This window comes from Arcticibacter tournemirensis (assembly GCF_006716645.1).
Lineage (GTDB): Bacteria > Bacteroidota > Bacteroidia > Sphingobacteriales > Sphingobacteriaceae > Arcticibacter > Arcticibacter tournemirensis.
The window spans coordinates 3,169,489-3,227,159 of the sequence record NZ_VFPL01000001.1; the positions used below are offsets into that span (position 1 = coordinate 3,169,489).

50 protein-coding genes and 2 riboswitches (2 of these 52 only partly in view) are annotated in these 57,671 nt (G+C 43.0%); of the genes, 27 read left to right on the forward strand and 23 right to left on the reverse strand.

The window, feature by feature from the left end; translation table 11 throughout:
- From BDE36_RS13385 to ade, 7 genes are all read left to right on the forward strand, one after another.
- On the forward strand, positions 1–642 hold the 3' portion of the coding sequence (locus BDE36_RS13385) for a SusC/RagA family TonB-linked outer membrane protein (RefSeq protein ID WP_161987627.1). Its footprint begins 2,415 nt before the window's first position; the window shows 642 of its 3,057 coding nt (coding positions 2,416–3,057); its start codon lies beyond the left edge, outside the window; it ends in the stop codon at positions 640–642.
- A 10-nt stretch (positions 643–652) separates the two neighbouring features.
- Complete coding sequence (locus BDE36_RS13390; protein WP_141815274.1) at positions 653–2,353, forward strand: RagB/SusD family nutrient uptake outer membrane protein; 1,701 nt, start codon at positions 653–655, stop codon at positions 2,351–2,353.
- 91 nt (positions 2,354–2,444) lie between these two features.
- Positions 2,445–4,301 (forward strand): glycoside hydrolase family 2 protein, encoded by a 1,857-nt coding sequence (locus BDE36_RS13395; RefSeq protein WP_141815275.1) that lies wholly within the window; start codon positions 2,445–2,447, stop codon positions 4,299–4,301.
- Entirely contained in the window at positions 4,285–5,712 is a 1,428-nt protein-coding gene (locus BDE36_RS13400; protein WP_141815276.1) for an aldo-keto reductase family protein, read from the forward strand. Before BDE36_RS13395 ends, BDE36_RS13400 begins: the two co-directional genes overlap by 17 nt.
- Positions 5,709–6,791 carry an endo-1,4-beta-xylanase gene (locus BDE36_RS13405; protein ID WP_141815277.1) on the forward strand — a complete coding sequence of 361 codons (1,083 nt, stop codon included), beginning with the start codon at positions 5,709–5,711 and terminating at the stop codon, positions 6,789–6,791. The genes BDE36_RS13400 and BDE36_RS13405 overlap by 4 nt, the downstream gene beginning before the upstream one ends.
- A gap of 246 nt (positions 6,792–7,037) precedes the next feature.
- Complete coding sequence (locus BDE36_RS13410) at positions 7,038–7,691, forward strand: outer membrane beta-barrel protein (RefSeq protein ID WP_141815278.1); 654 nt, start codon at positions 7,038–7,040, stop codon at positions 7,689–7,691.
- A 79-nt stretch (positions 7,692–7,770) separates the two neighbouring features.
- Complete coding sequence (ade, locus tag BDE36_RS13415) at positions 7,771–9,420, forward strand: adenine deaminase (RefSeq protein ID WP_141815279.1); 1,650 nt, start codon at positions 7,771–7,773, stop codon at positions 9,418–9,420.
- 15 nt (positions 9,421–9,435) lie between these two features.
- On the opposite strand, the gene BDE36_RS13420 is transcribed toward ade, so the two are convergent.
- Positions 9,436–10,164 (reverse strand): LytR/AlgR family response regulator transcription factor, encoded by a 729-nt coding sequence (locus BDE36_RS13420; RefSeq protein ID WP_141815280.1) that lies wholly within the window; start codon positions 10,162–10,164, stop codon positions 9,436–9,438.
- Positions 10,161–11,228, reverse strand: a complete 1,068-nt coding sequence (locus BDE36_RS13425) for a sensor histidine kinase (RefSeq protein WP_141815281.1) — start codon at positions 11,226–11,228, stop codon at positions 10,161–10,163. The genes BDE36_RS13420 and BDE36_RS13425 overlap by 4 nt, the downstream gene beginning before the upstream one ends.
- A gap of 281 nt (positions 11,229–11,509) precedes the next feature.
- Here BDE36_RS13425 and BDE36_RS13430 point away from each other — a divergent pair, with 281 nt between their 5' ends.
- From BDE36_RS13430 to BDE36_RS13445, 4 genes are read left to right on the forward strand one after another with little or no spacing between them, the layout of a single operon-like run.
- Positions 11,510–12,829: a TolC family protein gene (locus BDE36_RS13430; RefSeq protein ID WP_141815282.1), complete on the forward strand. Its 1,320-nt coding sequence runs from the start codon at positions 11,510–11,512 to the stop codon at positions 12,827–12,829.
- A gap of 7 nt (positions 12,830–12,836) precedes the next feature.
- Entirely contained in the window at positions 12,837–14,054 is a 1,218-nt protein-coding gene (locus tag BDE36_RS13435) for an efflux RND transporter periplasmic adaptor subunit (protein WP_141815283.1), read from the forward strand.
- A complete protein-coding gene (locus BDE36_RS13440; RefSeq protein ID WP_141815284.1) occupies positions 14,051–14,800 on the forward strand; it encodes an ABC transporter ATP-binding protein in 750 nt (249 codons plus the stop codon). The genes BDE36_RS13435 and BDE36_RS13440 overlap by 4 nt, the downstream gene beginning before the upstream one ends.
- Before the next feature lie 6 nt (positions 14,801–14,806).
- Complete coding sequence (locus BDE36_RS13445) at positions 14,807–16,024, forward strand: ABC transporter permease (protein ID WP_141815285.1); 1,218 nt, start codon at positions 14,807–14,809, stop codon at positions 16,022–16,024.
- A gap of 62 nt (positions 16,025–16,086) precedes the next feature.
- On the opposite strand, the gene BDE36_RS13450 is transcribed toward BDE36_RS13445, so the two are convergent.
- The 4 genes from BDE36_RS13450 to BDE36_RS13465 all read right to left on the reverse strand — a co-directional run bounded on the left by BDE36_RS13450 (position 16,087) and on the right by BDE36_RS13465 (position 19,342).
- On the reverse strand, positions 16,087–16,509 hold the full coding sequence (locus BDE36_RS13450; protein WP_128767350.1) for an acyl-CoA thioesterase: 423 nt from the start codon (positions 16,507–16,509) through the stop codon (positions 16,087–16,089).
- A 70-nt stretch (positions 16,510–16,579) separates the two neighbouring features.
- Entirely contained in the window at positions 16,580–17,827 is a 1,248-nt protein-coding gene (locus BDE36_RS13455; protein WP_141815286.1) for a metallophosphoesterase, read from the reverse strand.
- Positions 17,828–17,855: 28 nt separating this feature from the next.
- On the reverse strand, positions 17,856–18,944 hold the full coding sequence (locus BDE36_RS13460; RefSeq protein ID WP_141815287.1) for a sugar transferase: 1,089 nt from the start codon (positions 18,942–18,944) through the stop codon (positions 17,856–17,858).
- A gap of 17 nt (positions 18,945–18,961) precedes the next feature.
- Positions 18,962–19,342 (reverse strand): response regulator, encoded by a 381-nt coding sequence (locus BDE36_RS13465; RefSeq protein ID WP_141815288.1) that lies wholly within the window; start codon positions 19,340–19,342, stop codon positions 18,962–18,964.
- A 380-nt stretch (positions 19,343–19,722) separates the two neighbouring features.
- On the opposite strand from BDE36_RS13465, the gene BDE36_RS13470 reads away from it, so the two are divergent.
- A complete protein-coding gene (locus BDE36_RS13470; RefSeq protein WP_128767354.1) occupies positions 19,723–21,012 on the forward strand; it encodes a citrate synthase in 1,290 nt (429 codons plus the stop codon).
- A 153-nt stretch (positions 21,013–21,165) separates the two neighbouring features.
- On the opposite strand, the gene BDE36_RS13475 is transcribed toward BDE36_RS13470, so the two are convergent.
- Together BDE36_RS13475 and BDE36_RS13480 are read right to left on the reverse strand one after the other, a co-directional pair.
- Complete coding sequence (locus BDE36_RS13475) at positions 21,166–22,440, reverse strand: NupC/NupG family nucleoside CNT transporter (RefSeq protein WP_141815289.1); 1,275 nt, start codon at positions 22,438–22,440, stop codon at positions 21,166–21,168.
- Positions 22,441–22,496: 56 nt separating this feature from the next.
- Entirely contained in the window at positions 22,497–23,096 is a 600-nt protein-coding gene (locus BDE36_RS13480; protein ID WP_128767356.1) for a bifunctional nuclease family protein, read from the reverse strand.
- A gap of 246 nt (positions 23,097–23,342) precedes the next feature.
- On the opposite strand from BDE36_RS13480, the gene BDE36_RS13485 reads away from it, so the two are divergent.
- A complete protein-coding gene (locus BDE36_RS13485; RefSeq protein ID WP_141815290.1) occupies positions 23,343–23,675 on the forward strand; it encodes a tetratricopeptide repeat protein in 333 nt (110 codons plus the stop codon).
- 25 nt (positions 23,676–23,700) lie between these two features.
- Positions 23,701–24,876, forward strand: coding sequence for a chromate efflux transporter (gene chrA / locus BDE36_RS13490; protein WP_141816583.1), 1,176 nt, complete (start codon positions 23,701–23,703; stop codon positions 24,874–24,876).
- Here chrA and dnaB read toward each other — a convergent pair whose 3' ends face one another.
- Positions 24,877–26,451, reverse strand: a complete 1,575-nt coding sequence (gene dnaB / locus BDE36_RS13495) for a replicative DNA helicase (protein ID WP_141815291.1) — start codon at positions 26,449–26,451, stop codon at positions 24,877–24,879. It lies immediately after the preceding gene.
- A 257-nt stretch (positions 26,452–26,708) separates the two neighbouring features.
- Here dnaB and rlmB point away from each other — a divergent pair, with 257 nt between their 5' ends.
- Positions 26,709–27,470, forward strand: a complete 762-nt coding sequence (gene rlmB, locus BDE36_RS13500) for a 23S rRNA (guanosine(2251)-2'-O)-methyltransferase RlmB (RefSeq protein ID WP_141815292.1) — start codon at positions 26,709–26,711, stop codon at positions 27,468–27,470.
- Between the two features lie 146 nt (positions 27,471–27,616).
- Here the strand turns inward: rlmB and BDE36_RS13505 are convergent, their stop codons facing one another.
- On the reverse strand, positions 27,617–28,699 hold the full coding sequence (locus tag BDE36_RS13505) for a mannose-1-phosphate guanylyltransferase (RefSeq protein WP_141815293.1): 1,083 nt from the start codon (positions 28,697–28,699) through the stop codon (positions 27,617–27,619).
- A 77-nt stretch (positions 28,700–28,776) separates the two neighbouring features.
- Positions 28,777–29,742 (reverse strand): KpsF/GutQ family sugar-phosphate isomerase, encoded by a 966-nt coding sequence (locus BDE36_RS13510; protein WP_141815294.1) that lies wholly within the window; start codon positions 29,740–29,742, stop codon positions 28,777–28,779.
- A gap of 95 nt (positions 29,743–29,837) precedes the next feature.
- Here BDE36_RS13510 and recQ point away from each other — a divergent pair, with 95 nt between their 5' ends.
- From recQ to BDE36_RS13550, 8 genes are all read left to right on the forward strand, one after another.
- Complete coding sequence (gene recQ / locus BDE36_RS13515) at positions 29,838–32,027, forward strand: DNA helicase RecQ (RefSeq protein ID WP_141815295.1); 2,190 nt, start codon at positions 29,838–29,840, stop codon at positions 32,025–32,027.
- Entirely contained in the window at positions 32,027–32,839 is an 813-nt protein-coding gene (gene kdsA / locus BDE36_RS13520) for a 3-deoxy-8-phosphooctulonate synthase (protein ID WP_128767363.1), read from the forward strand. Before recQ ends, kdsA begins: the two co-directional genes overlap by 1 nt.
- A gap of 170 nt (positions 32,840–33,009) precedes the next feature.
- The gene (gene gatB, locus BDE36_RS13525) at positions 33,010–34,473 is read left to right on the forward strand and encodes an Asp-tRNA(Asn)/Glu-tRNA(Gln) amidotransferase subunit GatB (protein WP_202618157.1); all 1,464 of its coding nucleotides are present in this window, start codon (positions 33,010–33,012) and stop codon (positions 34,471–34,473) included.
- Positions 34,470–35,567: a TlpA disulfide reductase family protein gene (locus BDE36_RS13530; RefSeq protein WP_141815297.1), complete on the forward strand. Its 1,098-nt coding sequence runs from the start codon at positions 34,470–34,472 to the stop codon at positions 35,565–35,567. The genes gatB and BDE36_RS13530 overlap by 4 nt, the downstream gene beginning before the upstream one ends.
- Before the next feature lie 103 nt (positions 35,568–35,670).
- Positions 35,671–36,357: a response regulator transcription factor gene (locus BDE36_RS13535; protein ID WP_128767366.1), complete on the forward strand. Its 687-nt coding sequence runs from the start codon at positions 35,671–35,673 to the stop codon at positions 36,355–36,357.
- Positions 36,358–36,611: 254 nt separating this feature from the next.
- Positions 36,612–36,750, forward strand: a riboswitch (cobalamin riboswitch).
- 117 nt (positions 36,751–36,867) lie between these two features.
- Positions 36,868–37,836 carry a ribonucleoside-diphosphate reductase small subunit gene (locus BDE36_RS13540; protein WP_141816584.1) on the forward strand — a complete coding sequence of 323 codons (969 nt, stop codon included), beginning with the start codon at positions 36,868–36,870 and terminating at the stop codon, positions 37,834–37,836.
- A 197-nt stretch (positions 37,837–38,033) separates the two neighbouring features.
- Positions 38,034–40,412, forward strand: coding sequence for a ribonucleoside-diphosphate reductase subunit alpha (locus BDE36_RS13545; protein ID WP_141815298.1), 2,379 nt, complete (start codon positions 38,034–38,036; stop codon positions 40,410–40,412).
- A 26-nt stretch (positions 40,413–40,438) separates the two neighbouring features.
- A complete protein-coding gene (locus BDE36_RS13550) occupies positions 40,439–40,648 on the forward strand; it encodes a cysteine-rich CWC family protein (protein ID WP_235904326.1) in 210 nt (69 codons plus the stop codon).
- A gap of 118 nt (positions 40,649–40,766) precedes the next feature.
- Here BDE36_RS13550 and BDE36_RS13555 read toward each other — a convergent pair whose 3' ends face one another.
- The 3 genes from BDE36_RS13555 to BDE36_RS13565 are packed head-to-tail and all read right to left on the reverse strand — an operon-like array spanning position 40,767 to position 43,711.
- Positions 40,767–41,480: an anaerobic ribonucleoside-triphosphate reductase activating protein gene (locus tag BDE36_RS13555; RefSeq protein WP_235904327.1), complete on the reverse strand. Its 714-nt coding sequence runs from the start codon at positions 41,478–41,480 to the stop codon at positions 40,767–40,769.
- Positions 41,422–41,604, reverse strand: coding sequence for an anaerobic ribonucleoside-triphosphate reductase (nrdD, locus tag BDE36_RS24310; RefSeq protein ID WP_128767369.1), 183 nt, complete (start codon positions 41,602–41,604; stop codon positions 41,422–41,424). Before nrdD ends, BDE36_RS13555 begins: the two co-directional genes overlap by 59 nt.
- Complete coding sequence (locus BDE36_RS13565; RefSeq protein WP_141815299.1) at positions 41,594–43,711, reverse strand: ribonucleoside triphosphate reductase; 2,118 nt, start codon at positions 43,709–43,711, stop codon at positions 41,594–41,596. Before BDE36_RS13565 ends, nrdD begins: the two co-directional genes overlap by 11 nt.
- An 87-nt stretch (positions 43,712–43,798) precedes the next feature.
- Positions 43,799–43,993: riboswitch (cobalamin riboswitch) on the reverse strand.
- A gap of 233 nt (positions 43,994–44,226) precedes the next feature.
- Between BDE36_RS13565 and BDE36_RS13570 the strand changes: the two genes are divergently transcribed.
- On the forward strand, positions 44,227–44,940 hold the full coding sequence (locus BDE36_RS13570; protein WP_394366863.1) for an RluA family pseudouridine synthase: 714 nt from the start codon (positions 44,227–44,229) through the stop codon (positions 44,938–44,940).
- 61 nt (positions 44,941–45,001) lie between these two features.
- On the opposite strand, the gene BDE36_RS13575 is transcribed toward BDE36_RS13570, so the two are convergent.
- The 3 genes from BDE36_RS13575 to BDE36_RS13585 all read right to left on the reverse strand — a co-directional run bounded on the left by BDE36_RS13575 (position 45,002) and on the right by BDE36_RS13585 (position 48,946).
- Positions 45,002–46,387 carry an arginine decarboxylase gene (locus tag BDE36_RS13575; protein ID WP_128767371.1) on the reverse strand — a complete coding sequence of 462 codons (1,386 nt, stop codon included), beginning with the start codon at positions 46,385–46,387 and terminating at the stop codon, positions 45,002–45,004.
- Positions 46,388–46,583: 196 nt separating this feature from the next.
- Positions 46,584–47,498, reverse strand: a complete 915-nt coding sequence (gene ctlX, locus BDE36_RS13580; protein WP_141815300.1) for a citrulline utilization hydrolase CtlX — start codon at positions 47,496–47,498, stop codon at positions 46,584–46,586.
- A gap of 11 nt (positions 47,499–47,509) precedes the next feature.
- Positions 47,510–48,946 (reverse strand): arginine deiminase family protein, encoded by a 1,437-nt coding sequence (locus BDE36_RS13585; protein ID WP_141815301.1) that lies wholly within the window; start codon positions 48,944–48,946, stop codon positions 47,510–47,512.
- 85 nt (positions 48,947–49,031) lie between these two features.
- On the opposite strand from BDE36_RS13585, the gene argS reads away from it, so the two are divergent.
- Positions 49,032–50,798: an arginine--tRNA ligase gene (gene argS / locus BDE36_RS13590; protein WP_141815302.1), complete on the forward strand. Its 1,767-nt coding sequence runs from the start codon at positions 49,032–49,034 to the stop codon at positions 50,796–50,798.
- A gap of 102 nt (positions 50,799–50,900) precedes the next feature.
- Positions 50,901–51,152, forward strand: a complete 252-nt coding sequence (locus BDE36_RS13595; RefSeq protein WP_128767375.1) for a hypothetical protein — start codon at positions 50,901–50,903, stop codon at positions 51,150–51,152.
- A 30-nt stretch (positions 51,153–51,182) separates the two neighbouring features.
- On the opposite strand, the gene BDE36_RS13600 is transcribed toward BDE36_RS13595, so the two are convergent.
- The 3 genes from BDE36_RS13600 to BDE36_RS13610 form a co-directional block, all read right to left on the reverse strand.
- A complete protein-coding gene (locus tag BDE36_RS13600) occupies positions 51,183–51,944 on the reverse strand; it encodes an SGNH/GDSL hydrolase family protein (protein WP_141815303.1) in 762 nt (253 codons plus the stop codon).
- Positions 51,945–52,021: 77 nt separating this feature from the next.
- A complete protein-coding gene (locus BDE36_RS13605) occupies positions 52,022–52,210 on the reverse strand; it encodes a hypothetical protein (protein ID WP_141815304.1) in 189 nt (62 codons plus the stop codon).
- Between the two features lie 74 nt (positions 52,211–52,284).
- A complete protein-coding gene (locus BDE36_RS13610; RefSeq protein WP_141815305.1) occupies positions 52,285–52,917 on the reverse strand; it encodes an HAD family hydrolase in 633 nt (210 codons plus the stop codon).
- 142 nt (positions 52,918–53,059) lie between these two features.
- On the opposite strand from BDE36_RS13610, the gene BDE36_RS13615 reads away from it, so the two are divergent.
- Positions 53,060–53,746, forward strand: coding sequence for an SIR2 family NAD-dependent protein deacylase (locus BDE36_RS13615; RefSeq protein WP_141815306.1), 687 nt, complete (start codon positions 53,060–53,062; stop codon positions 53,744–53,746).
- A 15-nt stretch (positions 53,747–53,761) separates the two neighbouring features.
- Here the strand turns inward: BDE36_RS13615 and BDE36_RS13620 are convergent, their stop codons facing one another.
- The 3 genes from BDE36_RS13620 to BDE36_RS13630 form a co-directional block, all read right to left on the reverse strand.
- A complete protein-coding gene (locus BDE36_RS13620) occupies positions 53,762–54,529 on the reverse strand; it encodes a cation efflux transmembrane domain-containing protein (RefSeq protein ID WP_317132920.1) in 768 nt (255 codons plus the stop codon).
- Positions 54,530–54,551: 22 nt separating this feature from the next.
- Complete coding sequence (locus BDE36_RS13625; RefSeq protein ID WP_141815308.1) at positions 54,552–55,331, reverse strand: DUF72 domain-containing protein; 780 nt, start codon at positions 55,329–55,331, stop codon at positions 54,552–54,554.
- Positions 55,332–55,419: 88 nt separating this feature from the next.
- A protein-coding gene (locus BDE36_RS13630) for an AsmA family protein (RefSeq protein WP_141815309.1) crosses the window boundary here: on the reverse strand, positions 55,420–57,671 show its 3' portion. It continues 442 nt past the right edge of the window; only the last 2,252 of its 2,694 coding nucleotides appear in the window; its start codon lies off the right edge, out of view; it ends in the stop codon at positions 55,420–55,422.

Below are 57,671 nucleotides of genomic sequence, written 5' to 3' on the forward strand. Positions count from 1 at the left end.
ATTTCGGAGGGGCTTTTTCAATCGCAGGAAGAGATTGACGCAGCACCGCAGCAACTCTTTTCAACGGTAACACGTCCGGGCGATATCAGATACAAGGATATGAACGACGACCGGATTATCAACAGCCAGGATATGGTTGCCCAAAACTACTCAGATGCACCTAAAGCTTATTATGGTTTCGGACTTTCTCTAAAATATCGGGCTTTTGATATATCCGCCCAGTTTCAGGGTGTGTACGGGCGTACCATATCCATTATCAACGTTGTCAACTCCGGATCTTCATCCAACGGGTATCTGAATCAGTTCAGCACTCAAAGCTGGACTCCGGAAAACGCATCTACCGCCGTTTATCCGAGGATGACCCTGAATAACAGGGGGAATAATACACAGCAGTCTGATTTCTGGCTTCGCTCGGGCGACTACACCAGATTAAAGGTAGCCGAACTGGGATACAGCTTGTCGTCGACAGGACTGAAGTCGGTTCATATTAATTCGATGCGGATTTATCTTACAGGGTTTAACCTGCTTACATTCAGCAAACTGAATAAGCTTGATATAGACCCGGAGATTCCTTCGTCGGGGTACAATACTTCATATCCGTACGTAAGGACATTCGCACTGGGGGTAAATGTTAAGTTTTAAAACACATACGATGAAAAGAACTTATTTTAAATCAATCATATTTATAATCCCGGTATTGTTCCTGGGATGTGAAAAAAGCAGTTATCTGACGGACGGCAAAGATACCGGAGGCAGCAACGTTACCGAACAGCAGTTCTGGCAGCATAAAGACTGGGTTAGGAATTTTCTCAATAATATATACACCCATGTTCCGGACGAATACAATATGGATGGTGATGGCGGTATGTTAGCTTCTGCCTCGGATGAGGCTGTCAATTCAAACCCTAACTCGTCTGTTACGTATCCTAATGGCAGTACCTGGGGGGCTGCCAGGACTTTCAACGATGTTTACGGAGACATGTATACCGGGATCCGAAAAACCAACCTGTTTATAGAGCATGTTGCTTCCAGCGGCATCCTGCCGGAAAACGAAGAAAACGAAGAGGGTACGAATAATCTTGCCCGGCAGATTCAGCGCTCTAAAGGACAGGCCTTTTTCCTGCGTGCTCTTTTCCATTTTGAACTGGTAAAAAGATATGGAGCCATTCCTTTAGTAACGCGGGTAATTGGAGAAACTGAAGACAGCAATCTCCCAAGAAATACCTATCAGGAATGTGTCGATCAGATTGTCAGGGACTGCGATTCTGCGATTACGTTGCTCCCTTTGTGGACTGGGTCGTGGACAAATTCTAATAAGGGCCGGGCTACGCAAACGGCAGCAATGGCCTTGAAATCGCGCATGCTTCTTTATGCAGCGAGCCCATTGAACAATCCTTCAGGTGATCAGGCGAAATGGAGGCTTGCTGCAGACGCTGCCAACCAGTTGATCGCCGTAAACAAACACAAACTGCACTCCTCGTATAGCCAGATATTCCTGTTTGGCCAGGCTGCGTATAATGACGAGGTGATTTTTGCTTCAAGGGCGAACAATCGGAATGATATTGAACAGAATAATGCTCCGATAAGTTATTCGGGTGCTAAAGGAAGACTGAACCCAACACAGGAGATCGTTGACGCCTTTGAAACAAAAAATGGAACTGCTCCTTCAGAAACGAACCCTGCATTAAACCGCGACCCGCGTTTTGATCTTGTGATTGTTTATAATGGTAAATCATTCAAGAATGTGGCAGTACAAACATATGTTGGCGGAAAAGACGGATTGAACCTCAGCGTTAACGCAACGCGAACCGGTTACTACATGAAGAAATTTATGAACGAAGGTGCCGTAACCTGGAATGTTCCGACGCCAACCAATTCCCGTCGTCCCTGGGTGCTATTTCGTTATGCCGAAATCCTCTTAAATTACGCAGAAGCTGTGAATGAACTGGTTGGTCCGGATGTGCTTCCTGTGGCTTCCGCCGGTGCTCCTGCTTTCACCTTAACGGCAAGACAGGCTGTTAATCTGATCAGAGACCGGACGGGTATCAAGATGCCGCTTATACCCCTGGGACAAAGTCAGGATCAGATGCGTGAACGTATCAAACGCGAAAGAAGGATAGAACTTTGTTTTGAAGGACACCGGTTTTACGATGTGAGAAGATGGAAGGAGGGAGAAACTTATTTCAACAAGCCTGTAACAGGAATGCAGATTGTAAAAAATGCTGATAATACGTTCTCTTACCAAAGGTTCACGGTTGAGAACCGCGTGTTTCAAGCGAAGAATTACTGGTTTCCATTTTCGATCAATGATATCAACAGGCAGCCTGCCTTAACACAGAATCCAGGATATTAAGCGTAACGTGTAATCAAATGAATTTACTTATAACATACCCCAAAACTCTACGGCCACTTTAACTGGAAGTGATCCTGAGCACCATAATTTTATGAAGAAAAATAGTTATATATCCCTTTTGATCCTGGTCATATCTTTATTTTCAAGGATAAGTGCTGCACAGGAAAATTTGATACAAAACATCTCTGCACGAAGTATAATCAGCCTCAATGGCAGATGGAACTACATTATTGATCCGTACGAAAATGGCTATTATGATTATCGTCGCGAGGCATTCGATCAGTCAAAATCAGGTACAGGAGGTTACTTTGATGATAAGAAGCAGGAGGATAAGTCTGAGCTTTTAGAATACGACTTCGACCATTCTCCAACTCTTGCCGTTCCGGGCGACTGGAATTCGCAGGTTGAAAAACTCGACTTGTACGAAGGTACGATATGGTACCGTAATAAATTTACGGCTGCACCAAAGCAAGGCAAACGCTATTTCCTTTACTTCGGTGCAGTAAATTATGAAGCGCATGTGTACCTGAACGGGAAGAAACTCGGAATGCATAAGGGTGGTTTTACGCCATTCCAGTTCGATATTACAGACCGTTTAAGGGCAGGCGAAAACAGTGTAGTGGTAAAGGCCGATAACACCCGAAAAAAAGAAGAGGTGCCGACTATCAATACCGACTGGTGGAATTACGGCGGCATTACGAGAGATGTATTTATTGCCGAGACCCCGGCATCGTACATCAGCGATTATCAGATTCAGCTGTCCAAAGGAAGCATGGGCCAGATTGAAGGATTTATACAGCTGTCGGGAGCGGAAAAATCGCAGAAGGTGACAGTTGAAATACCGGCGGCCGGAATAAAAACAATAGTAAAAGCGGACACTTCAGGCCGCGCGCTGATTAAGCTTGCAGTTAACAACCTTGAGTACTGGTCGCCTGAAAGTCCGAAGCTATACGATGTAACTATAAGTACATCAAACGACCATATAAGTGATAAGATTGGCTTCAGAAGCATTGTTACTAAGGGGAAAGACATCCTTTTAAACGGCAAACCTGTGTTTCTCCGGGGGATCTCTATTCACGATGAAAACCCGCTAATAGCTGGAAGAGCGCGTTCAGAAGGCGACCTCAGAATGCTGCTCACCTGGGCTAAAGAGCTGAACTGCAATTTCGTTCGTCTCGCGCATTATCCGCATAACGAGCAAATGGTTCGGCTTGCCGATGAAATGGGGCTTATGGTATGGGCGGAAGTGCCGGTGTACTGGACTATCGCCTGGGATAATCCGGAAACTTATAAGAACGCCGAAGCTCAGATGAGCACTCTGATCACCAGAGATAAAAACAGGGCAGCCGTAATAGTCTGGTCCGTAGGAAACGAAACTCCCTTAAGTGATTCGAGATACAGGTTCATGAGCAACATGGTAACGCATGTCAGATCAATGGATAACACCCGGCTTGTAGCTGCAGCGCTCGAAGTTCATAGAAAAGGATTTGAAGTTATTGTGGATGATTCATTGGGAGAGAAGATTGATCTCGCCAGTTTCAATGAGTATGGTGCCTGGTATTGGGGCGGGACTCCTAAGGAGCTGTCAAAATATCACTTTAACATTAAGTACGATAAGCCCGTTGTTATCACCGAGTTTGGCGGCGATGCGCTCGCGGGATTTCATGGCGATGAAGATACCCGATGGACCGAGGAATACCAGGAAGCCCTGTATGTAAGTCAATTGAACATGCTGAGCAAGATCGATGGGCTGAGAGGCATGACCCCCTGGATCCTGGCTGACTTTAAGTCGCCCAGGAGACCTCATCCCTTGTACCAGAACTTCTATAACAGGAAAGGTCTTTATTCAGAAACAGGGAAAAAGAAGAAGGCATTCTTTATCCTGAAAAAATTCTACGACGATACGGAAAAGAAATATAATACAAAGAGTTATGGTGCAAGCAAGTAAGTATATACTTTTTCTTTGTCTTATCTCTGGCTTCGCTTTTGGACAGGACAGCACGGAATATGCATTGAAAGTAGCGGCAAGAAAGGGAATTAACCATGCTGATGGCAGTAACGCGTTTACAGCGTATAAAGATTATCCTACACGTACTATCGGACAGCTTAAACAGTTCGTGCCGAAAGAAGTTAAGCTTAACAGATATGGAGGCAGGACGGATAAGCGTACAAAGCCTACCGGTTTTTTTTATGTGAAGAAAATAGACGACAGATGGTGGGCTGTCGATCCCGAAGGCTGTTATTATCTGCACAATGCTATGAATGCTGTAAACATGGGACGCTCGGACAGGAACCAGCAGGCATTAAAGGAGAAGTTTGTGGATGAAACAGGCTGGATAACGAAGACACATCAGATACTTGTTGAAAATGGGTTTAATGGTGCCGGTGCATGGTCCAATGTAAACCTTATAAGAAAGTCGACCCTGCAGAACAAGAAACCTCTCGCCTATACCATAAACCTTGACTGGATGAGTGGTTATGGTGATAAGCGGGGTGGGACGTTTCAGGTACCGGGACACAAAGGTTATCCGAACAACGTAATCTTTGTATTCGATCCGGGGTTCGAAGCTTATTGTGAGGAGCAAGCAAGAAAACTAACTGAATATAAGGATGATAAAAACCTTTTTGGCTACTTCTCGGATAACGAGATGCCTCTGGGCATGAAGAACCTCGACGGATATCTAACATTGAAAGATCAGAACGATCCCGGGTATCAGGCGGCGATAAAATGGCTGGCAACAAAAGGAATAAGCCGAGATCAAATAACAGACCAGCACCGTGCCGAATTCCTTGGTTTTGTGTCTGAGAGATATTTTTCTATCGTAGCTAAGGCGATAAAGAAATACGATCCAAACCATATGTACCTGGGCTGCCGGTTTTATGGCAGTCAGCGCAATTATCCCGATCTGTTTAAAGCAGCCGGTAAGTATGCCGATATAATCTCTATAAACTATTACAATAACTGGACGCCACAGAAGGACTTTATGCGTAAATGGGAGGAATGGTCAGGCAAGCCTTTCATTGTTACAGAGTGGTATGTAAAAGCTGACGATTCAGGGCTTGGCAATACAGCAGGGGCAGGATGGATTGTTAAAACTCAGGAAGACAGAGGATTATTTTATCAGAACTTTACTCTTGGTTTACTTGAGTCGGGCAGCTGCGTGGGCTGGCACTGGTTTAAATATATGGACAATGACCCCACACAGAAGGGTGCGGAACCCTCCAACACAAATGCAAACAAGGGGATAGTTGACAATTACTATAATCTGTATCAACCTCTCGTGGAAAAGATGAAACAGTTGGATTTACAGATGTACACTTTGGCCGATTATTTTAATTCGCGTAATAGAAAGCAATGAAGAAACTACCGTTAATATTTTATCTGATACTTATTTTTGGACAGTTAGCTTGTTCGAAAGGCAAAGAGGAACCGCCAAAGCCAGAGCCTAAGCCAGAGCCCGAGCAGCCTGCTGAGGAAGTCACCTTACAAAAGAGCCTTCCTTTTCCTATTGGGGCCGCCGTAAATATAAGTCTTCTAAAAAACAAAACTGCATACCGCGAACTGGTTACCAAGGAGTTCAATAGTCTGACACCCGAAAGCGCTATGAAGGCGGGCGTTATACACCCACAGGAGAATACCTACAACTGGACAGATGCCGACTACCTGGTTAATTTTGCAAAAGAGAATAATAAACGGGTACACGGACATACCCTTATCTGGTATAAGTCGCTGCCATCGTGGATAACGAACTATCAGGGAGATGCTGCAGCATGGGAAACACTGTTTAAATCACATATACAAACTATAGTTGCACATTTTAAAGGTAAGGTTGTTTCATGGGATGTTGTAAACGAAGCAATTGCCGATGATGGGACTATGCGCAGCAGTATCTGGCTTGAAAAGTTAGGACCCGACTATATAGCACGCGCATTTCAATATGCACATGAAGCCGATCCGGATGCTCTTCTTTTTTACAACGACTATGGCCATGAATACGGTCCTACAAAAAGAGGCGCTATCCTCGACCTGGTGAATAACCTGAAAAACAGGAATATTCCCATTCACGGAATTGGCTTGCAGATGCATACAAGATATACCATGCCGGATAATAATCTAGCCAGTGCCATTAATACGGCTACACAAACCGGACTCAAGGTGCATATTGCAGAACTGGATATTGCAATGAATCCTGACAATATTCAGAGCCTCACTTTTTCGCCTGCCCTGGCGGAACAGCAGTCGCAGAAATATAAGTTTATTGTGAAGACGTTTAACGCCATTCCTAAAAGTCAGCAGTTCGGGATAACGACCTGGAACGTTTCAGACGCCGACAGCTGGATTCCCGGGAACTATGATCGTCCAGACTGGCCTCTTCCTTTCGATAGTAACTATGCAAAGAAACCTGCCTATCAGGGAATCATTGATGGAGTGAAATAAGAGCGCAACGTTTTAGTATACTTTGATAGGTATTGACTTTGATAAGTATAGAAAGTTTTAAAAAAAGTTCGGTGCGACGAACTGGATCGCCGGAAGTATTAAGGCTGGTTTTTTGTTTGCAAAACCGGCCTTTTCTGCGTTTTGAGGCGTGCAGTGACGATGTTAAAAGATGTTAATGTGCTGGTTTTTATGTTTTTAAAAACGATTTTTACGGAGTGAAACAACCTTTTGATTCGCTTTATCACGATGGAAAGTAAAAAATTGAAAACCCAACTTCCGGCGCTTTTGCTTCTTGTTCTTACAGCCGGCATTGTAAACGCTCAGGATTCCTCTAAAGTTACCTACGGAATCAAGGTCGGTATTAATAATAACAGTACAACGAGGTCGAGTACTTTTGACGAGGTAAATCCGCCAAAAATGAAAAACTTCAGATCTTACAGCGTTACCGTCATAGTGGACGTCCCGCTCACCAGTGTCTTGTCGGTTCAACCGGGACTAGAGTTAACTACGAAGGGACAGCAGAAAGGCGCCTCTACCGGCGGTAGTGACGATGTGGAATACAGAGTGACATACCTTCAGGCTCCGATAAATCTCATTGCTAAATACAGGAACTTCTTTTTAGGTGCGGGAGGTTACTTCGCCAGGGCATTGAAGGGAACATACGAAAGCGGTTCTGTTAAAGATGACCTTAAGTTCGGCAGTTCTTATATAAGCTCTGCCAGTAAGAAAAATGATGACTGGGAGCAATATGATTACGGCGCCAGCATGTTATTTGGCTATAAATTAAAAAAGTTCACGTTTAATGTAAACTATCAATACGGTTTAAAAGATATTGATCCAAATCCATATTATAGGTCGAAAAACCGGGGTGTTTCGCTTGAATTAGGTTTCATTTTCTGAGCAAAGTACTCTATTCAACAGTTTAAATGTATATTTATTCGTTTTGCAAACGGACAGATTAATTTAACATTTTTGTTGCATGGAATATTTTGTTCAGGGGAATTTGGTAGATGTATTTGCAGGAAGAATCTATGCGGCTAAAGTGCATGTGCTGAACGGGAAAATTGCATCTGTTGAACCGACTGAGCATTCCGCAGAACATTACATTCTTCCCGGATTTATCGATGCGCATGTGCATATTGAGAGTTCGATGCTTATACCTTCCGAATTTGCCAGACTTGCGGTAGTACATGGGACAGTAGCGACTGTAAGCGACCCGCACGAGATAGCTAACGTATGTGGCGTGACCGGCGTGGAATTTATGATCGAGAATGGCAAAACGGTACCCTTTAAGTTCTGCTTTGGCGCTCCGTCCTGTGTTCCGGCAACGGTTTTTGAAACTTCGGGAGCAACTTTAGATGCAGACGCAATAGAACGCCTTTTAATGGATGGCGACATTGGTTATCTGACGGAGGTGATGAACTTCCCCGGCGTGCTAAATCAGGATCAGGACCTTATGAAAAAAATAGCCCTTGCACGCCGGATCGGAAAACCGGTAGATGGCCATGCGCCTGGGCTAAGGGGAGAGGCTCTCAGGAAATACGTCGGTGCGGGAATCAGTACAGACCACGAGTGTTTCACCCAAGAAGAAGCGCTTGAGAAGTTAGGTTATGGAATGAAGATCCTGATCAGGGAAGGAAGTGCGGCAAAGAATTTTGAAGCGCTGGTCTGCCTGATCGACCAGTATTCAGAGCGGGTTATGTTCTGCAGCGACGACAAGCATCCCGATAGTCTTGCTGCCGGACATATTAATCAGCTTTGCGCGAGAGCAGTGGCAAAAGGGATAGATATATTTAAAGTACTACGTGCCGCTTGTATCAACCCTGTGGAACACTACCGGCTAAAGGTGGGGTTGTTAAAGTCGGGGGATCCCGCCGACTTCCTGATCGTGAAGGACCTTACTAACTTCGAAGTACTGAAAACATATATCGACGGCCGACTCGTCGCCGAAAACGGAAGGACATATATTCCCCGCGGCAAGCATACAGGAGATATGATCAATAACTTCAATTGCAGCAAGAAGACCGCAGCAGATTTTACGGTTCCAGCTTCAGCTATTAGTGTATCTCCCAAGGAAATTCCGGTGATCGAAGCACGCGACGGCCAGCTGATTACTGGAACTTTATATATGGAGCCGAAAATCATAGATGGCAATATCCAAAGCGATAGCGAAAGAGACCTGTTAAAAATAGCAGTTGTAAACCGTTATCAGAATGCACCTGTGGCTACTGCTTTTATTAAGAACTTTGGCCTGAAGACCGGTGCAATTGCATCTTCGGTGGCGCACGATAGTCATAATATAGTAGCCGTAGGGGTGGACGAGGCCAGTATCTGTTCCGCCGTAAATCTTCTCATTAATAGTAAGGGCGGCATTTCACTCGTCAACGGAAAGGAAGAACAACTGTTAGCTCTTCCTGTCGGAGGACTGATGTCGGATAGCGATGGTTATGAGGTCGCCCGGAAATATTCAGAGATGGATGCAGCAGCAAAAGCCCTTGGTTCTGAGCTTGCTTCACCCTACATGACACTGTCGTTCATGTCCCTTCTCGTTATTCCTGAACTGAAATTAAGCGATAAAGGATTATTTGACGGGCTTAAATTTAGGCATTTATATACCATTGTAACCTGAATACTTCATTTTTAATCACATCCAGCGGCTCAGGAAGTTGTTAAACGCTTCTTTGTACTGATCTCCTACTGTGATATATTTATCTCCGATCTGGACGGTGTTGCGGGTAACGGATTTGATTTTGTCGAGGGGAATAATGTATGAACGATGAACGCGTATAAACTGCTGAGAGGGTAGCTTTTGCTCGAGTGATTTAAGGCTTATTAGGGAGAGTATAGGTTTCTCGCCGGTATTGAGATATACTTTCGCGTAGTCTTTCAGTCCCTCGATATAGAGGATGTCCTTGTATTGTACCTTCACTAATTGGTATTCCGACTTTAGAAAAAGGCAGTGGCTGTACCCTTCTGTATCTTTGCTGGTTCCGAAGGCTTCTTTGAGTTCTTTCAGCGAGAGTGCTTTGTTTGCCGCTCCCAGAAACTCTTCATAATTAAAAGGCTTCAACAGGTAATCCAAGGCGTTCACTTTATAACCTTCGAGGGCGAAATGGTTAAATGCAGTAGTGAAGATGATAGCAGGAGACGACGACGTCTTACTAAGTATGCGAGCCAGTTCCATGCCACTGAGGTCGGGCATCTGAACGTCGAGGAAGAGTATATCGGGCTTCAGTTCATGCAGGTTCTGGAGTGCTTCAGCAGCACTGCTGTATTTTCCCACCAGCTGTAGGAATGGTGTTTGCTCAATAAAGCTGCATATCAGCCCGAGGGCTAAAGGCTCATCGTCTACGGCTATACATTTTAATATCATGATAAATCGAGAGTTAGGTTAACACGGAATTCCCTGGCGGCGGACTTTTCTGCCGCTTCAAGGGTATATTTTCCTGGGTAAAGCAGATCTAGTCTTCTTCTTGTGTTGTTCATTCCAATTCCGCTGCTTTCTTCCTCCAGCACCACGCTCCTTTCGGAATAAACGGTATTGCGTATGTCGAGTTTCAAAATCCTTGCATTAACGTTTATGTCAATATTTATATAGCCGGGTTGCAGTGCGCTTACTCCGTGTTTAAAGGCGTTTTCTACAAAGGGAAGCAGCAGCATCGGTGCTATTTGCGGGTCGTTGGCTAGCGACGGGGCATTAAACTGAACGGTTACTTTATCTGTGAGCCTTAGCTTCATTAGCTCGATGTAGTCTACTATAAAGGAAATTTCCTTGCTTAGAAGGGCCGACTGGCTCTGTGTTTCGTAAAGCAGGTAACGCATCATGCGCGAAAGCTTGTGCAGTGCCTGCCTCGAACTTTCTACGTCAATATGGGTTAGGGCATAAATGTTATTGAGAGTATTAAAAAAGAAGTGCGGATTTATCTGTGCCCTGAGGTAGGAGAGTTCTGAGCTGACCTTTTCCTGCTCAAGCAATTGCCTTTTTCTTGCTTCCTGCTGGCTCTTCTGAATGGCTGTTACACTGGTACTGATACCCAGTATAAGAAACGAAACCATCAGGATGAAGATATCGAAGGGCGGGCGGACAGGCCTGTTTGATCCAGGCTTCCTCAATGTTTTATCCATGAGCTCAGGCAAGTGAAGAGCGCGTTCTGAAAGTTGCAAAATAAGGGTTATTCCCGCGGAGAGTAAAATAACCAGTAGTATAAACCCGAGAATGTGATTTTTTAATAGCACCCTAGGCACTATAATGATAGAGTTGAGGTAATATGCTGTCGTAAGAAGAACAAATATTTCGGTCTGCTTGATCCAGAATTCTGCCGGTAATCGTACCCCCCAGGTTGAGGGTAGGTATAACAGCAGAAGTAATCCGAACAGGAGCCAGAGCATCACTTGCACCACAATTGTTATCCAAGGGTTCTTTTCGTTCTGTATCATAATTGTTATCGGCTAAACAAGTATACTCAAGATTTTTGTACCAATGCTTAAAAATCGGCTGAAGGGATCTTTTTCCTGCCGGAGGGTTGGTTTTTGTCGTCGCTACTTGTAATTGAATGTGGATACAAGCTCAATTACCACCTTTATCTGTAAAGTACGAACACTTGTCTATGTTCATCGGGCCTATGTCTATTCTGTTCATTTTTATAAAATAACACTCGTTGTTTTGAATTAGTCAACGCTTAACATGGCCTGACGTTTAAATTGATTCAAATATTTACATGGTTTATAAGATTGTTAAAAAACTCATTTTCTGCTTTATCTGCCTGATGTGCTTCAGGGCAGATGCCCAGGATACAAACGCGACGGACTTGCCCGAAGTATGGGATCTGCAGACATGCTTGAATTATGCGAGAAAGAATAACATTAAAATCAACTCGTTAAGGCTGAGCAAGAAGAGCAGTGAGCAAAATCTTCTGCTCGCCAGGGCGGCGATCCTGCCTGATCTTTATGGTTCTGCAAATCAGACGCTCCGCCACGTGGAGACCGGCGGCGGCAGTTCTTCCGGATCTTACGGCCTGAGTACGTCGTGGACACTTTATAACGGCGGTTATCTGAAGACCAATATCAGGCAGCAGGATCTGTTGATGCAGCAGGCCAACATGAGCGTTCTTGAACAGGAAAACGACCTTACCCTCCAGATCACACAGGCATACCTCAATATTCTGCTTGATAAGGAGAGCGTCGTTTACTCGCGGGATTTGGTGTATACTTCGACTGCTCAACTGGAGCAGGCGCGGGAGCGTTACAAGGCGGGAAGTATAGCCCGCCGCGATGTGGTTCAGTTTGAAGCTCAGCTCGCAAATGATCAGTATACTCTTACTTCTTCGGAAAACGCACAGAGGCAGGATCTGCTGGCGCTTAAACAGTTGCTTCAGCTTCCGCACGAAACGAATGTGGACATAGCGAAACCTGATACTGTTATTGCTGAAGTGGTAATTCCGTCTCTCGAACAGGTGAGACACTATGCCCTGCAGAACCGTCCAGAAGTAAAAAACAGTGAGCTTGGGCTTCAGAGCGCCCAGCTCGGTCTGGACAAAGCACAGGCGGGCTATAAGCCTGCACTTACGGTCGGAGCAAACCTTGGAACAAGCTATGCCGGCAATAGCTCCTACAATGCCTCACTGGGCCAGCTCGGCGATAATTTTTCGCAACAGATCGGAGTGACGCTGTCGGTGCCAATCTTCACTAAAAGAACTAATAAGACAAATGTAGAACTGGCAAAGATTAACATTGATCAGGCAAACCTTACTTTAGAAAACACCCGTACCGTTTTGTCGCAAACTGTAGAACAGGCTTATATAAAGGCTGTTAATGCACAAAGTCAGTATAAGGCTGCGGCAGAGCAATTTCAGTACAGCAAGGAGGTATACCGGATTGCTAATGAAGAACTCAGGCTGGGGGCCGCCAATGTCTACGATTTTTATCAGCAGCGAAACTCATATGTACAGGCTTTACAACAGTATATACAGGCTAAGTACAACGCCGCTCTTTCGGTCGGTATATATGACTTTTACTCAGGAATTCCTATGAAACTTTAGTGCGAATATGAAAAAAAGCAAAAAAATAATTTTTCTGATACTGGGCCTGGTATTCATTGTGGTACTATGGCTGTTGTTCTTTAGAAAGAAGGAACAGGTTATTACGTTCGAGACAGAGAAGCCGCAGAGAGGCAGCATTTCTGAGTCAGTTACTGCTACCGGTACCATCCAGCCTGTAGATACCACTTCTGTGGGAAGCCGGGTGTCGGGAACCATCGAAGAACTGCACGCTGATTATAATTCGAGTGTGAAAAAAGGGGAGTTGCTGGCTGTTCTTGATCCTTCACTGATGCAGGCAACGGTTGATCAGTTTAAGGCGAGCCTGGCTGAAGCAAAAAGCAATCAGGTATACCAGGAAAGCAACTTCAACAGGCAAAAACAGCTCTACCAGACGGGCTCTGTGAGTCGTGCGGAATATGAACTGGCTTTGAACAGTTATAATAATGCGAAGGCGGGTGTCAGAAATATCCAGGCGCAGCTTTACTCGGCTCAACGGAATCTTTCATTTACCAAAATATATGCACCGGTAGATGGCGTGATATTAAACAGGACGGTAAGTGTAGGACAAACAGTTGCGGCAAGTTTTAATACTCCTACTTTGTTTACAATTGCTAAGGATATAACAAAGATGCAAGTTCAGGCAAAAGTGGACGAGGCCGACATTGGAAACGTGCAGAAAGGCCAGAGGGCAACCTTTACGGTTGATGCGTATCTGAAGGATTTGTTTGAGGGTACTGTTGAAGAAATCAGACTGAGTCCCGTAGTATCCTCTAATGTTGTAACCTATACCACAATCATCAATGCGCCTAACGAGAATAAGAAGCTGAAGCCGGGAATGACCGCAAATATCACCATTTATACGAAAGAATCGAGAAATGCACTTTTAATCCCGGCAAAGGCCTTAAAATATAGCCCTGATTCTTCACTTGGTCGTCAATACGTTGTTGTTCCCTTAAAGCATTCTTATCCTCATCCTGGTGGTAAATCAGGGGAAGCATCTCAGACGACAACCAACGACAATGAGGGGTACGTATGGATCTTGGATGCAAATAAAATTGTGCAGAAAAAAGTAAGCACGGGTTTAAATAATAATACGCAGGTAGAGGTGCTTAATGGGCTAAATGCAAACGACGTATTGATAACTGGCATGCAGAGCGGAGTTACTGCAGCTACTGGTGCTGCGTCGAGCCCATTCATGCCTAAACCTCCAGGAAGAAAGAAATGAGCAGGAAAATCTTAGAAATAGAGAACCTCAAACGGGAGTTTTTGGTAGGTTCTGAAGTCGTAAGGGCATTAAAGGGCGTTTCATTTAATGTCGAAGCGGGAGAGTTTGTAACGATTATGGGAAGCAGCGGTTCGGGGAAAACTACGATGCTGAATATTCTTGGTTGCCTCGATCAGCCTACAGATGGCAAGTATCTGCTGGATGGTGTCAATATTAAGGGACTTAACCGGAATGACCTGTCACGTTTCAGAAATAGGAAAATTGGCTTTATTTTTCAGGCCTATAATTTGTTGCCGAGAACGAGCGCCCTCGAAAATGTGGAACTACCACTCTTTTACAACTCTTTTGTTTCGGCAAAAGAACGTAGGGAAAGGGCGGTGTATGCACTCGAGGCAGTAAAACTTGCCGATCGTTTAGATCATACTCCTAACCAGCTTTCGGGCGGACAGCAGCAGAGAGTAGCCATTGCAAGGGCATTGGTGAACGAGCCGGTGATGATCCTTGCTGACGAGGCGACAGGTAATCTGGATACCAGGACTTCTTATGAAATTATGGCTCTGATGCAGGATCTGAATCAGCAACAAAAGAAAACGATCGTATTTGTGACGCATGAACCGGATATAGCTGGTTTCAGCAGCAGGACGATCATGCTGCGTGACGGGAGATTGCAGAAAGACAGTTTGAATGAAAGCAGGAAATCGGCCAGTGAAGCTTTAGAGTTACTGCCGGTTTCGGATGATTATTAGTAGATTATGAATCCGGCAAATTTGATAAGAATAGCTCTGAGAGCATTACAGCGCAATAAGCTGCGGGCATTTTTAACAATGCTTGGGATTATTATAGGTGTTGCAGCCGTTATTACAATGATGTCGATAGGTGAGGGCTCTAAGGAAAGTATTCAGACGTCCTTGTCGAACATGGGTTCGAATATGCTCACCATCATGCCTTCGAGCAACGAACCTGGGGTGAGAATGGCTGGGAGCAGCTTTCAAACCCTCACACTCAAGGACGCGGAGGCTATTCAGAAGGGAGCTACTAATGTTACAGCGGTATCGCCGCAGGTGGCTTCAAGCGGACAGGTAATAAAGGGAGCGCTTAACTGGTCGACCTCTATACAGGGAGTAAGTCCCGATTATCTGGAGATCCGAAAGCTGAGCCTGAAAGACGGTATTGTTTTTTCTGATGATGACGTCCGTTCTTCGGCTAAAGTATGCCTCCTGGGACAAACGGTTGTGAAAAATCTGTTTTCTACCGGCGAGGACCCTATCGGAAAGATCATTCGTTTTAATAAGATTCCTTTTAAGGTGATAGGAGTTCTATCGGAAAAAGGGCAAAGTAGCTTTGGGCAGGACCAGGACGATATTATCCTGGCCCCATATACGACGGTTATGAAACGAATACTAGCGGCAACCTATCTTCAAAGTATTTATACTTCTGCCAAAAGTGAGGCTGTTTCTGACGCTGCTACCGACGAAATAAGTACTATCCTGCGTCAGACCCACAGACTGAGGCAGGGTGAGGAAGATGATTTTGCTGTGCGGAGCCAGGCTGAGCTGATTAAGACGCTTGGTTCAACCAGCAGCATGTTGACCGGCCTTCTAACGGCTGTTGCAAGTATTTCCCTTGTTATTGGCGGGATTGGTATTATGAACATTATGTATGTGTCGGTTACAGAACGTACCAGAGAAATTGGCCTTCGCATGTCTATAGGAGCGCGGGGAATTGATATTCTACTTCAGTTCCTTATCGAAGCGATAATGATCAGCGTTACGGGCGGGCTGATCGGGGTTGTTCTGGGTGTTTCAGCCGCGCTGGGCATTGCTTCCGCTCTTAACTGGCCAACGATCATTTCGGAGTCGTCGATCATCATCTCCTTTATAGTATGTGCTCTGACCGGTATATTCTTTGGATACTATCCTGCACAAAAGGCATCGAAGCTCGATCCGATCGAAGCTCTTAGGTATGAATAATATCCTTAACGGTGCTTGAGAATCTTACGACACACAACCCGCAACATACAACTTACAAAACTCTAAATTGAGTATTTCTCAATCATTTCTTCCGTAACTTTTGCGCTCCTGCCTGTTTTAGTATCGATCAGGACATAGTCAAACCAGCCGTCGCAGCAAAGCTTGGTCGTTTTCTTGTTGTTGATTTTAAACTCAACGCGGCAGCCTTTGTCGTTTAATTCCGTGATGCCGGTCTCAATAATAATAATGTCGCCCATACCAAGAGGTCGTTTATAATCAACATATGCTGTTTTAACCACCCATCCATAGCCCTGGTTCAGAAATTCCTCCATGGGCATTCCATAGTATTGTTCCATTTGCTCGTACCTGGCTGCAAGGACATAGTCAAAATACTTACTGTTATGTACATGGTGAAACATGTCGATGTCATCGGGTCTCACTTTAAATTCTGTGCGAAACCTGCTGTATTTTTTTTCGGTGCTCATTTCTGAGTACAAAGTTGCTATATTGATCCGACTATTAAAACAAGGCTGAGCAATTTAAGCTGCTGTATTCTTAAACAAACTCAAAAACGGTTATTTCGGGGAGGATGCCCACCCTGCCCGGATAACCCAGAAAGCCAAAGCCCCGGTTTACGTAGAGCTTGTGATCGCCAGAGCCATATAGTCCAGCCCACTCTTTATAGACCCATTGAACAGGACTCCATTTGATACCCCCAAGCTCTATCCCAAACTGCATTCCGTGTGTATGACCTGAAAGGGTTAGGTTGATATCCGGATATTGTACTTTTACCTCCGCTTTCCAGTGACTGGGGTCGTGGCTCATTAATATTTTAAAGGGGTATTTTTCGGAGCCGGGGTAAGCCTTGTTCATCTGGCCGTATTTCGGAAAGCCTGCTTTCGCTCCCCAATTCTCGATCCCTAATAGCGCAATTTCGTCGCCATTCCGCTTTATCGCCACATGCTCATTCATCAGCAGCCGCCAGCCCAGTTCTTTGTGTATTTGCTTCAACCGGTGGAGGTTTTCCTTTTTATCAATAGCTGCCTGGCCCTGCGGATAGGTTCCCCAATAGTAGTCGCCATAATCGTGGTTGCCTAAAATGCTGTATACTCCAAGCGGCGCTTTTATCCTGCTGAACACGTCCATATATTCGTCCATTTCGACAGCCCGGTCATTTACAAGGTCGCCGGTAAAAAGAACCATTTCTGGCTTCTCTTTCAGGATGAGGTCAATACCTTTGTTTACGCTTTTTTTATTCTGAAGACTGCCGCTGTGGATGTCGCTGATCTGTATGAATTTCATTCCCCTGAAGCCGGATGGGAGCGAGGCGAACTTCAATTTTATGTGCCTTACCCTATACCGGTATTTGTTTGTATAACCCCATAACAAAGCTAAAAACAAGCCGCCGCCGATACAGAATCCCATAGATGTAAGAAGGACAGAGCGGTTTACCTCTATACCTGCCGTACCGCCGTTCTGTAGCGCTCTTGCTAACCATATTAATAGCCGGCGAAAATCATCTATAAAGAAAACAGCCAGGGCTGCGATCTTTGAAAGCTGCAACCCAGTCAGCATGGTAAACAGATCGTTCCGGAACTTTTTCAGGGTACTTAGCGATTGGATATAAGGGAATAACACCAGGGCGGAAATACTGAGTGCCGTCAGAAGCCAGTAAATCAGGTAAACCGTTGCACGCAGGCTTTCGGGAATGTTGCTGCAGATGAAGCGCAGTGCGCCGAATATGTACCAGTCGGCCAGTAACAGGAGCATGGAAATGATCCACCTCGAACTTGAACTTCTCATTTAAATTCTACTTATTCGGCAACCCGCGTTACACTTCTTCCTTTTGCAAAAGTGCTGGAAACGTCTTGAGGATGATTTTCATATCGAGCCAGAAAGAATGATTGGATGCGTAAAAATTATCCAGCTTCTTTCGTTCTCTTTCAGACATATCCATTTTACCTCTCTTACTTATCTGCCATAATCCGGTCAACCCAGCCGGACCGAGGAAACGGGTAGTCCACTCGTTAGATGTGAGCATTTCGGCTTCATAAAGTGGCAAGGGGCGGTTTCCGACCATCGACATATCACCTTTCAGTACATTGAACAACTGGGGAAGTTCGTCGATACTGGTATTGCGTATGAACTTTCCTATTTTCGTAATACGAGGATCGTCTTTGATCTTAACAAATGCGGCTTTCCCGCTTTCTTCAGCTGCGTACTGGTTGAGATTGCTTAGGTTGTTAATCTCTTTATCAGCGCCGCTTCGCATTGACCGAAACTTATAAAAATCAAATATTCTATAACCTGTACCAACACGCTTGCTTTTATAGATAACCGGGCCTTTGGATTCCAGCCGGATAAGTATCGCAATGATGAGAAAGAAAGGCGCCAGAATAAGCAATGATATGCCCGATACTAAAATATCGAAGATCCTTTTCGTGGGCGGTATGTTGTATACCACGTCTACCTGTTTGGAAAGTTCTGTAAGACGCGGCCTGATAAGTTTAAATTTAACGAGGAATATCAGCCGTTCGCAAAGATCCTCTGCGGGAAATGGGTAGGTGTAAAAGTCGTGGACCTTCAAAGTCATAGCTTCTGCCTTCCATGTTTTATTTGTAAAAGCAGATAAAACGACAATGATCATTCCATGCAGCAGATGGTTTGCTTTTATCTTACGTACGAATTCAATCCACAGACCATTATTATCCGCTTCGATAAGAAGGATGTCGGGTAATGTGAGCAGAGATTGTTCATTCAGATATTGTTCTATCGACTGGATATCGAGCTCAAACGGATCCATCTCGAACTGGTCCGCCAGTTGTGAAAATACAAAGTCTCTCAGTTCGGTACCTGCATAAACCACTTTTGCATTAACGCCCGTGCGGTGAGAAAGATTAATGTTAGGTGCCAAAATCATTAATTTTTGCCGTAAAATTACTGTTTTTCCAATGTTGATAGCAACGCTTCAATTCTGGATTTTAATGTAGCGGGATTAAATGGCTTCTCTAAAAAGCTCTCCACTTTAATCTGCATTTGATTTATCTTCTCTTCGAGGTTTTCAGCCCCCGACAAAAGAATAACCGGTGTATCTCTGTAATATCCGCTAATTTTTAAATTCCTCACAAACGAACTTCCGTCGAAATACGGCATCTGAAGGTCGGATATTATCAGATCGGGGTCATTCCCCTGGTCCAGCCAGTCAATCGCTTCAACACCGCTATTTTTTATTATAAGTTCATAATCCTTTGAAAGCACAAAGTTTAAGAGCTTTAGAATACTGATTTCGTCATCTACTACTAATATTTGCTTTTTCATTTGTTAGCATTACCCCTCAATTTGACAGTTTCCAAGATTACCGTTTGTGTTCGACAGTATACGGAAATAAAGTTGCAAAGTTCTACTAATGTAAATATTTATAAACATACTTCAAAGAGCTACCAGTTGGCAACTTTTTGGTTTTTGTTATAAACTTTGCGATAAATCTTACGATTTGTTAAAATATTTAAAATAAAATTTTACTTTTACTAAATATTGATTCTTATCAGGCCTAATAAATAGTGGAATTATTCAGAATCGATTAACCACTCTCCGCTAAAGTCAGAAGTAGTCGTTGCAAAAAAATTACAATACTCTGCTGAAAATAGGCGATGGGAAAGGTAGATTTATTTAATTTTGTGTTACAACATCCAAATTATATGTCAGAAACAGCTTCTTTAACTCTTGGTGATAAAACGTATGAACTTCCGGTAATTACTGGTACTGAAAATGAAAAAGCAATAGATATTTCTAAGCTTCGCGATCAAAGTGGTTACATAACACTTGATACTGGATTTAAAAACACTGGCGCCACTACCAGTTCCATAACCTTTCTTGACGGGGAACAAGGTATATTAAAATACAGGGGTTATCCTATTGAGCAACTTGCGGAAAAGGCTTCTTTTATTGAAGTAGCTTATTTGTTGATCTACGGAGAGCTTCCTACCCAGGCTCAGATTGACGATTTTCAATACAAGATCAGCCATCAGACACTTTTACATGAGGACATGAAGAAATTCTTCGATGCATTTCCTCATAATGCTCATCCAATGGGTCAGTTGTGCTCACTGGTTAGCTCTCTCTCGGCATTTTCACCTGAGAGTCTTAACCCGAATCCGACAAAAGAAGAGACTAATCTTGCGGTGATAAAACTGCTTGCTAAAATGCCCACCATCGTTTCCTGGATCTATAAGGGGTCATTGGGTGCGCCGTTTATCTATCCTCAGCATAAGCTTAAATATGTCAATAACTTTATGCACATGACCTTTGGCCGCTTGACGGAGGAAGTTATTATTGACCCGGTAGTGATAGATGCCCTTGATAAACTTCTTATTCTGCATGCTGATCACGAGCAAAACTGTTCTACATCTACCGTTAGAATGGTGGGATCTTCGGGCAGTAACCTGTATGCTTCTGTCTCAGCCGGTATTTCTGCGTTATGGGGACCTCTGCATGGCGGTGCCAACCAGGCGGTAATAGAAATGCTTGAGCGAATAAAGAATGATGGGGGTGATACAGAAAAATGGATTAACAAAGCCAAAGATAAAGATGATGATTTCAGGCTAATGGGTTTTGGTCACAGGGTGTATAAGAACTTTGATCCCCGTGCAAAGATCATTAAGCGGGCATGTGATAATGTTCTTGAGAAACTCGGAATTAACGACCCTATTCTGGAAATAGCTAAAAAGCTTGAAGAAGCAGCACTCCACGATCCTTATTTTGTGGAACGCAAACTTTATCCTAACGTCGATTTTTATTCTGGAATTATTTACAGGGCACTCGGGTTCCCGACAGAAATGTTTACAGTTTTGTTCGCCCTTGGCCGTTTACCGGGATGGATTTCCCAGTGGCTTGAATTGAGAGACAACAAAGAGCCTATAGGCCGTCCAAGGCAGATTTATACCGGCGAAACCAGACGGGAATATGTAGAGATATCCCAGAGAGGGTAAGGCGCAGTGGAGAGTTGAAGGTTGAAAGTTTAATGTAATAAGTAAAAAAAGCTGCGATGTCGTCGCAGCTTTTTTATTTAAAGAAGTTTAGTCGTATCGTTAACTTAAAACGTATGACTTTTCACTTTCCATTTTGAACTTTCAGCTTTCAACTTACAAAAGAATGCCTGCTATAGTTGCAGAAAGATAAGAGGCCAGGGTTCCGCAGATGAGTGCTTTGACTCCAAGCCGTGCAAGATCAGTACGGCGTTCGGGTGCGAGTTCGCCGATGCCGCCAACCTGAATGGCGATAGAGCTGAAATTAGCAAATCCGCATAACGCAAAGCTGGTTATGATGAGGGTTTTGGGATCTATTACGCCTTTCACTTTTGCCAGGTCGAGGTAAGCTACAAATTCGTTGATCACCATTTTTGTGCCCATCAGGGAGCCTGCAGTTTGAATATCTTTTCCGGGCACGCCCATTGCCCATGCAAAAATCGAGAAAAATGCGCCCAGTATCTGCTTGAGATTTAAAGTATGAACGTCAATGCCTATATAGGAAAGAGACACTCCTATATTACCGAGCCCCATACCCACCCAACCCAGGACGTAGTCTATCAGAGCAATGATGGCAATGAACCCAATAAGCATAGCAATTACATTTAAACCGACTTTTAAGCCGTCACTGGCTCCGTGAGAAATGGAGTCGACGAGATTTGCACTCGTCTTTTTGATTTCTAAAGAAACCTGGCCCTTCGTTTCTGACACCTGGGTCTCGGGCCAGACTATTTTTGATATCACTAAAGCTGCCGGCGCTGCCATAATACTGGCTGCCAGGAGGTATTCTGCTGGTACTCCAAGTGAAATATAGACAGCCATTACTCCTCCTGCTATACAGGCCATACTACCTGTCATTGATGCCAGCAGCTCCGACATGGTCATTCCTTTAAGATAAGGTTTGATCATAATCTGCGCTTCCACCTGCCCAACGAATGCACTCGCAATGTTCGATAGAGCTTCTGATCCCGAAACTCCCATTATTTTATAAACTGCATAGGCGAATACTTTCACGATGCGTTGCATAATACCAAGGTAATAAGCAACACTAACTAACACAGCGACGAAAATGATAGTGGGAATAATGCTGAAAAAGAAGATCATTTCATTGCCAGGCCCAAATGCTCTGCCCATAAACTCCCTGTTCACCAGGGGACCGAACACAAAGTCGGCTCCTGCCTGCGAAAAACTAAGGATTTTTGTGACGGCTGCTCCGAGCCAGGCAAAAATGTGCTTGCCCACAGGAACTTTCAAGATAAACACTGCCAGCAACAACTGGATGGCAATACCAGAAAACACAAGACGGTAGTTGATGGCTTTACGGTTGTTAGACATCAAAAATGCGATGGCAAAAATCAGCACGATACCAATTATGCCTGTAAATCGTTCCATAAATTATAAAAGGGGAGTATAAAGGTGTAATATATTGAGAATTGCAATTGCTATGATTATGAAGATTTTCTTCTGGACAGTTCGTCCCTTATTTTTACTGCTTTTTCGTATGCCTCTTCCGACAGCGCCTGCTGTAGTTTGTCTTTTAGCTCATCATCGCTCATGCTGGCGTAATTGACAGAGGATTCTACGACTTTTTCGTCTGCAGGTGTACCTTCCATATTTTCAAGGAAAACAAAGTCATTTCCTTCAATCATTATTCCGGCTGTCGATAAAATAAACTCGTATGTATGAATAGGACACTCAAAGCGTACCGCAAGTGCAATAGCATCGGACGTTCGTGCGTCTATTTCCATGGTCTTCTTCCCGTCGCTGCACACCAGCTTTGCATAGAAGATTCCATCAATAAGATTATAGATAATAACTTCCTGAATATTGATGCCGAACGATAAGGCGAAGGATTTAAAGAGATCGTGTGTTAAGGGCCGGGTGGGAGTCATTTTTTCTATTTCGATCGCTATGGCTTGCGCTTCGAACCCCCCGATGATAATTGGCAGCCGCCGTCGACCGTTCACTTCTCCCAAAACCAAAGCATAAGCTCCCGATTGCGTCTGGCTATAAGATAGTCCTACTATATCTAATTTAATTTTTTTCATGTCTCACTGGCCTTAACCTTCTGTGTTGCTTAAATTCTGCATTTTAAAACCTTACTAATATGTCAGGTATGTTCCAGGATAATCCTGTATCTTGCCGTTATTTGCAAAAGCCCTGCCAGGATATGGCATAGAAAAAGCAATGTTGTACTTTACCATTAGTAAATTTACTTTTGCAGTTGTTCGGAGAATAACATCAACGGATAATTTATTTTTTGCAAATTTAGTTTAAAAAAGCATCTTTTTAAAATGAAGGCAGCTCGTTTACAAAAGCTTTTGGAATTTTCTGAAAAAGAAACATCGGACCCTTTTCTAAAGTATGCACTGGCTACCGAGTATTTAAATCTTGGCGACACAGAATCAGCTCTGAAATATTTTGAAGACCTTGTCTTAAATCATGAAGATTATGTGGGGACTTATTATCATTTGGGTAAGCTATATGAGGGGCTGGAGAGAACCGAAGACGCGCTGAAGACCTATCAGAAAGGAATGGACGTGGCCAGCCGTGCCGGGAACACTCACACCCTATCAGAATTACAGGCAGCGTACAGGTCTGCAAACTTAAACTACGAGGACGACTGATTTGAATGCCAGAAAACTTCTTTTTTTGCGTGACGCCGCATTGTTCACGCTCACCGCATTCGGCGGACCGCAGGCACATATCAGCATTCTTCTGAAAGAATTTGTAAAAAAGAGACAGTATATCAGCGAAAGTGATCTTCTTGAGCTTAATGCATTTACTCAAATACTTCCCGGCCCTTCTTCTACACAGACGATTATAGGTATTGCTTATAAGGTGGGTGGGTTACAGATGGCGTTGCTTACTTTCCTGGTCTGGATCATTCCTTCCGCTACTGCTATGTGTCTTATCGCCCTGGCATATTCTTCTCTTGGCCAGAAGGAAAGGTTTGATCACGTTCTGCAATTTGTTCAGCCTGTTGCCGTTGGCACAGTAGGCTATGCCGCTTTCACTCTGGCCAGATCCGTTTTAAAAACGAGAACAACGATGTGGCTTGCAATAGGAGCGGTTATTGTAACTCTTATACTCAAAAATGCATTTGTGTTTCCTATACTTATACTCATTGGAGGAATCATTTCTTCAGCTCTGGAAACCACTGCAGAGGAAAATGCGCTGAGGGTAAAGTTATTTGCTGGGATTAACAGAAATAAAGTACTCTATTTCCTTGGTGTTCTGCTGGTATTTGCGATTCTCGGTGCAATTATAAATCAAACCTCGCCGTTCAGTTTACCTATTCGTCTTTTCGAAAATTTCTACCGTAACGGAATTATTATTTTTGGTGGGGGACAGGTGTTGGTACCGCTGATGTTTACCGAATTTGTCGAGATGAAACATTATCTTTCGTCAGAGCAGTTTATCACAGGGTATGCTTTTCAGCAAATCGTACCGGGGCCGACCTTTTCGTTTTCATCATTCTTAGGAGCAATGGCAATGAAAAATTCAGGCAGTGGAATAGGGGGGCAAGTTGTAGGCAGCATTGTAGCAACCCTCGGAATTAACTTACCTGGAGCGATCCTTGTATTATTTTTTGTTCCTTTTTGGAGTGACCTGAAAAAGATCACCAGAATAAAGAATTCTTTGTCGGGAATTAATGCTGTTGCTGTAGGCTTTATTATAGCGGCCTTTATATTCCTAATGAAACCGATAGGAGTGAGCTTCCTGTCTATGGGACTGGTGATCTCAACTTTTCTTATTCTATATCTAACCAACATCAGGACACCCTTTCTGATTATAGCAGGTGTTCTGATGGGTTTGCTGGTCTAGCTAGAATGGAGGTTCTTCATCTATATCATCCATCCTGGAGGGGCGGATGATAAAGTTGCCTGGTTTATCGAAATCGGATGAAGGCGCCATGCCGGCAAAAGGATCGGAACCTCCAGATAAAGCAGCTGAAGCTGAAAAGTCTTCTTCCAGGTCGGCGAACTTAACGTATTTACCAACGAAGCGTAAAGGAACGGTTCCGGTTTCGCCATTACGGTGTTTCGCAATGATTACTTCACCTACACCAATAGTCGATCGGCCCTCTTCATCCTCTGTTAATCCATAATATTCAGGGCGATAAAGGAACAATACCATATCGGCGTCCTGCTCAATGGATCCTGATTCACGTAAGTCTGACAACATTGGCTTTTTGCTTGCGCCAGGGCGGCTTTCTACTGCACGACTCAGCTGCGACAGCGCTATCACAGGAACATTCAGCTCCTTTGCCACAGACTTTAAAGCTCTTGATATACTACCAATCTCCTGTTCACGGTTTCCGCCGCCTTTTCCTTCGCCTTTACCATGCATCAGCTGCAAATAATCGACGATGATCATCTGAATATCGTATTGAGCTTTTAACCGCCGGCATTTTGCTCTGAACTCAAAAATATTGAGAGCGGGGGTATCGTCGATGAAGAGGGGGGCTTCGGTAAGCGTGCCGATCTTCGAATGAAGCTGCTGCCATTCCCACTCAGCAAGACTGCCTTTACGCAGTTTTTCCTGCTCAATTTCTGCTTCGCCCGAGATCAAACGATTAACGAGCTGAACGGATGACATTTCCAGAGAGAATACAACTACCGGCTTGCCAAATTGTACAGCCGCATTACGGGCACAACTTAAAACGAAGGCCGTCTTACCCATTGCCGGACGTGCTGCTATAATGACAAGATCGGAAGGCTGCCATCCTGAAGTCATCCTGTCAAGTGCGGTAAAGCCCGAAGGAACACCCGTTAACCCGTCAACTTTATCACGAAGCTTTTCGAGTGATTCGAGTGATTCACGCACGATGTCGTCCATTTTTCTCGTATCCCGTCTGAGGTTGTTCTGGGCTATATCGAACAGATTCTTTTCTGCGAGATCAAGAAGGTCGAAAATATCGGTAGTATCCTCATAAGCGTTGCTAATGATATCCGTAGAGATACGTATCAACTCACGCTGGATATATTTCTGAGAAACAATGCGGGCGTGAAATTCTATATTGGCAGCAGATACCACACGGTTGGTAAGCTCTGTAATGTAATAGGCGCCGCCGATCATTTCAAGATCACCTTGCTGCCGCAGTTGAGCTGTAACTGTAAGAATATCGACTGGTGATGACTTCTGAAATAAGGCATGTATAGCCTCAAATATTTTCTGATGACTTTCTTTGTAAAAAACTTCCGGCTTAAGAATATCTATTACGGCAGAAAGGGCATCTTTTTCAAGCATTAATGCACCAAGCACCGCTTCTTCGAGGTCTACAGCCTGGGGAGGAAGTTTTCCGAGGCCACTGACCAAATTGTTTAATTTGGTACGCCGCTCCGAAAAGGGCATAATTTTTCCTGAATAGTTGCCTTGATTTTCCTTTTCTAAACTCATCGTTGCAAAAGTACACAATAAGCTTGTTTTGTTTGTACACAAGGGCAGTTTTACACTTACTTATTTTTGTTAAAAAACCGCCTTTTCTATTCACAATTGAATGTGGAAAATATGTTAATAGTCCAGAAGATGAGGCTCTCAGCCTTATTTAGTTTATGTTAATAACTTTTGATTTTGTTAGAAACGAAATAAAAGCGACCGGGAAAAGCCTATTTCTGATTAAAATATCAGTACTTTGCATGCTAAAATTTTTATTAATGAACACTAACCCGGATAAGCCAGCGCAGGAAAACAACCAAATGGTGTTTGGAATCCGCGCGGTAATTGAGGCCGTAAAAAGCGGGAAAGATATTGAGTCAGTTTACGTGCAGAGAGGCCTTACAGGAGGCCTGTATCTTGAGCTGAAGGCTGTTCTGAAAGAACATCAGCTCGTCTTTCAGTCGGTTCCCATAGAGAAGCTTAACCGCATTACCCGTAAGAACCACCAGGGGGTTATAGGTATCATATCTCCGGTAACCTATCAGAACATTGAAAATATAATTCAGGAAGTGTATGAGCGGGGAGAAGTTCCCCTGATACTGCTGCTGGATGGCATTACCGACGTTCGTAATCTAGGCGCTATTGCAAGAACGGCAGAATGTGCCGGCGTTCATGCTCTTGTTGTTCCTGCAAAGGGTTCAGCCCAGATCAATTCAGACGCTATCAAAACGTCAGCAGGAGCGCTTTTTAAAATCCCGGTGTGCCGTCACGACAGTCTGCTAAAAGTATGCCGTTACCTTCGCGAGTCAGGCTTACAAATAGTGGCATGCACCGAAAAGACGAACGACTATCTTTATACTGTTAACTACACGGTTCCTACGGTTGTTGTTATGGGATCTGAGGAAAGCGGTATTTCATCAGAAATAATACGTACAGCTGATCATCTTGCAAAAATTCCAATGCACGGCGAAATAGCGTCACTCAACGTTTCAGTTTCTGCGGGAATCATTTTGTATGAGGTGGTCAGACAGAGAATGTGATTGCAGGTTGTGGGTTGTGGGTTGCAGGGATATCAATTAAAGAGCGGGGATATGGAGAAAGCCTGTAACAGGCTTTTTAAGTTTCCTGCATCGCAACCTCAACATTCAACTCACAACCCACAACCCACAACATACACCTCATAACTCTAAATGTATTCCGTGCCAAATTTCGATTTTACGTCTGAGACGATCTCTTTAACTCTTTGTTCCTGACTTTTGTGGCAGATCATTAAGGTATTATTTGCTTCCACAACGATGTAGTCATCCAGGCCTTGTAATACTACCAGTTTATCAGGCGGTACATTAACAATACAATTTGACGAATCGTACATCATGACTTTTTTCGAATGCTGTACAGCATTTCCGAGGTAATCTTTCTCTGAAAGTTCGTAAACAGAAGCCCAGGTACCGAGGTCGGACCAGCCGAAGTCTGTTGGCAAAACGTAAACATTTGACGCTTTCTCCATAATGCCATAGTCAATAGAGATATTGGTACATTGATAATACGCATTTTGAATAAAAGGCTGCTCGGCAGGAGTATTGAAGTTTTTGTCGCCTTCTTTGAATATCTCATTCATTTCATGAAGGTGCTGATCAAAAGCATTCAGTATGGAGGAAACAGACCATACGAAGATGCCCGCATTCCATAAGAACTCTCCGCTATGCACAAAAGTATTGGCCAGTTCAGCATTCGGTTTTTCGGTAAAGGTTTTCACCTTGTAAAGGTTTCCCTCCAGGGTGTGCTGGGTAAATTGAATGTAACCATAGCCAGTATCAGGTCTCGACGGTTTAATTCCGAGGGTTATCAGGCAATTATTTCGCGATGCAGCATCAAGAGAGAAATTAATATCCTTGACAAATTCCTCTGTATCCAGTATAAGGTGATCTGCGGGAGATACAACGATAGAAGCTTCGGGATTCAGCATCGCGATTTTATGACAAGCATAGGCGATGCAAGGAGCCGTATTGCGCATTACCGGTTCCCCGAGTATCTGGTCGGCAGCCAATTGAGGCAATTGCTCTGCTACCAGCGACTTATAATTGTCGTTGGTGACGATATATATATTTCCGGCAGGGACGATTTTTAAGAAGCGCTCATACGTTTGTTGAATCAGGGTTTTTCCGGTACCAAGGATATCAATAAATTGTTTAGGATGAGCAGTACGGCTAATGGGCCAGAAACGGCTTCCTATGCCCCCTGCCATAATAACAGCATAAAAGTTCTTCATTTAACTTGTAATAAGATTAGTACCGTTTTTGTTTGAAATGGTATTCCTTATCCATCAACAGCGTCTTAAATCTGTATTTAAATAATACCTTCTTTTAGCAGATCGTGCAAATGCACTACACCTTTGTATTCGCCATTATCCGCAACGATAAGCTGAGTGATATTATTTGATCGCATCAATTCAAGTGCGTTTACTGCGAGCTCGCTGCTCTCAATTTTCCTAGGGGATTTTGACATAATGTCTTTGGCTTCCAGACCGTGAACGCTGTCGTATTTCTCCATCATCCTTCTGATATCTCCGTCAGTAATAATCCCTTCTATCGTTCCCTTATTAACAACAACTGTTGCGCCCAGCCGGTCTCTTGTAATGCCGATGATGACCTCTTTGACCGATGCATGGGGTGGGACTTCAGGTTTTTCGTTATTAATATACAGATCGCTTACTTTCAGATACAAGCGTTTCCCAAGGGATCCTCCGGGATGAAACTTAGCGAAATCCTCGCTGCTGAAACTACGGCATTCGAGCAGACATACTGCCAGGATATCACCCATAACAAGCTGCGCGGTGGTACTTGTTGTAGGGGCAAGGTTAAGCGGGCATGCTTCTTTTTCTACAGTGGTATCAAGCACATAGTCTGCCTGCCGGGCAAGATAAGATTCTTTATCGCCCACCATTCCTACCAATGTGTTTCCGCCATGTTTGAGTAAGGGAACAAGAATTTTAATCTCCGAAGTATTACCACTTTTCGAAATGCAGATCACTAAATCGTCTTTCTGTATTATTCCAAGATCGCCGTGAACCGCATCTGCTGCGTGCATGAATACTGATGGTGTGCCAGTGGAATTAAAGGTTGCCACAATTTTCTGAGCGATTAACGCACTCTTTCCCACACCAGTAACTACGACGCGCCCTTTTAGCGAGAGAATGCGCTCTATTATCACATAAAAGTCATTATTTATTCTTTCTGCGAGGCCTGATATTCCTTCGACTTCTGCCTCCAGGGTTCTTTTTGCTATTTGTAATACTTCAGTATTTGTTTTCAATTAGAAATTTTTTAATTAAACATACTAATTCACGGCAAAAATATGTTATTTTGGGGTTAAGTTTAGGTTTTCTAAATTTTTTCCCACGGAGGACGATGGAGATCAAGAAATCATTATTTGATAATTTACAGAATTTTTTCGGCTTTGATAACTTCAAAGGCGAACAGGAAGCAATAATAACCAATATCTTACAGAAGAAAGATACATTTGTAATAATGCCGACGGGGGGTGGTAAATCCATATGTTACCAGCTGCCAGCGCTAATGAGCGGCGGAACTGCGGTTGTTATTTCGCCGCTGATTGCCCTGATGAAGAATCAGGTAGATCAGCTCCGTGCCTTTGGTGGCACAGAAAGTATAGCACACTTTTTAAACTCGTCACTTAACAAATCGGAGATAGCGAAAGTAAAGCAGGATGTATTAAGCGGAGAAACCAAGTTGCTGTATGTAGCACCGGAATCGCTTTCAAAAGCTGAAAATATAGATTTTCTACGGTTGATCACTGTCTCATTTGTCGCAGTTGACGAGGCCCACTGTATTTCGGAGTGGGGGCATGATTTCAGACCGGAATATCGTAAAATACGCCAGGTTATCAGTAATATCGGTGACAGTATTCCCATTATAGCATTAACCGCAACAGCTACACCAAAAGTTCAGCAGGACATTATTAAGAACCTGCAAATGAACAACGCAACCTTATTTAAATCATCGTTCAACCGGTCGAACCTTTATTACGAGGTACGTGCAAAGCGGAACGTGATGAAAGAAATTATCCGGTTTATTAAGGCCAATCAGGGAAAGTCGGGAATTGTGTATTGCCTTAGCCGGAAAAAGGTTGAGGAGGTTTCGGAGGCCCTCAATCTCAATGGCATAAGATCGTTACCTTATCATGCAGGCCTGGATCCCAAAACCAGGGCAGAGACACAGGATAAGTTCCTTATGGAGGAAGTGGAAGTGATTGTTGCCACCATTGCCTTTGGAATGGGTATTGACAAGCCGGATGTTAGATATGTGATCCATCATGATATACCAAAGAGCATGGAGGGATATTATCAGGAAACGGGCCGTGCAGGTCGTGATGGCGGTGAAGGTCTTTGTGTTGCTTTTTATTCCGAGAAGGATATTGATAAACTTGCAAAATTCATGAAGGATAAGCCCGTTTCCGAAAGGGAAATAGGAACTCAGATCCTTAAAGAAGTAATTGATTATGCTGAATCAGCAGTATGCAGACGTAAACAAATCCTGCATTATTTCGGCGAGAATTTTGACGAGACAGGCTGTAACAACATGTGTGACAATTGTCGTGCCCATAAATCTCATTTTGATGCCACGCAGAAATTAAAGGATACGCTGAAACTTATCAGAGAAATGGGCGAAAAGTTCGACGACCAGCATATTATCAATGTAATAATGGGAATTGAAACATCGCAGATAGTGGCCTACAATCATAATAAGCTTGAGGCATTTGGAAGTGGCAAAGAGGACGGCCTGCATTTATGGAAGTCGTTGATGAGACAGGCTCTTCTTAATAATTATCTGTCAAAGGATATCGATAACTATGGATTGTTAAGGCTGACCAAGTCGGGGAAATCGTTTATTGAAAGTCCTCATACGCTTAAGTTTGTCCTCAACAGAGAGATGGAAACAGCCGAGGATGACCAGGATGAAGGTTCACAACAGGGCGCGGCTGCTCTCGATGAGGAGCTTTTGAAGATGCTTAAGGATCTTAGGAAGAAGATAGCCAAACAAAAGAACCTTCCCCCTTTTGTAATATTCCAGGATCCTTCGCTTGAAGAGATGTGTATTCATTACCCTGTCAATCTTGAAGAGCTTAAGCAGATACATGGTGTTGGTTCGGGTAAGGCGATGAAATTCGGAACCCCGTTTGTAAATCTGATCAGTAAATATGTGGAAGATAATGAGATTGACAGACCTGTGGACCTGGTTATCAAAAGTGCCGCTAACAAGTCGGCTCTAAAAGTATCTATTATCCAGAACATCGACCGGCATATCGCTCTTGAAGATATAGCCTCATCAAAAGGACTTTCCTACGAAGATATTTTAAGAGAGGTAGAGTCTATTGTTAACTCAGGAACCAAACTGAATCTCAGTTATTATATCGACGAGATGATTGATGAAGATCGTCAGGACGAGGTTTTTGACTATTTTAGAGCTACTGAAGTAGATTCCATTGATGCTGCTCTAAAGGAGCTTGGCACAGATGACTATACCAGAGAAGAGCTTCAGCTGATGCGTATTAAATTTTTATCTGAATTAGGAAATTAATGTTAGATCATATTCCTGGTATTAAATATACCAACAGTTCCAATTTCTTTCTGATGGCCGGACCTTGTGCTATCGAAGGAGAAGATATAGTTCTTAGAATTGCAGAACGTATTGTTGAAATTACCGATAAGCTACAAATACCCTTAATATTTAAAGGCTCTTACAGGAAAGCGAATCGATCGCGTATTGATTCGTTCACTGGAATCGGAGATGAGAAGGCACTTAAGATTCTGGCTAAAGTAAGCCGTGAATTTGGTGTTCCTACTGTGACTGATATTCATGAAAGTGTTGAGGCTGCAATGGCAGCCTGCTACGTTGATGTGCTTCAGATCCCCGCATTTCTTTGCAGGCAGACAGATCTTTTGATTGCTGCTGCTAAAACCGGAAAAACAGTTAATATTAAAAAAGGCCAGTTTCTTTCAGCCGCTTCAATGGGTTTTGCTGTTGATAAAGTGAAAGATTCGGGCAATTCGAATGTGATATTAACTGACCGGGGAAATACATTCGGCTATCAGGATCTTATAGTTGATTTCAGAGGCATTCCGGAAATGCAGTCATTTGGCGTACCCGTGGTAATGGACTGTACGCATTCCCTACAGCAGCCTAATCAGGTTACCGGCGTTACAGGAGGCAAACCAGCTCTGATAGAAACAATTGCTAAAGCTGCCATAGCCGTTGGAGCCGATGGTTTATTCATTGAGACGCATCCCGAGCCCGAATATGCAAAGTCGGATGGCGCGAATATGCTTCATCTTAATGTTCTTGAGCCCTTATTGGAGAAGCTGATAAGAATACGCCAGGCTGTGATTTAATTACCTGACTTAGAAAATGAAGCAATCGTTGACCCTGACGCGTTTGCTCCGGGGGCGGATTCGTATGAACAGCATCGGCAATCCGCCTTTTTCCAACAGCTTTCAGCTTTCAGCTTTCAACTTTTAACTATATTTGACAAATCGGCTTTCATCTAAAAGTACAAAGGATAATGACAGAAGAAGTTCTGCAGAAATACGAACTGGTAGTAGGTCTTGAAATACATGCCCAGCTTTTAACTGATACAAAAATCTTTTCATCCGATCCTGCATCTTTCGGCAGCGAACCTAACAGGAATACAAGTATTATCTCTGTCGGGCTTCCGGGCACACTGCCTAAAATAAATAAAAAAGTAGTGTCATATGCTGTTAAAATGGGTTTGGCAACCAATTGCACCATTAACAGGATAAATCGGTTTGACCGCAAGAACTACTTTTACGCAGATCTTCCTAAGGGCTATCAAATTACCCAGGATGAATATCCTATATGTCAGAAGGGCTATGTTCCCGTAGTGTTAAAGGATAAGAGCGAGACACGTGTCCGCATAAATCGTATCCATATGGAGGAGGATGCAGGCAAAAGCATGCACGATAAAGATGATATTTATTCTTTAATTGATCTTAACAGAGCGGGAGTTCCTTTGATCGAGATTGTATCAGAGCCGGACATCAGATCGGCAGAAGAAGCTGCTGCCTATTTTACCGAGATACGGAAGCTCGTTCGCTATCTTAACATCTGCGACGGAAATATGGAGGAGGGAAGCCTTCGCTGTGATGCCAACATTTCCGTAAGGCTTAGAGGCGAAACAACTTATGGCGCGAGATGTGAAGTGAAGAATCTTAATTCCATTCGTAACCTTCAGCGGGCTGTGAACTATGAATTCAAGCGCCAGGTTCAATTGGTTGAGCAAGGAGAAAAGATTGAACAGAATACTCTTAATTTTGATGCAGCCACCGGTGTAACATCAGTTCTGAGGTCTAAAGAAATGGCAAATGATTATCGCTATTTCCCAGAGCCGGATCTGCCGCCTCTTCACTTGTCGGAGGAATGGATAGAGGACTTGAGAAAACAACTTCCCGAACTGCCCGAGCAACGCATTAAACGATATACGGAACAGTTTGGGCTTAAAGCACATGATGCTTATCTTCTTACAGGAGATAAAGCAGTAGCTGATTATTTTGAATTACTTTCAAAACATACCACTCATTACAGAGTTGCCGCTAACTGGATCAACGGCCCCATACAATCATACCTCAACGAAAGTGGTAAAGACATATCTCAACTGGATATCAAAGTCTCTTCATTGGCTGAGGTGATTGCCCTAATACAGGATGGAAAAATAAACAATTCAGCAGCTGTGCAGCAGCTATTCCCTGCACTTATAAACAGACCAGCCACATCGGTTAGGGAGCTTGTTGAGGAAATGAACCTATTGATAGATACCGGAGCTGATCAGCTTCAACAGTTCATTGATGAAGCAGTTAGCCGTTACCCGGATAAGGTGAAAGAATACCATAAAGGCAAAAAAGGCGTTTTAGGTTTGTTTATGGGTGATGTGATGAAGTTATCTAAAGGTAAGATCGACCCCAAGACCGCCAATCAATTATTAATTAACAAATTAGAATCTTTAAAGTGAAGCGTATTGCAGGACTGATTTTGATTTTTGTGGCAGTTCTCGCTGCTTGCAAAAATAATGACGAATTTTCGTTGAAGGGGACGCTAAAGAATGCTCCTGGATTGAAGAAAGTATTGCTCTACCAGCAAAATAAGCTTGTTGACTCGGCTTTTCTAAGCGAAAGCAATGAGTTTAAGTTCCGTGTCGCTTCGCCAGAGCCTGAGTTTTATTATATCGTTGCAAATGACAAAAACTACCTCTTTGTTGCCAGGAATGGTGATGAGCTCGTTTTCGAGGCCGATTACAATAACCCCACAGGTGAATATGTGATAGAAGGTTCAGATGACGCGGAAAAGCTAAAGGAGTTTAACACCATAAGTAATAAGTATGGAAAAATATTTCTTGCCATACGGAATGAGTATGAAAGAAAGGTATCAGGAAATCCGGCAGCAAAAGATTCCATTGAAAGAGCCATAACACCGCGCTTTGAAGAGAATATGAGAAAATTCTCTGATGAATCACTGGCTTTTGCTGAAAAGAACAAAGATAATCTTGCAGGATTTTATGCTATCAGCTCTCTCGACCAAAATAGCTATGAAGAAGAAATGGTTAGGTACGCCGATGATCTGAAAGGCAAATATAAGGGTAACGAAGCCATTCAGGATTTTATCGCTAAGATGGAGCGGTTAAAGCCTTTAGCCAAAGGGCAGAAGGCTCCTGATTTTGAAATGGAATCAACTGATGGGAAACAGGTGAAGCTTTCGGACTTTAAGGGAAAATATGTGCTGCTTGATTTCTGGGCATCGTGGTGCGGCCCCTGTCGCATCGAAAATCCGAACCTTGTAAAACAATACAATGCTTATAGGGATAAAGGCTTTACTATCCTTAGTGTGTCGCTTGATAACGACAGGGCGAGCTGGCTAAAAGCTATAAAAGACGATAAACTTACCTGGACACACGTATCAGAGTTGAAACAATGGAACGGCAAAGTTTCTCAGCAATATTTGGTTGAGGCGATACCAGCATCTTTCCTTTTAGATAAGGAAGGGAAGATCATCGAAAAGAACTTGCGCGGAAACGAACTTGAAGTGTTTTTAAATAAGACGTTGAAATAAACTGAGCTAATTGTTAAGCTATTATGATTGTTAACAATTATTTAATATGAAATTAACTATTTGATATATTTAACAATATACTTTAGCGAAGTAAATAAAGAACATGAGTTCAGCAAAACAAAAGATCCTTATTGTCGATGATGAACCGGATATCCGGGAATTGATTGAGTATAATCTGAAAAAAGAAGGCTACCAGGTGTTTTCTGCATCAAATGGGCAGGAAGGCATTACCGAGGCTAAAAGAGCGCGCCCCGATTTGATCATCCTTGATGTTATGATGCCGAAAATGGATGGGATAGAAGCTTGTCGCATAATGCGTACCATGAATGAGTTTAAAAGTACCTTTATGGTTTTTCTAACCGCCAGAAGTGAAGAGTATTCTGAAATTGCAGGATTTAATGTGGGGGCCGATGACTATATAGCTAAACCTATCAAACCACGGGCCCTTATTAGCCGCATAAATGCAATATTGAGGAGAAATAACCAGACGGAAGATATCATTGAAAATAAGCTTGAGATCTCCGACCTTGTGATAGACCGCGAAACTTACCTGGTATACCAGCAAGGACAAAAGGTGGTACTTGCAAAAAAGGAATTTGAGTTGCTTTATCTGCTTGCGTCAAGGCCTGGAAAAGTATATACCCGCGACGTTATCCTTAAAAACATTTGGGAAGATTCGGTAGTGGTGACCAACAGGACTATTGATGTTCACATCAGGAAACTTCGTGAAAAGCTGGGAGATACTTACGTTTCTACCGTTAAGGGTGTTGGATATAAATTTGACGCTTAAGAATAGCGATTGAGTGCCGGCCTCTAAAAATCACACATGACGAACGTCTTTTAAATTTTATGCTGATATTCATTTTCACAGACCAGACGGATAAACTTATTAACAGCCTTAGGTTTTCATTTACATCACATTTCTGTTGTCAGACAGCTGATTCTTTCAGCTAACAATTAAAACTGCGGGTGGGAGGTTTTAATTGTTAAAAACTTCTCTCCATGTATTTATCTGTTTAAACTTACTTTTGCTTTTGTAAGTTCTTTTTAAAAGACTGTATTGGTTCATTGCTCCGGTGGAGGAATGATTAAATGGGAACCGTGTGAAATTCACGGGCTGACGTGCAACTGTGTAAAGACTGAGGTCTTAAAGCCAGACACCTGCCACTATAGTTTGTCCGAAACTTTCACGAATAAGGTTTTGGCAGGAATCCTTTCTGTTGTTTAACGCCTCCCGGCGTTGCTCTGCGGTCAGCTCTTTGCCTCACCTGTTATTTCATTAAACATTTAAATTATGATTATGCAACAGGATGAATTATTACTAAGGGAGAACAAGGATCGTTTCGTTATCCTTCCCATCAACTATCCCAACATCTGGGAAATGTACAAAAAACATGAAGCGAGTTTCTGGACCGCCGAAGAGATTGATCTTTCGGCAGATATGAAAGACTGGCAGGGGCTTAATGATGGCGAGCGTCATTTTATTTCGCATGTACTCGCATTCTTTGCTGCCAGTGATGGTATTGTGAATGAAAACCTCGCGGTGAATTTCATGAGCGAGGTACAGGTTCCGGAAGCAAGATGTTTTTATGGATTTCAGATTATGATGGAGAATATCCATTCTGAGACTTATGCTCTGCTTATTGACACCTATGTTAAGGATCCTCAGGAAAAGGATCATTTGTTCCATGCTATCGATACAGTTCCCTGCGTGAAAGAAAAAGCCGAATGGGCATTAAAATGGATAGAGAACGGCAGCTTTGCGGAGAGGCTTGTTGCTTTTGCTGCTGTAGAAGGCATCTTTTTTAGTGGCAGCTTCTGTTCAATCTTCTGGCTGAAAAAAAGAGGACTGATGCCCGGACTGACTTTCAGCAATGAGCTAATCTCAAGAGACGAGGGGATGCATTGCGAGTTCGCCTGCCTGCTTTACGGCATGCTAAATAAAAAATTACCTGAATCCAAAGTGAGAGAAATAATTACGGATGCAGTTAGAATAGAAAAAAAGTTTGTAACAGACGCCCTTCCGGTAGACCTCATCGGCATGAATGCAAAGCTTATGGGGCAATATATTGAGTTCGTAGCCGACCGATGGCTTGGAGAGCTGGGTTGTGAGAAAGTTTATAATGCTTCTAACCCTTTCGATTTCATGGAAATGATCTCGCTGCAGGGAAAGACTAACTTTTTTGAAAAACGCGTTGGAGACTATCAAAAAAGTGGCGTAATGGCCGGAAATGAAGGACAGTCGTTTTCGCTTGACGAAGACTTTTAATTTAGTATCAAGTACTTAGTATCAAGTATCAAGATGCTCTTACGCGATTTGTCTTGATATCAGATACCAGCTACGTTACTGCGCCCAGTCTTGATACTTGATACCAGATACTTGATACTAAAACTTGATACTAGATACCAGCTACTTTACTGCGGCTAGTCTTGATACTTGATACTAGCTACTTGATACTAAGAAATATGTTTGTAATAAAAAGAGACGGAAGAACTGAATCCGTAAAATTCGATAAAATAACGGCTCGCATTGAGAAGCTTTGCTATGGATTAAACCACGTGCTTGTTGACCCTGTTGATGTTGCAAAAAAAGTAATAGAAGGTATCTTTGATGGAGTAACCACTTCTGAACTCGACAATCTAGCTGCAGAGACCGCGGCATCTTTAACAACCAGGCACCCCGACTATGCACTGCTGGCATCGCGGATTGCTGTGTCAAACCTTCATAAAAACACCATAAAATCGTTCTCAGAAACGATGAAGAGGCTGTACAACTACACCGACCGTAATACCGGAAAGGCAGCGTCATTGATAGCTGATGATGTATGGGCGATAATTGAATCGAACGCTTCACTGCTGGATAGTACTATTATATACGACCGCGATTTTGGATTCGATTATTTTGGGTTTAAAACGCTTGAGAAATCATATCTGCTTAAGCTGGATGGACGAATTGCCGAACGGCCGCAGCACATGTTTATGCGTGTGGCAGTGGGCATCCATAAAGAAGATATTGAAAGCGCTATAAAGACCTATCATCTGATGAGTGAACGCTGGTTTACTCACGCCACTCCTACATTGTTCAATGCCGGTACGCCAAAACCTCAGATGTCGTCATGCTTTCTTCTGACCATGAAAGACGACAGCATTGAAGGGATATATGATACACTTAAACAAACCGCAAAGATTTCGCAGAGTGCCGGTGGTATTGGTTTAAGTATTCATAATGTAAGAGCAACCGGGTCGTATATAAGTGGTACTAATGGCACCAGCAACGGAATTATACCCATGCTGAAAGTCTTTAACGACACAGCAAGATATGTAGATCAGGGAGGAGGTAAACGGAAAGGCGCCTTTGCCATTTATCTTGAACCTTGGCATGCAGATGTTTTTGAATTCCTGGACCTTCGTAAAAACCATGGAAAGGAAGAAATGCGGGCACGCGATTTATTTTACGCTTTATGGGTATCAGATCTGTTTATGAAGAGGGTAGAGGCAAACGAAGACTGGAGCTTGTTCTGCCCGCACGAAGCTCCCGGTCTGGCGGAATGCTGGGGGGAAGAGTTTGAAACTCTCTATATACAATATGAAAAGGAGGGCAGGGCCCGTAAGGTGATAAAAGCACAGGAACTTTGGTTTGCCATTTTAGATGCCCAGGTAGAAACAGGAACTCCTTACCTGTTGTACAAAGATGCTGCAAACCGAAAGTCTAATCAGCAAAATCTCGGAACAATTAAAAGTTCGAACCTTTGCACTGAAATAATGGAATATACATCAGCAGATGAAGTGGCTGTATGTAATCTGGCTTCTCTCGCATTGCCGAGGTTTGTTTCGGAGGGCGTTTTTGATCACCAGAAGCTATATGAGGTGACTTATCAGGCGACCGTAAATCTTAATAAGATTATAGACAATAACTATTATCCCGTTGATGAAGCACGGAACTCTAATTTAAGACACCGCCCTATTGGACTAGGTGTACAGGGTCTCGCCGATGCTTTTATTCTGCTGCGTATGCCTTTTGAAAGTGAAGAAGCGAAACAGCTTAATAAGGACATTTTTGAAACAATTTATTATGCTGCGACGACTGCTTCAAAAGACCTGGCTGTGAAAGACGGCGCGTATGAGTCATTCAAAGGATCGCCGCTCTCTGAAGGTAAGTTCCAGTTTGATTTGTGGGGAGTGAAGCCCGGCAGCGGGCGCTGGGACTGGGAAAACCTCCGTCTTGATGTGATGAACCACGGTGTGAGAAACTCCTTGCTGGTGGCGCCCATGCCGACAGCGTCGACCTCGCAGATCCTTGGTAACAATGAATGTTTTGAGCCCTATACTTCTAACATCTATACCCGCCGGGTCCTAAGCGGCGAGTTTATAATTGTAAATAAGCATCTTCTGCGCGATCTCGTAGACCTTGGTCTTTGGAGTAACGATATAAAAAACCGGATCATTACGGCGAATGGTTCTATTCAGGACATTACCGAAATACCGCAGGACATCAAGGAGCTCTACAAAACCGTTTGGGAGATTAAGATGCGAACGATAATCGACATGGCTGCCGACCGCGGAGCCTATATTTGCCAGTCGCAGTCGCTTAACCTTTTCCTGAACGCTCCTAATGCTGCTAAATTAACATCCATGCACTTTTATGCATGGAAGAAGGGGCTCAAGACAGGAATGTATTATCTTCGCACCCAGGCAGCATCGCAGGCTGTTAAATTTACAGTAGAGAACCAGGGAGGGAAGAATATGGATCCGGTAATTCCGGCACATGTTAAACAGGTAGAAGATGAAATTCCTACAGGGCCGGTTTGTTCTATGGAGGATGGCTGTATTTCCTGCTCGGGATAGGATGACGAGATTAACTGAATATTATAATGCTGACTAAACATGAAATCATTCCATGTGAACGCTGCGGTAAACGAATTGAGTGTAAGGCTAATTCGTTTACACGCTGTCAGTGTAATACCGTTCGGCTTAATCTGAATGAAGTTCAGTATATAAGCGAATTGTTCGAAGGGTGCCTATGTGCAGATTGCCTGGTTGATTTAAAAAATGAGTTTAATGCTTTAAACCATCTGCATTAAACGAAATAAAGCAAAATAGTGTTAAGTATACGCGATAAGTCGTAACTTTTAAGTATAAATCGACTGATAATCTTTGAATTATAAAAATGAAACAAGTCGTTTTACCTTTAACATAATACTAATTCCGGATTACAATATCAATAGTCTCACTCCTCAGGGCTGAAAGGTCAATAGGTGCAGAGCGCTGTATATTACCTAAGGTTGTGGTGTTGTGTACAATATTTTGCAGGTAATAGGTACCTCGATAGCGTCTGTCCGAGAGGTAATTGATCATTTCCTGAAGATCAGCTGTACTTAGCAATTCAGAGTGGACGGTAGTGCGTACTTCGAATGGAATGGAACTCCGGTTTAAAATATCGAATGTCTCAGCAAACTGCCTGAAACGCGCGGAACGTGTAACCTTAGCATACTTTGAAGCAGTTGCTTTAAAGTCGAGTGCAACATAATCAACATGCTGATTCTCAATCAACCTTCTGACCATTGCAGGGTTGGACCCGTTGGTGTCTATCTTAACAAGCATTCCGAGTTTTTTTACTGCTGCAGCAAACAGATCCATGTTCTTATGCATAGTACATTCGCCGCCGCTGAAGACCACGCCGTCAAGCAGTCCTTTCCTGGAAATAATGAATTTTAGCGTTTCAAAATAGCTGATCTTCCCCTTACCAGATACAATTTCGGGATTGTAGCAATAAGGACACTTCATATTGCAGCCTGCAAACCATATGATGCAGGCTGTTTTATCCGGGTAATCCAGTAAAGTAAACGGAGATATGTTATAAACAGGATTGACTGAGAGTTTCTGTATGGAAAGGAATTCGTTGTTTGTGTTCACCTTTTTTGCCCGTGTTAAAACTTTCAACTGGTCTGTGATACCCCATTACCCGGGTATAAACAAGACATTTGTTTCTTTTCGATTCGTTTAGAGATAGTAATTCTTGCTCTTTTTTAGTTTTCATTTTCTGTTATCAGTTTATGTTGTAATTCATTTAATAACTGGCCGTCGCAAAGTGGGCAGTACTCGTGTTCTCCGTTAAGATATCCATGTACCGGGCAAATGCTGAAAACAGGAGTTACTGTTATGTACGGCAGCCGGAAATTAGAAAGCACCTTTTTAACGAGTTTACGGCAAGCTTCCGGCGAACTAAGCCTTTCACGCATGTAGAGGTGTAAAACGGTACCACCGGTATATTTGCATTGCAATTCATCCTGCAACAGCAGCGCTTCGAATGGGTCGTCGGTATAATCCACGGGGATCTGCGAGCTGTTTGTATAATAAATATTCGCGTCTTCACCCGCCTGAATAATGTCAGGAAAGCGTTTCCTGTCTTCCCTGGCGAAGCGATAAGTAGTACCTTCAGCAGGCGTTGCTTCGAGGTTATACAGGTTGCCGGTTTCTTCCTGAAAGCTGGTCATACGCTCGCGGATATAGTCGAGTAGCCCAGCAGCAAAGTTTCTTCCTTCTTCTGTTACGATGGAAATGCTATCGTCGCTGAAGTTCCGGATCATCTCATTGATTCCGTTTACGCCGATGGTTGAAAAATGATTCCTGAAATGGGTGAGATATCGCCGGGTGTAAGGATAGAGACCACGATCAAACATTTCCTGAATAAATTTTCGTTTCTTCTCGAGAGTTGAGCCGGCAGTGTTCAAGAGATAGTCCAGTCTTTCATACAAAGCCTTTTTGTTCCCTTTGTACACAAAGCCAAGCCGGGCCATATTTATCGTTACTACCCCTATGCTTCCTGTCATTTCAGCGCTGCCGAATAAGCCGTTCCCTCTCTTAAGCAGCTCACGCAGATCAAGCTGCAGCCGGCAGCACATGCTCCGTACAGCATTGGGCTTGTAGGCATTTGGGTTTTCAACTCTATTTCCGTTCTCATCTGTCGTATACTGGCTGCCTATAAAGTTTTGAAAATAAGAAGAGCCGATTTTAGCCGTATTTTCAAACAGCAGGTCGGTATTTTCGCCGTGCCAGTCGAAGTCTTCAGTGATGTTGACCGTTGGAATGGGGAAGGTGAACGGCTGTCCGTTTGCATCGCCTTCGGTCATTACCGTATAATATGCTTTGTTTATCAGATTCATTTCATCCTGGAAATGTCCGTAACACAGATCCTCCAGGCATCCGGCGCCTTTTTCATGTGCCGCCCTTTCAAGTTCAGGGTCATTAATTCCGCTAAAAAGATGAATGTCCTTTTTTGTGGGAATCTGACCTTTAAGATCCTCGGGGACCGTCCAGTCGATAGTAATATTAGTAAAAGGCGATTGCCCCCAGCGGGCAGGAACATTCAGATTATAGACAAAGCTTCTCACTGCCTTCAGAATATCACCATAAGTGAGCTTATCCTTAAAAACATAAGGAGCGAGATAGGTATCGAACGAACTGAAGGCCTGAGCTCCGGCCCACTCACTTTGCAAAATACCCAGGAAGTTTGACATCTGTCCCAGCGCTTCCCTGAAGTGGCTTGGCGGGGTGCTTTCAACCCGACCTCTCACTCCATTAAAGCCCTCATTGAGTAAAGCCCGGAGGCTCCATCCGGCGCAATAGCCAGTCAGGCAATCGAGATCGTGAATATGGATATCACCGTTCCTGTGTGCATAGCCCTCTTCTTTTGAATAAACCTTATCCAGCCAGTAGTTGGCTATTACCTTACCTGCCACGTTGTTAACCATTCCGGCGTTGGAGTAGGAGGTATTTGCATTTGCATTAATCCTCCAGTCGGTTTGATTAATGTATTCCTCTATAGTCTGAGAGCTGTCTACAAAAGTCGTATCATCTGCTAAACCTTTTATGTGTTCTCTTTGCAGTTTCCTGGTATGCCGGTAAAGCATAAAAGAGCGCATCACACCGAAATATCTACCCGAGAAAAGCTCCTGCTCGATGATGTCCTGAATTTCCTCTACTGCCCAGACCTCTTTTTCAGAAAGTTTTTTCAGGGAGTTTTTAAGTATTGATTCGTCGCAGGTAATATTTACACTTTTGAACCCTTTCTCAATGGCATCTTTGATCTTGTAAGGTTTGAAGAGTTCGAACTCTCCATTTCGTTTAATTACGTAGTTCACCATATATCTTTTTTTTAATTAAAAGCATACGGATGGGATGAAAAAAGAAGAGATTTACGGCTTTTCCTTTTGCAATACCTTTCACCCGAAAGCTACAAACACGCTTCGGCAGGTATTCTGACTTGCTCCAGTTTAACAGCCTTCCCATACGTTGAAGAGGTACAGTGACGTTGTTTGTTAAACACAATTACGGAGCTTACAGCTACGGGGATAGTCCCGGACTTACACCGGGTTCCCTTTTAATCCCCTTATTGAATAAGGAGAACCGAAAACGATGCAAGTGTATAAGGAAAGTTCGGATTCTGCTTAAGAAAGATTTCAACAATCGACTTTTTATGTGAAGAAGTTGCGGGTTGTGGGACGTGGGTTGTAGGTGGTGAGTTGTATGTTGCGTGTGGTGAGTTGCAAAATGAGAGCTGTATGCTGTAAGTATAAATCTCTCAAAGCCTGTTTGTTGGTGTATTTCAGTAAACTCGTCTGATTTGATAAACCTAATTGTTACTTTTGTACCCGTGAAAATGCCAAGAATACAGGATTTAATCCTTTTTGAAAATGACGATCTTTTTGTGGTTAATAAGCCGCCGTTTATCAGTTCACTTGATGAGAGGGAAGGCGGTGAGTTAAGTATGCTTCGGCTCGCAAAGAACTATATCAAAGATGCACAGGTATGTCATAGACTGGATAAAGAAACTTCAGGCTGCCTGATCATCGCTAAGAACCCGGAGGCGTACCGGCTGGTTTCCATGCAATTTGAACACCGTAAAGTAAAGAAGATATATCATGCCATTGTGAACGGTACCCATGTGTTTAATGAACTTAAAGTTGATCTTCCCATTTTAAATCTGGGTAATAAAAACGTGAGTATCAGCAGGCAGGATGGGAAGGCGGCTGAGACTATTTTCAACTCCCTTCGATATTTCAAGCATTATACGCTGATTGAGTGCCAGCCTGTAACAGGCAGGATGCACCAAATCCGTATCCACCTTGCTACGCAAAAAGCTTCGATAGCAGGTGATGAAATGTATGGTGGCAAACCTGTGTTTCTCTCACATATAAAAAGGGGATACCACCTAGGTAAAGATCAGGAAGAGCTTCCGATAATGAAACGGTTTGCACTTCACGCAAAGGAGCTGACGTTCCGGATTAACAGTGAGACTGAAATAACGGTAAATGCTCCTTATCCCAAAGACTTCGCTACACTGCTGAAGCAGCTTGAGAAGTTTGACGATTGACAAGGGACAATGGACAACTGTCCCCTGTCCCTTGTCTATTCAACTGTCCATTGTCACTTGTCTAAGTGTATCCGAGTATCTTTAATACCTGCTTGCTGTTCTGCTCTTCTCCGAATACCTCAAAGTTGAAGGTTTCATCTCTGTTCCTTCGGATAATTACGTGCTTTGGAGAGGGCAGAAGGCAATGATGGATACCTCCATAGCCACTTAATACTTCCTGGTAAGCGCCGGTATGAAAGAAGCCAATGTATTGAACTTTACGGGTTTTGGGCATGAAAACGCTATTCATGTGGGCCTCCTGATTATAGTAATCCTGGCCATCGCAGGTTATACCGCCAAGATTGACACGCTCATATTCCGAGTCCCAGTTATTTACAGGCATCAGAATATATTTCTGGTTCAAGGCCCATACGTCGGGAAGATTGGTGATAAAAGAGCCGTCGAGCATAAGCCATTTTTCCCTATCATTCTGTTGTTTACGTCCCAGTACCTTATAAAGGATACCTGAAGCTTCTGCAACCGTATACTTTCCAAACTCCGTAATAATGTCGGGTTCCATCACATCGTGTTCAGCGCAGATTTCTTTTATCCTCTTGACGATCTCATTTACCATGTATTCATAGTCGAAATCAAAAACAAGAGAATCCTTGAAAGGCATTCCGCCGCCGATATCAAGAGTAGTGAGGTCGGGATTTATTTTTTTGAACTTACAGTAAAGAGTAACATATTTCTCAAGTTCATTCCAGTAATAAGGAGTGTCAGAAATTCCCGAGTTGATGAAAAAATGCAGGAGTTTGACCTTAAAATTAGGATTGGGGGCGATTTTGTTGTTATAAAACTCAATAACATCCTCCATCCTTATTCCAAGCCTGGATGTATAGAACTGAGAGTCGGGCTGCTCTTCAGCAGCTATCCTCATCCCAAGACTGCAGGGAAGGTCCAGTTCGTCATCGTAAATGTTAAATTCCTCTTTATTATCCAGAACAGGAATGATATTCTTAAACCCGTCGTGAAACATGTCGATGATATACTGTTTGTATTGGTATGTTTTAAATCCGTTGCAGATCACCGTAATATCCTTGTTGACTACACCTTTTTTCTCAAGTGCGTCTATCATAGGCATATCAAAGGCCGATGATGTTTCAAGATGTATGTCATTCTTCAGCGCCTCTTCAACAACATGCCGGAAGTGAGAGCTTTTTGTACAATAACAATACAGGTAACTGCCACGGTAATTGTTGTTAATGATAGCATGCTGAAATAATAATTTTGCCTGCTGTATCTTTTTAGTTATAAGAGGCAGGTATGTGAAGCGCAGCGGAGTTCCGTACGTTTCAATCATTTCCATCAGGTTAAGGTCGTGGAAGTATAGTTCATCGTCAATAACCTCAAACCCATCCTGGGGGAAACCTACACTTAGATCAAGAAATTCCTCGTAGCTCTGCATTAATTAAAATTTCCGCAAAAATGTGATTTTTTAATGAATAATTATCAAGAAACGATGAACTGAAAAAAAGAATACCGGAGAAATGACAATAGCAGGAAAGTAGTAGTGGGTTATACGTAATAAGTTCCAAATTTTAAGTACAAATCGGCTGATAATCTTGATTTCATAGAAAGACAATAAGTCATTTGCTTTAATATTACAAATTCGGTAAATGGATTTCTGCGATCATACATCGTGCGCTCCCTCCGCCAGCAGTTTCTATAGTGTTCAAAGGGATATGAACCAGGCGCCCGTACTTGCTTAGCTGGTCTATCTGCTTATCATTTAATGCCTGAAAGGCCTGCTCGGAAAGGACAATAAGATCTTCGTTCTTCCGGTTCTTAAGCTGGAGAATATTACCGGCAAATTTCGAAATCTGCGCTAATGTTATCTCTATGATTTGTTTACCTGTTGAGTGTATTGTATTGATTAACAATTTTTTTTCTATCTCTTCTTTAATAGCCTCTGTACATATAAGAACAAACTCCGCTCCAACACACATCATAACATTCGTATGATAAATGGCTTTGCCCTGGTTATCCAAAGCGTGAAAACAGACTATACTGTATCCACTTAGCTCTGCAAATTTCTTTAATACTACCGTGTCGGTTCGCGGAGAAAGACAGGCATAAGCTATTTTATTGTCTCTGTCTAAAACCATGCTGCCAGTGCCTTCAAGGTATCGGTTCTGATCTTCAAAATAACTAAGGTCTCTCAGTTCTTTTATCAGGAAATGACTCCCCAAAGCTTTAATTAAATCAGTTCTTCTTTCGTGCCGCCGATTCTCTGCTTCCATAGGATATAGATACACAGAGCCATCTTCATGCGTCGAAATCCAATTATTCGGAAAAATGGAGTCGGGGGTGTGTGGTTCGGGTGTGTCCTCAAAAACAACCACATCTATATCATTGGATTTCAGTGCCTCCACGAAATTATCAAACTCATGCACCGCAGCATCCTGCACATTGAGGTATCCCGGTAGCCGACGCTGAAAAGCATTGCTATGTGCTGTTTCCTGATTAAATTCGAATTTAACCGGCCGGACCATGAATATGGAAGATGTTGTCTGCATAAATTGAGAAATCAGGACTCTCTTAACAAAGGCATACTCATACAGTGGAAACCTCCTCTGGCTCGTGAAAGCTCGGCTGAAGGCATGAGGATTAACGTTTTTTCTATTTCTTCAACAGAGAGTTCGTCGTATTCGAGTTTTTCGACGAGCTGTTCTGCATGTATAACTGAGAATCCATTTTCCCTGAATGCCTCAACAGTTTTGTCGTTACGGTCGTATCCCATTACAACTCCGTCCTTCAGGGCGAGTAAATTGCACGAGTCAGTCCACTGCTCGCGGACGTCAAAAGGAAAGTGGTTGTTGCCGGAATAAATAAACCGGGGCGTTTCCGTGCAATTGAGATCATTCTTACTGATATCGGTGAGAAGATCTTCTATGCAGTTGTACATACGGGATGTATCAATCTTTCCTTTTTCGAACTGAAAGATCTCAGGCTTCTCCTTATTACGTTTTTCAGAAAGATAGTCTACAGGTTCTGACCCTTTATGCTGTTGTTGCGATGATATAGAACCAAGTACAACCCATGTATGCTTGTCGACTTGTGTAAAGATGGTATCGATGTGCATGAAATCACGTTTATGAGGGATCTTGACCACCGTTACTTTACTAACAACATCCCTGTCAAAAAGCAGCTTAATGGCTTCGCTTGCTCCACTTGCCGAAGTACGTTCGCTGCAACCTATTAATACATGATCAGGACTGACTACCATTACATCGCCACCTTCGATCGTCGTTTTCTCGCCATGCTCTTCCCCCGGGCGCAGAAAATACTGTACCGTATCGGGAATTTCAAGTATATTTTCCCTGTATTCTCTGAATAGAGGATGATTGAAAAAGATATATCGCGCGAGGAGTGTTTCTCTGGATCTGGCTTTTTTTGCTGGTTTGTTAAGCAGGATGAAATTATTGATGGTAATTCCGATATCCCTGGTAAATATCAGATTGGGAACCGGGGGAAATATCATGTTACCATGAGGCATTGAACCCGAGATGAAGATACTTGATAGTTCTGAAGGAGACGTGTTGATCAGCTCCTGCTGCAATTTATAGCTGCAACCTTCAATTGCACATACAGATGCTGTTAATTTTTTACGGATATCACTTTGTTCAAGGATTTCACAGAGAAGTCGCTCGAATTCAATCACTTTTCCGGAGGCATGGAAACCCTGTTTTGATGGTTTGAAGAACTCGCGTTTACTTGCGGGGGAGTCAATAAAAGACAATCTCCCTTTTATCCTTTCAGGATCAAGAAAATAAAGAAGTATCTTGACGTAATAATCATATTCTTTTCTTCTCACTGTATCCAAATGCAGGATATCTTCAAAGAGCCAATCCTGTGCTTTTGAAGGAGCTACTCTTCCGATACCACTGTCGGGACTATGAATGATCAAAGATCTTAATGTAGCGGTTTCGGAATTCACAGAAAGCTTGAAATGGCTATTTTCCATAAAAATTGTGATGTCGTATACAAATTTACTGGATTTATGCGAATATAAGCTGAGGCTTTTTGATGGTAATGATTAATTTTGGCACATGGATTTTATAGTACAGGGAACGTTACAGGCCGTAAAAGCACTTTATAGCACAGAACTTAAGGAATCTGATATCAATTTGCAGGAAACCCGCAAGGAGTTTGAAGGAGAGATAACGATAGTGACGTTTCCACTTACCCGCTTTTCAAAGAAATCGCCGGAACAGACCGGCTCAGAAATAGGAGAGTACCTCCAGGAACACAGACCTGAAATTTCAGGATTTAATGTCATCAAAGGTTTTTTAAACCTGTCGCTCGACAGCACATATCTGCTTCAGGTTTTCAGCGATACGATTTCAAACAGCGCCTTTGGCGACATTCCTTCAAACGGGAAAAAGGTAATGGTGGAATATTCCTCGCCTAACACAAATAAACCTCTGCACCTTGGACATATCAGGAACAACCTTCTCGGCTATTCTGTAGCGCAGATACTTGCAGCATCTGGTTACGAAGTTATTAAGGCAAATCTGGTAAACGACAGGGGGATACATATTTGTAAGTCAATGCTTGCATGGCAAAGGTTTGGCAATGGCGAAACTCCCAAGAGCAGCGGCTTAAAAGGCGATCATCTTGTGGGCAAATACTATGTCATCTTCGATAAAGAATACAAGAAACAAATCGATGAACTGAAAGCCGAAGGCCAGACCGAAGAGGAGGCCAGGAAAAATGCGCCGCTGATCAAAGAAGCACAGTTAATGCTCAGGAAATGGGAAACAGGGGATGAGGAGGTGATCAGCCTTTGGAAGATGATGAACAACTGGGTGTATGAAGGCTTTGATGTGACTTACAAGAAGCTAGGCGTAAGCTTTGATAAATATTATTATGAATCTGGCACCTATCTCCTTGGAAAGGATATCATTGAAGAAGGGCTCGAAAAAGGAGTGTTCTTCAGGAAAGAAGATAACTCTGTATGGATAGATTTAACAGCGGACGGCCTGGATGAAAAGCTTGTACTGCGCGGCGATGGCACTTCTGTTTATATCACTCAGGACCTGGGCACTGCACAACTGAAGTACAATGATTTTAAAATGGACGAGTCTATCTACGTGGTTGGTAACGAACAGGATTATCATTTTAAGGTATTGTTCCTTATACTCAATAAATTAGGAAAGTCCTGGGCTCAGGGATTATATCATTTATCATATGGAATGGTGGATCTTCCTTCGGGTAAGATGAAGTCACGGGAAGGAACTGTAGTTGATGCCGACGACCTGATCGATGAAATGATTGATACAGCGCGCGGGCGTACCGAAGAGTTGGGTAAAGTAGAAGGCCTGCCAGAAGAGGAGAAACAAAATCTGTACAGAATGATCGGTCTTGGAGCTCTGAAGTACTTTCTTTTGAAGGTTGAGCCAAAGAAACGACTACTTTTTGACCCAAATGAATCAATAGATTTCCAGGGACATACGGGTCCATTTATTCAATATACTCACGCACGTATCCGTTCTGTACTTTCTAAAGCAGGCATTGAGAAACTTGAATACATCGGAATCAACGGCGTGTCTCCAACAGAACGCGAGCTAATACTTGCGCTGAGTAAGTACCCTTCCGTTTTAGCTGAATCAGCTAAGGAGTTTAGTCCTGCACAACTCGCTAATTATGCCTACGACCTGGCAAAACTTTACAATAAGTTTTACCATGAGGAGCCCATATTGAAGGTTGAAGATATTAATATCCGTAATTTCCGGCTTTCTTTGTCATCCGTAACCGCAAGTATTATCAGGAAAAGCATGGGCTTATTAGGCATTGAAGTGCCCGAACGCATGTAAGATTATTGATACAAGGGGAGTTATTCTTTAAGATATTGGTTTCTGAAAAACAGTATATTCAAAAAGCGGTTTATAAGACGTTAATTACATAAACAGAAGCCGATGAAGCAATTATTCTTTATTTGTCATGATACAAAAACAGCAGTGCAGGCAGGCAATGGAGTCGCGGGGATACCCTGCATCCAGGCCGAACGAATTGCTGCTTTAAACGCCTTCCTTACCCTCAATCATCAAAAAAATATTATTCCTGTATGGGATGATGATGACGAATTTGAAGAGATATTAGATACTTATACTTTTATTACCGTCGACGACGCCAATAAAAGCATATATAGTAACGAAGCACTTGGCTAAAAAGGGAGTAAAATGCTCCCTTTTTAGAGATTAGTCTTTAATAGCTTCCAGCCAGGCAGTGGCCATTAACCGTGCCCCGGCAATGCTCGGGTGCACTCCATCTGGTGTCCAGTAAGCAGAAGGTGCTGTTTCCACCGCTTTATCGTATACTGTCTGATAAGGAATGAAAGTTGCTTTAAATGCATCTGCAAGGTCCCTGGCAACATATCTGTATTCGTGAAATGCAGGAAACCAGCTCTTATTTACTGCTGTTCCTAAAAGCGTATATGGTTCCCCGATAATAAGTTTAACATCAGGGTGTTTTTGCAATGTTCTTTCCAGTAAAGCTTTGTAATCATCCCTATATGTTTTTATGGTACCTGAGTAATTGCCGTTTTTCATGTGCCAGTAATCGTTTACACCTACCAGGATGCTTAAAACGTTCGGTTTAAGGTCGAGTGCATCGGCGTCCCATCTTTCAGCAAGCTGATATACTTTATTTCCGCTTACGCCCTTATTGAAGATCTTAAGGTCTTTAGATGGATTATTATTTAAGAGGTCTGCAGCAGCGAGAAAGGCATAACCGGAGCCCAGCGCCTTCGCGTTGTTTGCGGAATTTTCGGAACGGCTTCTGCCTGCGTCCGTAATAGAATCCCCTTGAAAGAGGATAACATCACCTTTAGTTAATGAGATCTTTTTTATTTTATCTGCAGCGAAGGCAGACAAAACTATGTTAGGAAGGCCAAGTGTGAGGAGCCCTCCAACAGCAGCTTTTTTAATAAAGCTTCTTCTTTCGGCATCGTTAGTTTTCATGTCCGAAGTTAAGTAAGCTTTATTAAAAATCCAGTTAAAGCACGAATATTTTTAAGGAAAATTTCCTGCCTGCTGCGTTAGCTATAGTACCTGCTGATCGCTTTTCCGATAACACTAGCTGCGCCTTCGCCTAGTTCACCTTTTGTGATCCACCCGCCGTCATTTGGTTTAACCGAGCCCAGCCGTCTCTCTTCTTCAAATACTTCGTACTCACCGTCAGAGGGAACGATCCTAAGTGTTCGTGGTCCCCCTTCACTTATGACCACTTCGACATAGAAAGGGTTTGCTGTTTGAAGAATAACAACTGATCCTTATTATTTGTTCGGAGGCTTCACGCTAATCAGAGACTGAGAAAATGGCTGGTAAAGCTTCTGAAGTCGTTAAACTTCAAATCATACTTCTCAACCTCTCCAAAACCACATGCTAAGAAAATAAAAGGAATGCCGGCTTTTTCACTTTGCTCGCGGTCACCATCGGTATCACCAACATAAACAGGTAGCTGTAAACTATACTTATCGATAAGCAGTTTCATGTTATGGTGCTTAGGCATATTGTTTACCCCGTATGCCATCTCATCGGTTATAAATTCTGTTATTTCAGCGCGCTTCATAAACAGGCGAATAAGTCCGGCGGGACAATTGCTTACGATGAATAATTTGTACATGGAGGAGAGTTGACAGATTCCTTCCTGCATACCTTCAAAAAGATTACCCTGTCCTTTTTCTATCAAACTGCTCCTTTGGCGGTTTATAAACCCATAAATTTCCTGACGCTCATCTTCGTTGTATTCGGGCAGCACGATAGAAAGTACCTTTTTACCTTCAACCCCCATCAATGGTTTAATGTCGTCTTTCGTGACCATTTTTTGAACGCCGGCTTCTTTTAGTCCTGCATTCCACGACGAAACGTACAGGTCCATGGGATCCCATAGCGTTCCATCCATATCAAAAATTATACTGTCTGGCTTTTTCATTATTTTTAGTTGGCAATATTATGAAATTTCATAGGATGATAGAGTAATCTATTAAAATGATATCCGGAGACATGCATTTAAAGCATTTTTATCTAAGTTTGTTTGAGGCTGGCAGCTAAAAACATTTCGCAAAACAAAAGATATGAGACAGAAGGTTGCGGTACTTACGGGAGCTGGAATCTCCGCCGAAAGCGGGTTAAATACTTTTCGTGATTCCGATGGTTTATGGGAGGGGTATGATATAAATGACGTGGCGACTCCCGAAGCCTGGCATAGAAATCCAAAACTCGTACAGCATTTCTATAATCTGCGTCGCAAAGCCGTACTTGAAGCAGAGCCCAATGCCGCGCATAGAGCGCTTGTAAGGCTCGAGGAAAAATATGATGTCACGATCGTCACGCAAAATATAGACGACTTACACGAACGTGCCGGCTCTTCGGATATCATCCATCTTCATGGAATTATAACAAAATCGCAGTCAGATGTTAATCCTAACCTGACTTATCCGATTGAAGGGTGGGAACTGAAAATGGGGGAGAAGTGCGAACTTGGATCGCAGCTAAGGCCTCATGTAGTCTGGTTCGGTGAGGCTGTTCCGATGATTGAAAAGGCAGCGGAGGCTTGCTTAAAAGCGGATATTTTTCTCATAATCGGAACATCTCTTGTGGTATATCCGGCAGCCGGACTTGTAAGCTATGTGCCGGCACAAGCTCGTAAGATCCTTGTCGATCCTAAAGCGCCCCCGGTTTCGGGAATTTCAAACCTCGAAGTGATCGCCGAAAAGGCCAGCACAGGTGTACCAAGGGCTGTGAATAGTCTTTGTTTATAGCACGCCCTGAAGAACCTAAGTTTTCGAAAGCTGGAGTATTTTGAAAGCTCCCCGCGCCACAATTGCAAAGACAATAGTTCCTGCGACAAGATCGGGCATGTTTGAGCCGGTTAGATAAACCAGTACTCCTGCGATAATTACTCCGATATTTGCAATTACATCATTCGAGGTGAATATCATGCTTGCCTGCATATGAGCTTCCTTGCATTTTGACCGCTGTAGTAAAGTTAAGCTTAAGCCATTACCTGCCAGAGCGAGGAGAGAGACGATTATCATCATTTGAAAGGAGACGTCTTCTCCATAGCCTAAGAATCTTCTAATCACCTCGGCAAAGCCCAGTAGCGCCAATACTAACTGGAAATAACCGCTGATTTTTGCTATACTGTTTTTTCGGGCGACAGTAGCTCCTATAGCTAACAACGCTAAGCCGTAAATGATGCTGTCGGCTAACATATCAAGGCTATCAGCCACAAGCCCCATAGAGTTAGCAAAAAAACCAGTGATCATTTCCAGTATAAAAAAGAAGAAGTTTATAGCCAATACCTGATATAATAACTTTCTGTCCTCTTGCTCAGTGGCAGGTACGAGAGTGTCTGCCACAATTTCTGTCTTTGTAAGTTCGCTGTTCAGCTTTAGGCTCTCTATGGCCATGGATATCTGGAGTGGATTTGATAAGTGATATACATCCAGCCTGCGCGCCTTAATGTCAAAATCTAAATAACGAATTTCTTTTATGCCGTCCAGTCTCATCCGGATCAAATGCTCTTCTGCAGGACAATCCATTTTTAATATACGAAATGTTGATCTATTCATCCGAGGCGTCTCTATCTTTTAACTCATTGACAAAGTGGTTGAGTGTTTGCAGGTTTTTAACGGCATCGCCCATGGTATTGTTAAAATACGAAAATATTGTCTTCCCGTCCTGCATCCATTCATTGATATACAGTGCATATTCGTAAAGAAAATCGTCGGTATAACTACCCCTATATCCGCCGTTTGGACCATGAAATCGCAGATACATGAAATCTCCAGCTACATCATTCAATGGAGTGGCAGAGGCGGGCAGATCATGAATAACGAATCCCATACTGTACTGATCCAAAAGCTCATAGATATCTTCAACATACCACGACCTGTTGCGAAACTCCAAAAATATCTTCCATGAGTTATCCTCATCTGCGCTCCTTATTTCAGCGAGCAATCTATCCAGTCCGAAAAGATCGAATGCTTGACCAGGAGGAAATTGCACCAGTAAACATCCTTTTTTATCACCTGCCCGGTTGATTGTGTCCATAAACCTCCTGACGGCGTCGGGATTAAAAACAAGCCCTTTATTATGTGTTATTTCACGCCATAATTTAAAAGTAAACTTGAAGTTCTCAGGGACGCTGGCAGCCCATTTTTCAACGGTTGCCGGTTGAGGGATTTTATAAAAAGAGCTGTTTACCTCAAGGCTGTTAAATAAGGAAGCATAAAAAGTAAGTCTGCTTTTATCTCTGAATTCCACAGGGAAGGCCTGCTTGTTCCGAACAGGCAAAGTAATATTACTGGTTCCTGAATAAAAATCTCCTATAACTTGCGGCATCTGCTATACAAAAAAATGTAATGTGTTTTTAAACAGATTATCACGTCTGAAGTTCTATATACCTGAAATAATAGCCCTCCGGATACTTCTATTCCTTTGGGGTCTCGCTTTCAGCAGCACTTTTTTTCTTAAACGGATTGATTCCCTTAATAAGTCCTTTTCCTGTTTCCTTCAGACTTTTTTCAGCAGGTTGTTTATTCCCTGAAGTATCCGTGCTGCCCGATAACTTTTTGGAAAGCTGGGCTGCCGCACTCTGAAGGAGCTGTTTCTTTGCTGAAGCTACAGAATCTTTTACAGCAGAAACAGCTGCTTGTTTAGCCACTTCCACTTTAGTACGAACAAATTCCGCCGACTGTTCCTTCATCGACTGTGCAAGACTTGCTGCGCTCTGTTTCAGAGCGGTCTTTACAACCGGATGAGTAACAGATCCCTCCAGCTTAATCTGGAGATCAACTTTATCGCCTATATTAAGAGGAATACCTTTGTTGTTCACTTTTGTTACCAGTCCGTTAACCAAAGAATTGCCTTTGGCACCCATCAGGGCCCGCGGTACTTTCATATTGATGGTATAATCAAGGCTCTGATCAAGTCCATGGAGTCCGCCAATTTCCATATCAATATCCTTCACCTTCATGTTAAAGGGCTTAACAAGAACTTTACCAGCTGCAAATTCAAAATAGCTTTTAATGTCTTTAACCGAGATCTGCTGCAGTGCGCTGATATTAAGTGTGTTTGCCATTTTTTCCAGCGGCTGAAACTTATTTAAAACACCTTCAAGTAACAAAACATTTCCTTTTCCCGTAAGCGAGGAGAGATCGGGCATCATACCTTCACCCAGTTTTCCCTTCATATCTAAGTTGGAGCTAAGGGTTCCGGCGAGGAATTTTCCGACAGGCATAAGCTTTTGAACAGTATTGAAGGCAAAAAAAGTTTTTTGTATGTCAACGCCTTTTACATCATAATTAAGAGAAACATCCGGATGTTTTTTATCGGTCTTTGTCGAATAATAACCGTTGATCGCCATGGTACCGTCAAGCGCTTCTCCTTTAACGTCCGAAAGCTTAACAGCTTCATCTTCTATCCTGAGAGTACCAGAAAGGTTACTGATGTCAAGCTTATCATAGTGAACAGAACCTGCTTTTGCATTCAGTTGCAGGTCGAGGTTAGCAGGAACAGCAAATGGAGCTGAAGTATTTGCTCCCCCTGTTTCGCTGGCTGAAGTTCCCATCCATTTATTAAGATCAATGTGATCGGCCGAAACATTAATAGTGCCATTCAGGGGCTGGTTTTTGATTACGTATGGCAGGATGTTGTTTATCGTACCATTGACGGTGAATTTAGTATTCATGAAACTGCCAGCCATATTACTGACAGTAACATTCCGGGGATTAAATGTCATCAGCATATTGCTCACCTGCAGCCCGCCGGGGTAATCAGATGAACGGTATAGAAAGTTTCGTACGGCAATAGTGCCATCCGCATAAAACTGATCGAAGTTCTGTTTCTGAGCCGCGGCGGCGCTTCCTTTCATGCTCACATTGGCATCGAGCAAACCCTTTAGCGTAGTTCCTTTTTCCAGCTTCACGAAACTTGTTATTCCAGTAAGATCCAGCTTTCCTTTTGCGGCAGCATCAATAAGCAGTGAGGATAACGGTTTCTTGACGTTAAGCCGGAAGTCAAAAGGATTGTTGTCCATCTCAATATGTCCCCTGGGGATGTCGATTACTGTATGGTCTGTGATGCCGTCCGGATTATTAACACTGAGCTTAAGGTTGACGTTTTTTACGGCTTTAGGCAGATCAGGGTATTGGAAGAAGCCATCCTTTATTTCAAGGTTTATTTTATATGCCGGGATTTGAGCAGCGCTGTATGGTCCTTTTACCAGTCCGTCGAAAGTAAGAGATCCATTCGTTTTTACAGACGCAAAATCATGCTGATAAATCGCAGGAATAAAAGAAAGTATGTTTTTGAAACTTGTAGACAATGCTTTGAACTGAATATCCATATTGTAGCTGTCTGCCGAAGCGAGCTGAAAAAAACCTCCTGCACCAAGCTGAAGATCATTCAGCTTGATCTTATCTGTCTGAAAAGAATAGGTATTACTCTTTGTATCTATTTGAAGGTCTGCATCAACATCTGTCCTGATTTTATTGAGCCATGGAATGCCTCCATAGACAAAATTCACCTCGTCCGCGGTCGTCGTGGTCTGCAGCGTAAACCGTTCAGATGTAAAGTCACCTTCACCCTCATGATTGAGGTTTACAATCTTACTGCTCATACGACTTACATCATCCTCGTAAACGATATACCCGTTACGGATACTGTATTTCTTCAGGTGTA

What these genes read in the sequence shown, in the direction of transcription:
- BDE36_RS13505 (WP_141815293.1), bottom strand. Translation starts at nt 28,699, where the DNA reads ATGAAGAACTTTTATGCTGTTATTATGGCAGGGGGCATAGGAAGCCGT.
- BDE36_RS13625 (WP_141815308.1), bottom strand. Translation starts at nt 55,331, where the DNA reads ATGCCGCAAGTTATAGGAGATTTTTATTCAGGAACCAGTAATATTACT.
- kdsA (WP_128767363.1), top strand. Translation starts at nt 32,027, where the DNA reads ATGTTAGATCATATTCCTGGTATTAAATATACCAACAGTTCCAATTTC.
- BDE36_RS13445 (WP_141815285.1), top strand. Translation starts at nt 14,807, where the DNA reads ATGAATCCGGCAAATTTGATAAGAATAGCTCTGAGAGCATTACAGCGC.
- BDE36_RS13575 (WP_128767371.1), bottom strand. Translation starts at nt 46,387, where the DNA reads ATGCAGAGCTACGAGGAATTTCTTGATCTAAGTGTAGGTTTCCCCCAG.
- BDE36_RS13430 (WP_141815282.1), top strand. Translation starts at nt 11,510, where the DNA reads ATGGTTTATAAGATTGTTAAAAAACTCATTTTCTGCTTTATCTGCCTG.
- BDE36_RS13470 (WP_128767354.1), top strand. Translation starts at nt 19,723, where the DNA reads ATGTCAGAAACAGCTTCTTTAACTCTTGGTGATAAAACGTATGAACTT.
- BDE36_RS13480 (WP_128767356.1), bottom strand. Translation starts at nt 23,096, where the DNA reads ATGAAAAAAATTAAATTAGATATAGTAGGACTATCTTATAGCCAGACG.
- nrdD (WP_128767369.1), bottom strand. Translation starts at nt 41,604, where the DNA reads ATGAAAACTAAAAAAGAGCAAGAATTACTATCTCTAAACGAATCGAAA.
- BDE36_RS13615 (WP_141815306.1), top strand. Translation starts at nt 53,060, where the DNA reads ATGAGACAGAAGGTTGCGGTACTTACGGGAGCTGGAATCTCCGCCGAA.
- ctlX (WP_141815300.1), bottom strand. Translation starts at nt 47,498, where the DNA reads ATGCAGACAACATCTTCCATATTCATGGTCCGGCCGGTTAAATTCGAA.
- BDE36_RS13400 (WP_141815276.1), top strand. Translation starts at nt 4,285, where the DNA reads ATGGTGCAAGCAAGTAAGTATATACTTTTTCTTTGTCTTATCTCTGGC.
- BDE36_RS13540 (WP_141816584.1), top strand. Translation starts at nt 36,868, where the DNA reads ATGCAACAGGATGAATTATTACTAAGGGAGAACAAGGATCGTTTCGTT.
- BDE36_RS13610 (WP_141815305.1), bottom strand. Translation starts at nt 52,917, where the DNA reads ATGAAAAAGCCAGACAGTATAATTTTTGATATGGATGGAACGCTATGG.
- BDE36_RS13550 (WP_235904326.1), top strand. Translation starts at nt 40,439, where the DNA reads ATGCTGACTAAACATGAAATCATTCCATGTGAACGCTGCGGTAAACGA.
- ade (WP_141815279.1), top strand. Translation starts at nt 7,771, where the DNA reads ATGGAATATTTTGTTCAGGGGAATTTGGTAGATGTATTTGCAGGAAGA.
- BDE36_RS13465 (WP_141815288.1), bottom strand. Translation starts at nt 19,342, where the DNA reads ATGAAAAAGCAAATATTAGTAGTAGATGACGAAATCAGTATTCTAAAG.
- BDE36_RS13440 (WP_141815284.1), top strand. Translation starts at nt 14,051, where the DNA reads ATGAGCAGGAAAATCTTAGAAATAGAGAACCTCAAACGGGAGTTTTTG.
- BDE36_RS13435 (WP_141815283.1), top strand. Translation starts at nt 12,837, where the DNA reads ATGAAAAAAAGCAAAAAAATAATTTTTCTGATACTGGGCCTGGTATTC.
- recQ (WP_141815295.1), top strand. Translation starts at nt 29,838, where the DNA reads ATGGAGATCAAGAAATCATTATTTGATAATTTACAGAATTTTTTCGGC.
- argS (WP_141815302.1), top strand. Translation starts at nt 49,032, where the DNA reads ATGGATTTTATAGTACAGGGAACGTTACAGGCCGTAAAAGCACTTTAT.
- BDE36_RS13485 (WP_141815290.1), top strand. Translation starts at nt 23,343, where the DNA reads ATGAAGGCAGCTCGTTTACAAAAGCTTTTGGAATTTTCTGAAAAAGAA.
- BDE36_RS13405 (WP_141815277.1), top strand. Translation starts at nt 5,709, where the DNA reads ATGAAGAAACTACCGTTAATATTTTATCTGATACTTATTTTTGGACAG.
- BDE36_RS13585 (WP_141815301.1), bottom strand. Translation starts at nt 48,946, where the DNA reads ATGGAAAATAGCCATTTCAAGCTTTCTGTGAATTCCGAAACCGCTACA.
- gatB (WP_202618157.1), top strand. Translation starts at nt 33,010, where the DNA reads ATGACAGAAGAAGTTCTGCAGAAATACGAACTGGTAGTAGGTCTTGAA.
- BDE36_RS13450 (WP_128767350.1), bottom strand. Translation starts at nt 16,509, where the DNA reads ATGAGCACCGAAAAAAAATACAGCAGGTTTCGCACAGAATTTAAAGTG.
- BDE36_RS13595 (WP_128767375.1), top strand. Translation starts at nt 50,901, where the DNA reads ATGAAGCAATTATTCTTTATTTGTCATGATACAAAAACAGCAGTGCAG.
- BDE36_RS13620 (WP_317132920.1), bottom strand. Translation starts at nt 54,529, where the DNA reads ATGGATTGTCCTGCAGAAGAGCATTTGATCCGGATGAGACTGGACGGC.
- BDE36_RS13570 (WP_394366863.1), top strand. Translation starts at nt 44,227, where the DNA reads ATGCCAAGAATACAGGATTTAATCCTTTTTGAAAATGACGATCTTTTT.
- BDE36_RS13600 (WP_141815303.1), bottom strand. Translation starts at nt 51,944, where the DNA reads ATGAAAACTAACGATGCCGAAAGAAGAAGCTTTATTAAAAAAGCTGCT.
- rlmB (WP_141815292.1), top strand. Translation starts at nt 26,709, where the DNA reads ATGAACACTAACCCGGATAAGCCAGCGCAGGAAAACAACCAAATGGTG.
- BDE36_RS13565 (WP_141815299.1), bottom strand. Translation starts at nt 43,711, where the DNA reads ATGGTGAACTACGTAATTAAACGAAATGGAGAGTTCGAACTCTTCAAA.
- BDE36_RS13475 (WP_141815289.1), bottom strand. Translation starts at nt 22,440, where the DNA reads ATGGAACGATTTACAGGCATAATTGGTATCGTGCTGATTTTTGCCATC.
- BDE36_RS13410 (WP_141815278.1), top strand. Translation starts at nt 7,038, where the DNA reads ATGGAAAGTAAAAAATTGAAAACCCAACTTCCGGCGCTTTTGCTTCTT.
- BDE36_RS13425 (WP_141815281.1), bottom strand. Translation starts at nt 11,228, where the DNA reads ATGATACAGAACGAAAAGAACCCTTGGATAACAATTGTGGTGCAAGTG.
- dnaB (WP_141815291.1), bottom strand. Translation starts at nt 26,451, where the DNA reads ATGAGTTTAGAAAAGGAAAATCAAGGCAACTATTCAGGAAAAATTATG.
- BDE36_RS13460 (WP_141815287.1), bottom strand. Translation starts at nt 18,944, where the DNA reads ATGATTTTGGCACCTAACATTAATCTTTCTCACCGCACGGGCGTTAAT.
- BDE36_RS13455 (WP_141815286.1), bottom strand. Translation starts at nt 17,827, where the DNA reads ATGAGAAGTTCAAGTTCGAGGTGGATCATTTCCATGCTCCTGTTACTG.
- BDE36_RS13390 (WP_141815274.1), top strand. Translation starts at nt 653, where the DNA reads ATGAAAAGAACTTATTTTAAATCAATCATATTTATAATCCCGGTATTG.
- BDE36_RS13395 (WP_141815275.1), top strand. Translation starts at nt 2,445, where the DNA reads ATGAAGAAAAATAGTTATATATCCCTTTTGATCCTGGTCATATCTTTA.
- BDE36_RS13545 (WP_141815298.1), top strand. Translation starts at nt 38,034, where the DNA reads ATGTTTGTAATAAAAAGAGACGGAAGAACTGAATCCGTAAAATTCGAT.
- BDE36_RS13420 (WP_141815280.1), bottom strand. Translation starts at nt 10,164, where the DNA reads ATGATATTAAAATGTATAGCCGTAGACGATGAGCCTTTAGCCCTCGGG.
- BDE36_RS13535 (WP_128767366.1), top strand. Translation starts at nt 35,671, where the DNA reads ATGAGTTCAGCAAAACAAAAGATCCTTATTGTCGATGATGAACCGGAT.